The sequence below is a fragment of the Pseudomonadota bacterium genome (assembly GCA_022572885.1).
Classification (GTDB): domain Bacteria; phylum Pseudomonadota; class Gammaproteobacteria; order Steroidobacterales; family MnTg04; genus MnTg04.
Map to the genome: position 1 here is coordinate 1 of JACZVC010000023.1, position 55,274 is coordinate 55,274.

Below are 55,274 nucleotides of genomic sequence, written 5' to 3' on the forward strand. Positions count from 1 at the left end.
AACTCTCTTTTCAGTGGATTCAGGTTGATCTAATAGAAAATTCTCTAATTCATCGGCAAAACCTAATTTAGCCGCAAACAGATCCGCTTCCACCTGCGCTTCAATCACACTTATATTTTTTTTACTATGATCGTGAATAATATGACCTAATTCGTGGCTTAGTAAAGCCAGGCCATAGTTTGTGGCCAGGGATTTTAATATTTTCATCAATTCCTCTTTCCTGCGCGCAGAGACATTAACGTGCGAACCGTCAGACAAGAGCAGATATCCTCCTTTACCTCTAATGTACTTATCTGCAAACTTGATGTTAATGATTGTAGACTTATGTATTCTAAGAAAGTGCTTGCTTACAAGTATGTTCTCAAATTCTTTTAAGGGTTTTGAAACAAGAATTTTTCGACCATCGATCAGATAGAAAGTGCAGTAAGCCCGATCCGCTTCACATCTAACGATGTTCTCAAATGCCACCAGTTCCAGACCGTCCTCGCAAGGCAATGCAAGCTTGTCAAAAGCATTTACCACCGCTTTTGTTGCACCATCTTCACCCTGGTGTAATAGCTTCTCCCTCTTATCTAAACGCATCCTGATAATATCAAGCACTTCTGTGTGATTAAAAGGTTTAAGGATGTAATCATCGGCACCCAGGCTCATGCCATGACGGATGTCTTGCTTCTCTACTTTGGCAGTGAGAAAGAGGAAGGGAGGAATTACTTCATCTTTTAGTCGCTGGTTGATCGCTCCAAGTAATTCGAAGCCATCCATTTCCGGTAGCATTAGATCGAGTATTACGAGGTCGGGCGAGAATGACTTGGCCTGGGAGATGCCTTCCCTGCCAGTGTTTGCAGCGATGACTTCATAACCTTCGATCTCCAGGTTGCTGCGCAGCCCAAACGCCAGATCCTTGTTGTCTTCAATAATCAGGATACGGCTCATGGTATATCTCCCGTTACTGATTCCGCTGACGGCCTGTCCTGATCGGTCTTCCTCGCTTCTTGTCGCGTGGCTTTGGGAAACTCGACAACAAAACAAGCGCCGCCGCCAGGGCCATCCTCCACCCAGGTTTTTCCGCCATGTCGGGCGACCAGCTCACGGACAACCGCCAGCCCGATCCCGGTGCCGGCGATCGCGGATCGGCGCTCGCGCTCGAGGCGATAATAACCTCCCCATACTCGCTCACGATCAACCCCCGGGATACCCGGCCCCTGATCGATAACCCGGATTTGTGTGCAGCCTGGATGTCCGGTCACCACGACCTGCACGCACTGACCTATTGGACCGTATTTGATGGCGTTGTCCAACAGGTTCAGCAGAATCTGACGCAACGCATCGTTGTCTACCGGTGCGGCAGCGTCAGGGTCAAGCTCAGTTTGAACAGTGGCGCCGGCAGACTTCGCGAGTTGTTGAAACTCGTTGACGACGCGAACGATGAGCGGCGCCAATTTGCTGTCAACGGCGTACAGTTTGCGTTGATTGCCTTGTCGATCGGAAAACTGGAGTACGTTCTCAACCAGGTTTATTAGCCTTTGCGACTCGCGATCGATAATCTCCAGCGCGCGACGCCTGTCACCGGCTGATCTGAAGCGCTCATACAGCAGGGTTTCGGTAAACATGCGTATTTGGGTCAAGGGCGTACGCAATTCATGAGAAACCTCGGACAAAAAATCGGCCCGGAGTTTCATCAGCGCCTGTTCGCGTTGCAACTGACGTATTGCCGCAACAAGAAGTCCAACCGTCAGCAGTATCACGGCGAACAAAACCGGTAGCCGCGACCTGGGCAACCCGCCGATGACCAGCGACTCGGCAATCATCGGGTCGATAGCCGCGTTGATCGTGTACGCCTTGAAAATTCCCGCGTACTCATCCTCAATCGATTTCGAGATCAGCAAATACGGGTCGTAGTCTGGCCTGGACTCGAACATGACCTGGCCATTGTCATCGGCGAACCGGAGATAGATGAACTCGTTGGTAACCGCTCCCTCGGCAAGTGACTTCGGCAATAACATGTCCTTGTCGAATGCCCGGCGCAACCAGGTTGACAATTCGAGCCGATTGACCGCGAAACCAAAAACCCGGCTGGTCTCATCAACTTTCGAAATGATAAAGGTATGTGGTTGTCCGCCAATATTGGCGTGCTCGATAGCGAATCCCGTTTCGGGCAAAGGCTGTTGCATAAAACTGGCAGCGCGTTGCGAGAGATAGCCCTCGATGCCGGGGTCGTTAGGCGCTTCGCCTGAGGTCTGAAAATCGGCGTTCGATACATCGACAAAAAACAGATAATCGACCAATCGGCTGGCGCGTTCTTCGAGACTGCCCACCTGCGATTCGGCGATCGCAAACGGAAAGCCGGGGTCTTCGAGCGCCAGCCGGCGCAACACGTTCATATGTGTGTAATAGCCGTAATAGCCGACTTCCCCCATGGCTCTGCGCAAATATTCATCGGCGACCAGCCTCGCGTAGTCCTGAAGCACCCTGGTTGCGGTGGCGCTGTGCGTTTGCATCGTCTTGCTGGCCTGCCACGCCAGGCCCAGTACCAAAAACAGGATCAGGACCAGCAGAACCATGACCAGTCGTGAGCGGGATTCATCGGTCCCGGTGAATTTGTTGTGCAGGGAGATGCGCATATTGAAAGGATATCCCGATTCGGTGGTGTTTTGCTTGCCGCAGGTGCGCATGAGCGGTCGTTCTGACGATTCCCTGACATTTTGCTGGCAAGTCTCCGACATTTTCCTTGACGGTTCCCGACCTTTGCATGGTCGATGATCGCTACGCTCCCGTTAGCTCAAAGCCGTTGGAGGCGTTGTGATGAAGTCGATCAAACCCCTGTATCTGATAATCTTCATGCTGGTATCGCCCGTGTCTTTGGCACAGCAAGCAGGGAAGGATATCTATGCCAATCCTGAGAACCTGAAGGTGCTCCCGGAAGATATCAGTTCCCGCGATTTGGGTAACACGATGAAGGGATTTGCCATGGGCCTGGGCGCTCGCTGCGAAACCTGCCACGTGGGAGAGCCCGATACTCCCCTGGACACGTTTGACTTCGCATCTGATGAAAAGGACATGAAGCGAAAAGCCCGGGTCATGATCAAGATGGTGCGGGAAATCAATGACGTCTTCGTTCCGGGATTGAATGAAATCGAAGACTCACCGCGTGTGGAAGTCCGTTGTGTCACCTGTCATCGTGGCCTGCAACAGCCGAAACTGATACAGGACGTGCTGGACGAACAGTTGGCCGAGAACGGCCTGGAAGCGACGCTGGTCAAATATGCCAAGCTTCGTGATGATTATTTTGGTAGCCACAGCTATGACTTTAGTGAATTTACGCTACCGATGTATGTTCAGGAACTGGCCGACAAGGAGAAAATACAAGAGGCGATTGCGCTGGCCAAAGTCAATGCCGGTCACTTCCCTGATTCCTACTACACGTTCTTCGTACTCGGAGAGCTCCTCAAAATGTCTGGTCAAACCGAGCCGGCCATTGAAAGTTACAACACCGCGATAAAGATAAATCCACGAGCCAAATCTTTTCTTGAAGCCAGGATCGCCGAGCTGAAAGGTGAAGCACAATAGGATAATCCGGCTTCTTCCGACCTCTGGTGCCGGTGTCAGGTCATTAAGTTCTTGGTAATGATCCGAGCTCCAATAAAAACATAACCTAACGCCGGTACCAATGAATCGAAATAAACCCGCGGCCTATGGCCGCGGGTCCTGTTTTATCAACAGTCTGATGATTCTCAGTCTTCGCCATCACTCATTGCGCTTGTCGCTACGAAACCGGTTTGATGTACGTCCGCTTTTGGCGGGACGATTGATTTTACCAATGAGCAGGCGTTTACGGCGCTCGGCGGTCGTCAGGCACATAGACGGGGCCACCACCGGGATACTACTATCGGGCACTGTCCGGCGACCGGATAACACCAACAATAATTCTTTGACGGAACAGGAACTGCCGATGAGTCAGCAAGCACCCCCCGAACTAACTCCCCGCGCCATCGTATTGGCCATCGTGCTGGCGATGATCCTGGCTGCCGCGAATGCGTATCTCGGTTTGTTCGCGGGCATGACGATCGCCTCTGCCATTCCCGCCGCGGTGGTGTCGATGGCGGTGCTCAAGTTGCTCGGTGGCGGCCATATCCTCGAGAACAATATCGTGGCGACCGGCGCATCGGCGGGCACATCCATCGCCACCGGCGTGATTTTCACGATGCCGGCGCTGATCATCCTGGGGTACTGGGACGATTTTCGTTATTCCTGGGTGCTGGCCATCGCCGGCCTGGGTGGTTTGCTGGGCGTGGCGTTCTCGGTGCCCCTGCGGCGTTCGCTGATCATCGATCAAGGTCTGGCTTTCCCTGAGGGCAAGGCCGCGGCGGAGGTGCTACGCACCGGTGATCGGCCCGGCGAGGGCCTGAAGTTGCTGGCGGGCGCGGCTGCCATCGGCGGCCTGATGAAGCTGGCTGCCGGCAGCGGCCTGCGGCTGATCCCGGATACGGCAGCCGCCTCGGCCTGGTTCGGCAAGACCCTCGGCTACTTCGGCACCAACCTGTCGCCGGCGCTGTTCGGAGTCGGCTATATCGTGGGCCTGAACATCGGCATCGTGATGCTGGCGGGCGGGTTGATCGCGTGGAACATCGCGATCCCGATTTACAGCACTTACTTCCTGGCCGCCGACCCGGTGTTGAGCGTGGAACTGGCCGGTGCGAGCGCCGAGGATGCGGCCTATGGAATCTGGTCCAGCCAGATTCGCTATCTGGGTGTGGGTGCGATGTTGATTGGCGGCGTGTGGACCCTGGTTTCGCTGCGCCATTCCCTGGTCTCGGGCATACGCAGCGGCTTGAGCGCCGAGCGTGACAACGGCGGCGGTGCGGTGCCGGTCACCGAGCGGGACCTGCCGATGCGCTTGATCCTGATCGGCGTGGTGCTGTTCGTGCTGCCGCTGATGTTGCTTTACCAGGCCATCGTCGGCCAGTGGCTGGTGAGTATCCCGATGACGATCATCATGATCGTGACGGGTTTTTTGTTCGTCTCGGTGTCGGCCTACATGGCCGGGCTTGTGGGCTCGTCCAATAACCCGGTGTCGGGTCTGACCATCGCGACCATTTTGTTTGCCGCCCTGGTGCTCGTAGTGTTGCTGGGACGGGATTCACCCATCGGCGCGGTGGCGGCCATCATGATCGGTGCGGTGGTCTGCTGCGCCGCGACTATCGGCGGGGACAATCTGCAGGATTTGAAGTGCGGGTATCTGCTCGGCGCCACCCCGTGGAAGCAGCAGTTGATGCTGGCGGTAGGCGGTGTCTCGAGCGCCCTGATCATGGCGCCGGTGCTCAGCCTGCTGGCCCAGGCTTACGGGATCGGCGTGCCGACCGAGGCCCACCCGAACCCGTTGCTCGCACCCCAGGCCAACCTGATGGCCTCGGTGGCGAAGGGCATATTCGGCGGGGAATTGCCGTGGACCATGATCGGCATCGGTGCGGCCATCGGCGCGGCGATCATCGTCATCGACGAGATTCTGAAGAAGCGCGAGTCGAGCTTTCGTACGCCGGTGCTGGCTTGCGCGGTGGGCATCTACCTGCCGATCGAATTGAGCGTGCCGATTTTCGCCGGCGGCCTGGTCGGCCACCTGGTGGAGCGCCACTTCAAGCCCGGCGATGCCGATGGAGAGCGCGAACGTATCCACCAAAAGGGCACCTTGTTCTCGGCGGGGCTGATTACCGGCGAGGCGCTGATGGGCATCTTTATCGCCGTGCCTATAGTGGCGGTGGGTTCGGCCCATGTACTGGCCCTGCCCGAGGCATGGCATTTTGGTGGCTGGCTGGGATTGATCATGCTGGCGTCGGTGGCGGTGTTGCTCTACCGCCTGGCTGTGCGTGAGGAAACCGCGGCTTGAGTTCGATTTTTGCGCTGATCTCCGACAAGTCTCAATAGCGCCAATCGGCATGTCTTTTTCAGTTCAGGGTGTGCGCACCGTCCCGCTTGTGTCTGCGGTTGCGCTCGCGTCATACTCGGCCACACGGTACATCAACCGACAATGTCGTTGGTGCGGGCTCATGCTCCGGGGAGACAGACATGCCGGACAATCTCAGTTGGATAATGGGCGCAGCGGTCTTTCTGCTTGCCGCCGGGGCCTGGATTTTCCTCAAAAAAAAGCGTGGACCACCCATCCCTGACGCGCTTCGGCCGGGAGAGCAATTGCCGGACTTCGCTGCAACCGACGAGCAAGGCAACCCTGTCCGGTCTGCACAATTGATCGGGTCTCCGACAGTAATGCTTTTCGTTCGCGGTAACTGGTGCCCGTTTTGTACCCGGCAGGTTGAAGCGCTGACCACGCATTACAAAGAAATCGTTGATCTCGGCGCCAGACTTATATTCGTCACGCCAAAACCCCTCGAGACAACTCGCCGGGTTGCCGATTTTTTTGAAGTCGAATTCGACTTCTGGATGGACGATCAGCTCAATGCAGTAAAGCAATTGGGTCTGCTGATGCCCGCCAGCGTGCCCGGCGATCACCGCAAGGAATACGGTGCGGATACGGTCTGGCCGACGGCGCTGGTTATCGATGCGGCTGGCATCATCCGGTTTTCAAAACTTTCGCGGTTGGTCGTCGATCGGCCGAATCCAAAGGTGCTGCTGGACGAATTGAGAAAATTGCAGGGTTAAACGGGGACGTGATAGACGCATTTAGCCTGTTGTCAGTTTCCTGCCATTTCCCCCGCAATTCTTTCCACCTCAGCCATCACCCTTAGCAAATTGCCACCGAGGATTTTCCTGATGTCTTCCTCGCTATAGCCCTTGGCGACCAGCGCTTCGGTTAAGGCGGGTAATTTTCCTGCGTGTTCCATGCCGATGGGCAGACTGCTCACGCCATCAAAATCCGAGCCAAGTCCGACATGGTCGGGGCCCACCAGCTTGACGACATGATCGATATGGTCGACCAGCACGGACAGCGGCGGTTTTTCGAGCGTTTCTGCGATTTTTCGGTAAAGTTCCCACTGTGGCCCCATCAGGCCGATTTGATCATCCAGGTATTCGGTGGCGAGCGTGGCGTACTCGGGTTTAGCCGCAAACAATGCCTGGTAGGCGGCATCGTGAAACTGCTGGTCGAGAAACATCGGATAGAAGTTGATCTGGATGACGCCGCCGTTTTCCGCCAATGCGACAATCATCTCGTCGCTCATGTTGCGCTTGTGCGTGTTTAGTGCGCGTACAGACGAGTGCGATGCGATCACCGGCGCCCGGGTTGTTTTCATGACGTCCTGAAAGGTCGTGTCGGCGACATGGCTGATATCGATCATCATGCCGATGCGGTTCATTTCTTCGACGACTGATACGCCGAAGTCGGTCAGCCCGCCCCATTTCACGACGTCGCCGGAAGAATCGGCCCAGTCGGTGTTGTTCGACCAGGTCAATGTCATGTATCTCACACCGAGGCGATAAAAGTTACGCAACAGTTCCAGCCGGTTTTCGATGCTGTGGCCGCCTTCGATGCCCATCAGTGCAGCAACCTTGCCGGACTTGGCAATAGTTTTGATATCGGCAACGGTGCGCGCCATTTCGATGCGCTTCGGCGATTGACCGATCTGCCGATAAAAATCATCGATCAGTTCGAGGGTTTTTCGCGCGTAGCCGTAAGTTTCGTACTCCGGTGGGACCCAGACAGCAAAGAACTGGGCGTCTACACCGCCTTGCTCGAGCTTGCCCAGCGTGGTCTGCGCGCCCGACGGCTCGTCGGTCAACGCACTGCCATCCAGGTCGGACCGAAACAGAAAATCGGAATGGGTATCGATCACCAGCGCTTCTTCATGAATTCGTTTGGCATCGCTGTCGGCCGCGGCTGTGTTTAGAGCCAGCATCAATAGCCAGGCTAAATGAAAATTCTTGCTTGTTACAAAGTGGTTCATCAATGGTTTCCCTTCTTCGCAATGTATCGGTCGATGACATTTTCCAGCATGCTCAACGGCAGCGCGCCGTCGCCTAGCAACACGTCGTGAAATTCCCGCAAATCGAAATTATCGCCAAGCGCTTCCTCGGCGCGCTGGCGCAGCTCCCAGATCTTCAGTTCCCCGATCTTGTAGGACAAGGCCTGGCCGGGCCAGGAGATATAGCGGTCGACTTCGGACCTGACGTTGCCGCGCGACAGCGAGGTGTTGTCGGCGAGGTATTCCATCGCCTGGTCGCGGCTCCAGCCTTGTGAATGGAGGCCGGTGTCGATCACCAGCCGGCACGCGCGCCACATTTCGTAACTCAGGCGGCCAAAGTGCTCATACGGGCTGCGGTATACGCCCATCTCGACGCCGAGTTTCTCGGCATACAGGCCCCAGCCTTCGCCAAAGGCGCTGATGTACAAGTTACGGCGAAAATCGGGCATGTTTTCCAGTTCCTGCGACAGCGCTCCCTGGTGGTGGTGGCCCGGGACCGCTTCGTGCAGGGTCAGCGCGGTCAGCTCATACAACGGCCGTTGATCCAGCGCATAGGTGTTGACCCAGTAGGCGCCGCCGACGGTCCCGCCGATCGGTGGGCCGACATAGGCCGCGGTCGTGTAATTCGGCGCCACCTCGTCGGGTACTGGCACGATCCCATAAGACAGGCGCGGCAGCTTGCCGAAAAAGCCGGGCATCAGGTAATCGATGCGCTTGGCCGTATAGGCCGCTTCCTTGAGCAATTCTTCTGAGCTATTCGCATAAAACTGCGGGTCGGTGCGCAGGAATTCGGTGAACGTTGCGAAGTCGCCGTCAAATTTGAGCCCGGCAATCAGCGCATCCATTTCGGCGCGTATGCGTGCGACTTCGCCAAGGCCGATATTGTGAATCTCCGTCGAGTTTCGGTCGGTGACGGTGGCGTATGAATTGATCTGATGGGCGTAATAAGCCTTGCCATCGGGGAGTTGCTCGGCGCCCAGCGTGGTGGTTGCGGCCGCCAGGTATTCATCCTTGAAAAACGCAGCAAGCCCCGCGAAGGCCCTGAGCGCGCCCTCGCTGATTGCCTTGCGGCCAGCCAGCAGCAGGCGCGCCTGGTCGGCTTCCGGAATGCCATCGCCCATGTTGGCAAAGGGATCGTAGAAGCTGCTTGCTTCCGGGTTGTCGTAAACCTGCGCCTCGATTGTCGGCAGGATGCCGTCCATGACGATCCTCGGCAGGGTGAAGCCGGTGCGAATGCCATCGCGCATGTTGTCGATGTTTTCGGAGAAATAACGCGGGATGTCGTTCAGCCGGGCGATATAGTCTTCGTAATCGTCCACCGTTTCTGTAGCCAGACCATTGGTCATGCTCAACACGGCCATGTAAAAGCCGTAGAAGGTATTGAATGGAATGCGCGAGAGATTCAGTTCGTAGGCATGGATCGAATCCTGCAACACCCACGCCAGGAGTTCGTGGTTGATGCGCTGGTCCGCGCCGAGCGCCTCGGCGTCGATGGCCTGGAGTCTCTCGAGAAATTCCTGCTCTGCGGCCAACCGGCGTTCGCGGTCTGCCGCGGTCACCCGGGGAAGCTGGTGGTTGTAGTCGGATACCCCGGCCTGGGTCGCCATCAGCGGGTTCTCACGCAAGCTGAAGGCCCAATGTTCGTCGATGATCGTTTGCAGCCGGGATTCCGCGGTCATTGCCGGGCTCGTCTCCGGTGCTGGCGTGCAGGCGGCAAGCGCAATAATCAAGATAGCGGAGATGCCTGAAATGCGCATGGGTGGTTCCTTATATAATGAGGTGGGCGTTGTGTAATGCAGTCGTTCTGCATATCTTGTTTGCCGAAGCATCCGTAACTTAACACCGGCGCCGGGGATAGAAAATGAAAAACCGCATCAAAATAGTCGCTTTCTTGTTGTTTGCGTGGGCAGCGCCTGGGCTCGCGAGCGTCGATGAAGCCTCAGGCGGCGACGAAAACCAGGTCAAGGCCATCCTGGTGACCGGGGCAAGTACGGGGATCGGGAGGAATATCGCGGAAACGCTGGCCGCGAACGGATATTTTGTCTACGCCGGCGCGCGCAAGGAAAAAGACCTGGCCGCGCTCGATGCGATCGAGAATATCCAGTCGGTGCGGCTCGACGTTACGGTGCAGGATGAGATCGACGCGGCGGTCGAGACGGTTCGAATAGGGGGCAGGGGGCTTTATGGCTTGGTCAACAACGCCGGCGTGGCCATTTTGGCGCCGTTGATCGAAGTCGAAGAAGATGAGCTGGATTTTCAGTTTGATGTGAATGTCTATGGCCCATACCGGATCACCAGGGCCTTTGCGCCGTTGATCATGGAAGCCAAAGGCAGGATTACGACGATTGGTTCGATTTCGGGAATTTTGTCCGGCCCGTTGTTTGGTCCATACAGCATGAGCAAACACGCCATCGAGGCCTATACCGATTCCCTGGCCCGGGAAATGGCGGATTTCGATGTGAAAGTGAGTGTCATCGAGCCGGGTAATTATAAATCCGATATCTTCAAGAACCTGCGTCGGCGGATGGAGAGAAATGGGCAGAGTCTTGATGATTCCCTGTTTGCCGCGCAGATCAAAAGCATGTTGGATCGCCCGGAAGACCGTTCACAACACAAGGAACCGGACGAAGTTTCCGCTGCCGTGATGCACGCCTTGTTCGCCGATGATCCCAAGCGGCGCTACATGGTCGTGCCCAACGAGTTTGAGGCGCGGATCACGATTACCCAGGTAATGCGCGAAATGGTGCAACTCAACGAGGGGCAGCCGTACACCTATGACCGCGAGAAACTGATCGCGATCATGGATGAGGTGTTGGCTGAATTGGAGGGAAAATAAATCTGTCCCCTTTTTCCGTGGGAAGAACGGATTGACTTTTTTTTACTGTCGATTCGTCTCATTGGGCTGGCGGGAAGGCGAACGCGTGCGTAGACTTTCGAGTCCTTTCTGCAGGGGGTGTCGGGGATGAAAAAATTTTTCAAGTGGTTGAGGATATCTTTTGGCGTCATTAGTCTTGCTGGTCATCGGCTTGGTGGTCAATGTCACCTGGTTCAAACCGGTCAGCATCAATATCTTCTTCGAGACGGCGTTTCTCAAATACGCGCTGGAAAGCCCGGAAATGCTCAGCAACATGCGCCTGCTGGAGCAGATAGGCCTGAATTTTCACAACGACGATCTCGCGGACATCTCTCCCGCGCATACCGAGAAACTCAATCGATGGATGGTCGAGGACCGTGAGATGTTGCATCGCTATGATCGCAGCAAGCTCGAAGGGCAAACGGCCATATCCTATGACGTGATGGATTGGCTCATGACCAACCAGGCCGAAGGTGTCGAATTTACCTGGCATGGCTATCCCGTCAACCAGTTATTTGGCGTACAAAACCGCATGCCCAATTTCATGGCGACGATTCACCATGTGGGTAACGAACGCGATGCCAGGCATTACATTACGCGTCTGTCCAAGTTCGATACCAAGTTCGATCAGTTGCTCGAAGACCTGAATCTGCGGGAGGAGAAGGGCATCATCCCGCCGACCTTTGTCGTCGAAAAAGTGATCGTGGAGATGACTGACTTCCGTGGTACGCCCGCCAGGGAGAATATCCTTTACACATCCTTTGCAAAGAAGCTGGACAAGATCGAGGACCTCGATGAGCCGACCCGTGATGAACTGCTGGCCAGCTCGGAGGCCGAGATTGATGGCACAGTGTACCCAGCCTATGACGGCCTGATCAGTTATTTTGAAAAGCTGAGGGCGAAGGCGACCACCAATCACGGCGCCTGGAAACTGCCGAATGGCGATGCCTTTTACGATTACCAGCTACGCTCAAACACATCTTCCAATATGACCGCCGACGAAATTCATGAGCTGGGGTTGGCCGAGGTCGCACGCATCCAGAGCCAGATGGATGAAATTTTGACGGCAGAAGGATACGGCGATGGGAGCGTGGCGGAACGGATGGCGCTGCTCAACAAGGAAGAACGCTTTCTTTATCCGAATGACGATGAGGGTCGCGAGCAAATCCTCAAGGATTTCCAGGAAATTATTGACGAGATTTCGGCGAAAATGCCCGAGTATTTCGTGACGCTGCCAGAATCCAAGGTACAGGTTAGGCGGATTCCCGAGTTCAGCCAGGCCAATTCGGCCGGTGCTTACTACCAGGGGCCATCGATGGATGGATCGCGACCGGGCGTGTTTTACGCCAACCTCCGCAACCTCGAAGAACACCCTAAATATGGCATGCGCACGCTGGCCTATCACGAAGCGGTGCCGGGCCATCATTTGCAGAACGCCCTGCAGACCGAAATGACCGGTGTGCCTCAGTTCAGGAAAATGATGGGCTTTACGGCGTTTTCCGAAGGCTGGGCATTGTATTCGGAGCGCCTGGCCTGGGAAGTGGGTTTTGAAGATGATCCCTACGACAATCTCGGTCGTTTGCAGGCGGAGCTATTTCGTGCGGTGCGCCTGGTCGTCGATACCGGGATTCATCGCAAACGCTGGTCGCGCGAAAAGGCGATCGATTACATGTTTGTCAACACCGGTATGGCAAAACACCAAGTGGTTTCGGAAATCGAGCGCTATTTTGTGATTCCGGGTCAGGCGACTGCTTACAAGGTCGGTATGCTGAAAATTCTTGAGCTGCGGGAAAGGGCAAAAACCGCTCTCGGCGAGGGATTCGATATCAGGGAATTCCACGATGTCGTGTTGCGCAACGGCGATATCCCGCTGACGATCCTGGAGCAGCAGGTGGATCGGTATATTGCCGGGCATCAGGCGGGTTGAGGGTCTAGCGAGAGCCCTTGGCCGCTGTCGCGAGATAGTTACTGACTTCTTCTTCGATCCGCGCGGCTTCGTGCTCCATCGCGATCAGATGCCGGTCGCTCATCTGGCCGGCTCTGCGCAGGCTCGCGCTACCGCTGTCTTGCTCGGGATGTGCGGCTGCATGCTTTTTGAGCTCGCGCCGATTCCCGCGCAGCCGGTTTTCCAGCGTATCGAGCATCTCCTTGACGCGCTCGAAATTCCTGTCCTTCGTGGCGCGGTCGTTGGTCCGAAACCTTTGCGGTGAGCGTGTATCGGCTGCAGACTGCCTGGAGCGGATACCGGTATCAGGGAGCCTGGACTGGGTATGATCGGTGGTCCTGTTGTAGCTGCCAACCGGGTTACCAAGCAGGCGATTCGTACTGACCCCGCCGGAGAATTGCATGCCTTTGGAGCGTGCCGCTTCGGTCATTTGCTTGCGCATCCTGTCAATACGATCCTGTACCGTCGAATTGCGATGGATCAGCCGCTCGGTGAAATCCCGGTCGGCCTTTCCCCGTTCCTCGGGCGCAGCCGCCGCCGCGATGTTCGGCGATAACGACGCCAGGATCACGATCAGCAGTGAAATAATGACCCTGCGCAGGTTGAGTCTGGATGGATTCTTGATATTTCTCATCGCAACGCTCCTGGCGCACATTGTACAAGGATAGACAAGTATCCACATCCGTTGTTCAGCATGGGTACCCTTTGGCATTGCGGTCGATCGGGGCGCCGATTTGATATGCTTCTCCTATCGTTCAGCAAGATTGTCGAAAAAACCAATATGGCACTGGATAAAGACGCATTGAATTCGCTGCGCATGGACAGCAACGCACGGTCTGAGGCACCTGCCAGCGTGAGCAAGTGGATTCTGCCGGTTGTCGCGGCCGCGCTTTTTGTTATCGCGCTGGCCTGGTTTTTTGGTTCCGCTGGGTCGGGGACGGTTGTCGAGACCGTGGTTGCCCGCGCCCCGGCAACCCAGGGCAGCAATTCCCAGGGCACGATCCTGAACGCATCGGGCTATGTTGTGGCCCGCCGGCTGGCCACGGTTTCTTCCAAGGTTACTGGAAAAATCATCGCGGTCCTGGTCGAGGAAGGCATGTCGGTGACCGAAGGAGACATCCTGGCGCAGCTCGATGACAGCACTGTGCGGGCCCGGCTGGCGCTGGCCGCCGGACAGACCCATGCCGCCGTGAGCAACCTGGCGGAAACCCGGGTACGTCTGGAAGAGGCGCAGCGCAAGCTAAAGCGCAATGAATCCCTGCGTGAGCAGAAGCTGGTCAGTGCGGCGGAACTCGATGCGGCGCAATCCGAAGTCAACGCGTTTCAGGCTCGTCTGACGGCCGATCACAGCAACGTAGCGGTTGCACAGAGAAACCAGGAACTGATCGAACAGGATCTCGACGACCTGACCATACGCGCGCCTTTTTCGGGCGTCGTGGTTTCCAAGAACGCACAGCCAGGGGAGATGATCTCGCCGATCTCCGCGGGCGGCGGCTCTATCCGAACCGGAATCTGCACCATCGTCGATATGGATTCGCTGGAAATCGAGGTCGAAGTCAACGAGGCCTATATCAACCGGGTCAGCAGCGGTCAGCGTACCGAGGCGACGCTGGACGCCTACCCGGACTGGACAATATCTTCGCAGGTGATCAACATCGTGCCGACGGCCGATAGGCAAAAAGCGACGGTCAAGGTCCGTATCCGGTTTGACGAACTGGATTCGCGAGTTTTACCGGATATGGGGGTCAAGGTGCGTTTCCTGGAATCCGCGCGGGACAACCGGGCCGGCGAGCGGATGACAAATGCGGCTTTGGCGTTGGTGCCGGAAGCGGCTGTCCATCGGTCCGCCGGCGCCAATTATGTCTGGATCGTAAATGACGGCAAATTGGAACGCCGTGCGGTCAGCACCGGCGTTGCCAGAAACGGCATGATTGGGATATTGTCCGGAGTCAGGCCGGGCGAGGTTGTGGTCAGCGCCAATCCGGGAGGTCTGTCCGAAAATATGTCGGTGCGGATTCAGGAATAACAAAAAACTTTAGCCAGAGGTCGGCATGACGTTACTCGTAGATCTGAAAGATGTCAGCAAAAACTACCAGCGCGGGCCGGAGACCGTCCATGTACTGGAAAATCTCAACGCCAACGTGCCCGAAGGCGATTTTCTGGCGCTGATGGGGCCGTCGGGATCCGGCAAGACCACATTGCTCAATCTGATCGGCGGCATCGATCGCCCGACCAGTGGCAATATTTCTGTAAACGGGCAGGATCTGAACAGCCTGTCGGAGAGCGCACTCGGAAAATGGCGGGCCCGGCACGTCGGATTTATCTTCCAAGTCTATCACTTGTTGCCGGTGCTCAGTGCGGCGAGAAACGTCGAGTTGCCGCTGTTGTTGACCAACCTGGGGCGCAGCGAACGCAAACAGCGCGTAGCGGCGGCATTGTCGCTGGTCGGGCTCAGCGATCGCGCCGATCACAAGCCTGCCCAGTTGTCGGGCGGGCAGGAACAAAGGGTGGGCATTGCGCGCGCCATCATCGCGGATCCGACTTTGCTGCTTTGTGACGAGCCTACCGGCGATCTTGACCGAAAAGCCGGCGATGAAGTGCTGGACCTGCTGGAGGCGCTGAACCAGGAGCAAGGCAAGACCATCATCATGGTTACCCATGACCCGCACGCGGCACGGCGGGCGAAGCGTATTCTGTATCTCGACAAAGGGACGCTGGGTACAGAGCCGGTCGAATGAAATTCCTGCCGCTGATCTGGAGTAGCCTGGCGCGCAAAAAAGTGCGTACGGTGTTCACGCTGTTATCGGTGTTCATTGCGTTTCTTCTGTTCGGTTACCTGTCGGCTATCAAGGCGGCGTTTCAAGGCGGCGTCGAAATCGCCGGTGTGGATCGCCTGATCATGGTCCACAAGATGTCGTTGATAAATCCGCTGCCGTTTGCCTACAAGCGGCGTATCGAGACGACCGAGGGGATAAGCGCGGTTACGCAGGCTTCATGGTTTGGCGGTTATTACCAGGAACAGAGGAATTTCTTCGCGCAATTCCCGGTGGATCCACAGGGTTATCTGGATATGTATCCCGAGATATCCGTACCCGAGGAGCAAAAACAGGCCTGGTTCGCGGATCGTGGCGGTGCGTTGATCGGGAGGGGTATCGCAAATCGTTTTGGCTGGCAACCCGGCGACCGCATACCGTTGATTTCGCCGATCTGGCGGAACAAGGATGGCGGCAACACCTGGGAATTCACCATATCCGGTATTTTCGACGCCGGTGTCGAAGGGTTCGATACCAGCAACATGATTTTCCATCACGAGTATTTTGACGAGGGCAGGGCCTGGGGCGACGGGCTGGTCGGCTGGTACATCATTCGCGTGGACGATCCCGAGCGGCTCCAGGACAAGGCGAAAGAACTCGACGCGATGTTTGCCAATTCGCCGAGGGAGACCAAGACCACGTCCGAGAAAGAGTTTCTGCAGGGCTTCGTCGACCAGGTGGGCGATATCGGTGCAATCTTCACGGCGATCATCAGCGTGGTTTTGTTTACTCTGTTCCTGATTACCGGTAATACGATGGCGCAATCGGTACGCGAACGGACCGCCGAACTGGCGGTCATGAAAGTGGTCGGGTTTTCGCGGCGCAGATTACTCAGCATGGTGCTGTCGGAGTCAATGCTCGTTGCGGTGCTCGGCGGCGGCGCTGGCCTGGGGACGGCCTGGCTGATCGTGACCACCGGTGGCGATCCGACCAACGGTTTTCTGCCGGCTTTCTACATTCAGACGAAAGACCTGGTCCTGGGCGTATTGCTGGTGATTGCCGTCGGCGCGGTTTCCGGCGCCTTGCCGGCCATGCAAGCCTACCGGCTGGAAAACATTGTCGCGTTGCGCAAGGTGGCTTGATGAACAACTGGATTACACAAGTGGTCACGGTCACCGGCATGAACATCCGCAGCTTGCCGCAACGCTGGGGTTCGACAATGGTTGCGGTTGTCGGCATCGCGGGAGTGGTCATGGTCATGGTCGGTATTCTTTCGATTGCCGCGGGCCTGGTCGACGCCATGACCGACAAGGCGCCCAAAGATATCGCGATCGTGTTGCGCGCCGCCAGTACCGGCGAAATGGACAGCATCATGTCCAGGGATGACGTGACGGCAATATCGGAAGCGCCGGGTATCGCCAGGATCGATGGCAAGTTGCTGATATCGCCCGAACTATTTGTCATCGTGGATGTGCTGCGGCGTTCAACGGGCACTGCATCGAATGTTCCGATGCGTGGTGTGGATGCGAATGTGCTGGCGGTTCGTGACAATGTGCGCATCACCGAGGGCCGGATGTTCGAGGCGGGCCTGAACGAAATCATCGTCGGCAAGGGCGCGCAGGAAATTTTCGAAGGCATCGAACTGGGCGATACCCCGCGCTGGGGTAATAACACCTGGACCGTCGTGGGCGTGATGGAGGCGGACGGCGGTATGCCCGAGTCGGAGATCTGGGCCGATGTCCGCGTTTTGCAGGCCGCGCAAAACAGGGGCAGCACCATTCAGGCCGTGCGGGTCAAGCTGGAATCGCCCGGCGCGTTTGGTGGTTTCAAGGATTTTCTGACCGCTGATCCGCGGGTCAATGTCTCGGTCAAAACGGAAAGCGAGTTTTATTCCGGGCAATCGCGGTTTTTTAGCATATTTATCAACACCATCGGAATATTTGTTGGCGTGATGATGGGGTTGGGCGCGATATTCGGCGCCGTCAACACCATGTACACGGCGGTATCGGCGCGCACCGGGGAAATTGCGACGCTGAGGGCACTGGGTTTCGGCGCATCGCCTGTCGTTTTTTCGGTCCTGGTCGAGAGCCTGCTGATCGGGCTGGCGGGCGGCTTGATCGGCGCGGTGCTGGCCTACCTGATATTCAATGGCTTTAAGATATCGACCATGAATTTTCAAAGTTTCAGCCAGGTGACGTTTTCATTCGCGGTAACGCCGTCCTTGCTAAAGTCAGGCGTCATTTATGCACTGCTGATGGGGTTTCTGGGTGGATTCCTGCCCAGTATCCGGGCATCGCGGTTGTCCATTTCCACGGCCCTGCGCGAGCTATAAGCCGTAACCGAAAATTCCCTCTATTTTTTGCATCCAAAACCGATGCCGCAGGTATCTGTATGTCAGGAGCCGCTTTCCAGGCATTTTATAATTCAATACAGGAGAGAAAGTATGGGCATCGAATGGGTACCAATTGTCATGTTTATTTCGATCGCAGTTGTCGTGGGGCTGGCCATGTACTTCAGTTATCGGACCAAACACGAAATGCAGGCAACGGCGCGTGCCGCGCTGGAAAAGGGGCATGAACTATCGCCTGAGTTCATTGCGAAGCTGGGCGATGCGTTGCCATCGCCGCAGTCGGATTTGCGTCGTGGCGTCATTTTCACAGCCATCGCTATCGCTTTGTCTTTGTTCGGATGGCTGTTCCCCGAGGAAGATATACAGGGAATCATGTTGTCGGTTTCGGCTTTCCCCTTCCTGATTGGCGTTGCATACTTGGGGCTGCATAAATTCGGCAAGTAATGAGAAAGCAAGGCCATCGAAAAGATCAGCACAACCCGGGTGATGCGTGTTTCAACGTGACGAGTTACTGGTCACCCGGGTTGTTACGTTTCGCGATCAGCAAGCGTTTACCATCCTGGTCGAACGCTACCAGTCGAAGGTACGAAATTACCTGCGCCAACTGACCCGCGATCCGTCGCTGGCGGACGACCTGGCCCAGGAAACCTTTATCCGGGCCTGGGACAAGATGGACTCTATTTCGAGTGGCGGCCGATTCGCTGCCTGGTTGATGAAGATTGCACACAACATGTTCTTGCAGTCTTACCGGAAAGCGAAGCGCTATGGCCGCCTGATGGAAAACCTGGAGCAGGAAACGACTGTGACGACGCCCATCGAAAACGATCCAATATCAGGAGAGGGTTCTCTGGATATGCCAAAATATCTTTCCATACTCAACGAGGAAGAGCGTTCCGTGATGTTATTGTATTTTGTCAACGACCTGACCCACAGCGAGATTTCCGAAGTCAGCGGATTGCCGCTGGGTACGGTCAAATCGCATATACACCGGGGCAAGTTCAAGATCAGGGAGCACTTCGAGTTAAAAGACGCGGATATGGTTTGACGGTTGTGATGGATCATTCGAAAACAAATTCTTCAAATGAACTGAGCGATGCGCGGGTCGGTGTGATGTTCAAAAACGATTTCGCGATGATCGCTGACGATGGCTTTGTCAACGCTGTTTCGCAGCGCATTCATCGTCGGGTCCGCACCCGGAAAATCGTGCTTGGCTTGTCTGCGTTCGCGGGTGGCTTGATCGGTTTTGTGCCATTGAAGCAACTTGGCACGGAGATCGCGAAAGGCATCGAGACCTTTGCCGTCGATTGGCAAAGCGTGGCGACCTTGTCGTTCGACTGGTCGAGTCTGCATTCACTCAGCTTTGACTGGCAAAGCGTGGCCGGCTGGCCGGTTCAGATTCAGTGGCTGATAGCCGGTATTGCTGTTGCCGTGTTGCTGCCGTTGATGGCCAGGCTGCTGGACATTTGATCGAAAGCTCAGTTTTCCAGTGCCGCTTTGACCGCCGCGACCGCGCGGTCGATGTCATCCACGGTCGTGCGGAAGTTGCTCAATGAAATCCTCATCACGCGCATGTCGTTCCACATCGTCGGGCCAAACCAGGCCTCGCCGCTTGCGTTGACGCGCTTGATCACTTCGTCGGTGCGCGCATCGTGGTCGCCGTCGGGGTCGAGAAAACGCACCAGGCCTTGGTTGATGACCGGTGTGGTCAGTACCTCGACATCGGGTAACTCACCGAGTTTTTTGACCATGTCCGCGGTCAGATCGCAACTGCTTTCGATAATCCTGGCGACGCCGTTGCGTCCCAGGGTTCGCAGCACGGCGTACAGCGGTATGCCACGGGCACGTCTCGACCACTCCGGCCCCCATTCGAACTGGTCGCGCACGTTTTCGACTTCGACCTTGTACGCCGCCGGGATGGTCATCGCGGTTTTGTGCGCTTCGGGGTCGGCGACGAAGGCTATGCCGCTGTCGTAGGGGACATTCAGCCATTTGTGGGCATCGGTTGCCCAGGAGTCGGCTTTTTCGATGCCCTTGACCAGGTGACGGAAGCGTTCGCTGGCGGCCACCCACAAACCGAAGGCGCCATCGACGTGCACCCAGGCGTTGTGTTCATGGGCCAGGTCGCATACTTCGTCGAACGGGTCGAAGGCGCCGCGATTCAGATCGCCGGCGGCCAGCGAAACAATGGTCGGTGCGCCGGCGTTCTTTTCAAGCTCGGTTCTTAACGCGGCGACATCGATCGTGCCGTTGCCTGTCAGCGCAACCGGGACCACGGCGTCGGTACCGATACCGAGATGACGCACGGCGCGCAACAAGGTCTCATGGTGTTCCCCGACCAGCACGCGTATCGGCGGGCTGCCGGCCAGGCCTTGCTCTTCGACCGACCAGCCCTTATCGGCCAGTATCTTGTGGCGGGCCGCGGCCAACGCCGTGACATGGGCCATCTGGCAACCGGTGACGAACGCGTATGACGCGTGTTGGGGCAGACCGAGAATATCCTTCAGCCAGTCGGCGACCACCTCTTCGATGATCGCGGCTGCTGGCGAACACGCGTAGGCAGCGGCGTTCTGGTCCCAGGCCGAGGTCAGCCAGTCCGCGGCGATCGAGACCGGGATGCCACCGCCGATCACCCAGCCGAAGAAACGTCCGCCGGCGCTGTTCAACAAGCCTGCCTTGGCGTCTTCGGCCAGCTCGTCGATTACCTGTAATGGCGGCAGGCCGTCAGCCGTCAATTCCTTGCATAGCCTGGCCCTGAGCGCGTCCGGATCCGTTTCCTCGCTGACTTTTTCGGTGTCAAAAGACTCGATATATGCGCCGGCGAGTTCCGCCGCGCGTTTGAGTTCGGGGTTCATTCGGGAGCCTCCCAAAATAGCGGCGCCAATGATTGCCTAAACGCCTGCCGATAGCCACCCGGATATTGCTGCCTCGCCTGGGATTTGCGTCTGGTGCGAGACGGTGACATCCGCCCGGTTTGTCGCGTTTTTTGTTAAGGTCTGTGATGGGCAGGGTGTCAAGGTTGGTCATGAGTGGTTTCTTCAACGAACTGAAACGGCGCAATGTCGTCCGGGTGGCGGTGATGTACCTGGTGTTCAGCTGGGTGCTGATCCAGTTGACCGACATTCTGTTCCCGATGTTCGACATCCCGGAATGGGGAGGCCGGCTGGCCGTGATTCTGCTCGGCATGGGATTCCCGCTGGCGCTGATTTTCGCCTGGGTGTTCGAACTCACAGCCGATGGCGTCAAGCTGGAAAAACATGTCGATCGAAGCCAGTCGGTTACTCATACGACGGCACGCAAGCTGGACCTGATTACCATTATCTTGCTGGTTTTTGCGTTGATCGTGCTCGGTGCGAGCAACTTTGCAAGTCGTAACGGCTCGTCCGGTGGCCAAGCCGGCACAGCAGTGGAGCAGGAGGCCAGCGCGGATCCATCGCCCGAGTCGATCGCTGTGTTGCCGTTCGTCAACATGAGCGATGACCCGGCCAACGAATACTTTTCCGATGGGCTGGCCGAGGAACTGCTCAACGATCTTGCGCGTATCGATGCACTGCGCGTTGCGGGCCGCACCTCGTCGTTTGCTTTCAAAGGCAAGGACACGGACCTGCGGGAAATCGGCGAACGATTGAATGTAAAAAACATCCTCGAAGGCAGTGTGCGCAAGGCGGGCAACCGGGTGCGGATTACCGCGCAGTTGATCAATGCCAGCGATGGTTACCACCTGTGGTCAGGTACCTACGAGCGCGAGCTGGACGATATTTTCGCGATACAACGGGAAATTTCATCGGCGATCGTCAAGGCGTTGAAAGTGACTCTGTCGGTCGAGGAGCAGGCCGATGCCGGTGATAGAGGAACGACAAACGCGGAGGCCTACTCAAATTACCTGCGGGGATTGTTTTTCTGGAATCGCCGGACCGTTCCTGACTTCATGAAGGCGGAGGAGTATTTCAACGAGGCGATCGTGTTCGATCCCGACTATGGCCAGGCGTATGCGATGCTGGCCATGACCTATGTGCTGATGCCGGGTTACGATGGCGGCAGCAAAGCCGACTGGTTTCCAAGAGTGCAACAAGCGGTCGATAACGCGCTGCGCATCGATCCTGATCTGGCCGAGGCCAATGTCGCCAGGGCGTATTTGCGCAGCGAATGGCACCACGACTGGCAAGGATCCGAGCGGGATTATCGGCGAGCGATCGAGTTGAATCCGCGTTACCCGACCGCGCGGCAGTGGTATGGCGGCCTGTTGACGACTGTCGGCCGCATCGATGAAGCCCTCGAGCAATTCCGGCTTGCGATGGAGCTGGATTCGCTGTCGGTGATCATACTGAACAATTACGCCTACACATTGCATCTGGCCGGCCAGTTTGAAAAAGCCCTGCCGATTCTGCGCCAGGCGGTCGAGTTGATGCCTGACTGGGCGATCAATTACTACAGTTTGGCCCAGGGCCTGATCGATCTCGAACAGTGGGGCGAGGCCGAACAGGCCCTGCGGCGGGCGGATGATCTCGAGGGTGTCGATCCCGGGCTTAATGTCGCTTATGTTGCCGCACTGCGCGACCCGGCGCTGGCGCCATCGGCCGTGGAAGCGCTGCTGGCGGATGTCGAGATGCCGCATTTCCTTTACAACAAGCCGTTTAGCCTGGTACAGCTGGGCGCGCATGAGCAAGCGATATCGTTGATCGAGCAATATGTCGATGAAGACGTTCCTGAATTGGGATATCTCAATTCAGCGGACTTTGCCGCCGTGCGCGACGACCCGCGAATCCAGGCGATACTCAAACGCCTGAACCTGGCGGATTAGTCCTCGCCGTTTCCTTTCTTGAATTTGCGTTTGGACAGGGCGTTTTCGAAGGCCCTGACGAATTCATTGGAAAAGCCTTCGGGCATCCGGCCTTCTGCGTGCTGGACAAGGGTTGCATAACGGTCGGCGTATAAATCCCAGTAACGCTTTTTGTTGCCGCCGAGGAATTTGTTCTTGCCCATGACATGCTCGAACTGTTCCTGCAGGTTGACCGGGTCGAACATCTTCAGATACTCGGACAGGGCCCTGCGCATGGCTTCATTCATGGCTTCCATGTCGGCGTTTACGTCGAAAAAACATTCACGGATCGCCTCTTCCGAGGCCTTGTAGGCGCCGCGTTTGGCCGATAGCAGCCTGGGCAGGACGTCATCCATGCCTGCCGAGAATTTAATTGGGTTATTGGAGTTGGGTTTCATCATGGTCTGGTTCAGATTGAACCTGTCCTTGAGCAAGGAGCGGTTCTGCATCAAGGTTTGCAGGCCACTGAGTAATTCACCGAACACCCGGCCGATATCTTCAATCAGGTCCTCCGGTGGGCGGTTTGGCAACGCATCCTCTTCAACTCCGAGTCCCTTGATAAAAGCATCGAGCATCTGGTTCTTGTTCACCATCGGCGGGAGCAGTTGTGGCGCTTGATTAGTGCTGGTGACTGAGCCCAATGTTTGCTCGCTATCTTGTGCCGGCGCGGCGAGTGCGCCAACGAGCTCCGCTCTCTTTACCTTTGAGGTATCGAGTTGGGCTTCTTTTTTCTTGGCCTTTTTCTTTTTCGCCTTTGGCGGTTCGGGTGGTTCTTCCACGCTCATACTCTTCATGTCCGTTTCGGACGCGGCGGTCATTCCAGCAGGCCCGCTATTTTTCTTTGCCGCGGATTTTTTCGTTTTGGATTTTGCTTTGGATGCTTTTTGCTTGCCGGCCGGTTCTGCTTCGTCAATATCCAGCATTGCCCACGAACCGGTGTTTTCATCGTTATCGTCTGGGAGCGGTGCTTTCAGTGGATTAACTTTCTTTGGCGCCGGCGGCGCCGTCTTCCTTTTTGGCAGTTGCTGTTTTTTGAATGCTTTGTCTTCGACCAGGATTGTCGAGATATCGAAAGAGCAGTCCTTGGCCCTTTCCGCGTCTTTCGGATCCAGGCTGACTTCTATCTTGTAATTGCCGATCCCGAACTGGTCTTCATGGGTCAATAACAGCGGTTTTCCGGATGGAATAGGATCCGGCATGTTGTTGACATAGGTACCGTTGGAGCTGGTGTCGATCAGGTAGAACTCGCCATCCTGCCAGATCACGCTGGCATGATTGCCGGACACAAAATTCTCCGGATCCGGAAGATTCCAGTCACAACTTGGCGCACGGCCGATCGTGCCGCCTTCTTCGTCAAAGACTTTTGTCGTCTCCGTTTCCAGAAGATTGCCGGGGCCGGACAAAATGCGCAAAGTCATTGGCATAGCGGGTCCACAAGATTCCTGATTTAACAAAATATCCTGTTTGCCAATTTAGTGTATCGCGGCTCGTTGCTCAACAGTTTGCAACAATCGCTTGTCGATTCTGTGAACCAGTCCATGTGTTATCCTGTAAAACCCCGGAAAAGGGCGATTTTTGATGCCATCCAAGCATATCTACAAGATTCAGTTCATGAACCAGGGCAAGGTCTACGAGATTTTTGCCCGTAGCGTTCGCCAGGGTGACTTGTTCGGTTTTCTGGAAGTCGAGAAGCTGGTTTTTGGCGAGCGGACCACGGTCGTGGTGGATCCATCCGAGGAGCGCATAAAGACCGAGTTTGCGGGGGTCAGGCGGACTTTTATTCCGCTGCATGCGGTCATCCGGATCGATGAAGTGGAAAAACAAGGCGTCAGCAAGATCAGCAAGCTCGAGGGAAATATTGCCCAGTTCCCGGTACCGGTCTATGCACCGAGCGGCGACAAAGGGAAACAAGGCTGAAGTGGGCGACCTCCGGATCGCCTATCTCGGTAGCGGCAGCAAAGGCAATTCAGCTCTGATCGAAGCAGGCCGGACCAGCGTGATGCTGGATTGCGGGTTCAGCACCAGGGAAACCTTGCGCCGCCTGGAAAGACTGGGCCGATCACCCGAAACCATCACCGCTATCCTGGTGACCCATGAGCACAGCGACCATGTCTCCGGTGTCGCTCGCCTGGCGCGGCGCTTCAATATCCCGGTCTGGCTGACGGCCGGCACCTTGCAAGGCTGCCCGGCGCTCGACGATGTGGAAACGGGAATTATCAATCCGCACCAGCCACTGGTACTGGGCGATCTCGAGATTACGCCGATGCCGGTTCCGCACGATGCGCGCGAGCCCTGCCAGTTTGTATTTGACGATGGTTCGGACCGGCTCGGTGTGATGACCGATATCGGCCATGTAACAACGCACGTGATTGAGACCCTGGCTGCTTGCAGTGCACTGGTAATCGAAGCCAATCACGATTTGGAGATGCTCAGCAGCGGACCCTACCCGTACCGGTTGAAGCAACGAGTGGGTGGCCGCCTGGGGCACCTGAACAATCAGCAGACCGGGGACTTGTTGAAAGAGGTGGATTGTTCCCGCCTGCGCTGGGTGGCGGGCGTGCATTTGAGCGACACCAACAATACGCCGGAGCTGGCGAGCATGGCGATGGCGAGCGCATTGGAGTGCGAGACCGAAGAAATCCTGATCGCCGGCCAGGAAAGCGGGCTGGACTGGCGGTCGGTAGCCTGAGACTACCTCAAGAGGGCGAGGCTTCTGTAGAATCGCAGCCTCCTGTATCATTCGCCCCTCACTCTGACCGCCAGGTCACCAGGGATCCGCGACGAGTCTATGGCCATCATCCAGTTGCCCGGCGCCACGGCGCTGTCCCGATTCCGGCTTCAAAGACTGCTTGCCCAGCTTAAGGAACAGGTACCCGGCGTGCGGGGCGTCGCCACGCGGTATTTGCACTTTGCCGAAACCAGCAAGCCGCTGAACCCGGCGCAGCAAGAGGTCCTGGAGAAAATCCTCAGCTATGGGCCCGCGCGCGAGCCGGTCACCGAAACCGGGGTGCACATCCTGGTGCTGCCGCGCACCGGCACGATCTCGCCATGGTGCAGCAAGGCCAGCGATATCGCCCACATCTGCGGCCTGGAAAATGTGTTGCGCATCGAAAGAGGCGTCGCCTATTACATCCAGTCCAGGGAGCCGTTGCCGGCGAAGCAGGTCGATGCGCTGTTGCCGTTTCTCCACGACCGCATGACCGAAAGTATTTTTCGTGATGGCGCCGATGCAACAACCTTGTTTGCTCACCATCGGCCCGCACCGGTCCGCTCGGTCGACTTGCTGGCAGGCGGCAAGAAAGCCCTGCAACAGGCGGATTCGGATCTCGGCCTGGCGTTGTCCGGCGAGGAAATGGATTATCTGCTCGCGAGTTTTTTGCAAATTGGGCGCAACCCGACCGATGTCGAACTGATGATGTTCGCACAGGCGAACTCCGAGCACTGCCGGCACAAGATTTTTAACGCCGATTGGGTCATCGATGGAGAAGCGCAGGAAAAAACGCTGTTCGCGATGATCCGCAATACCCACGCCTGCGCACCCGCCGGCGTGTTGTCCGCCTATCGTGACAATGCCGCGGTGATCGAAGGCAGCGACGGCACCCGCTGGTACCCGGACCCGCAAAGCCGCATTTATGGCGCCGCCGAGGAAGCGGTCGATATCCTGATGAAGGTTGAGACCCACAACCACCCGACGGCGATTTCGCCGTTCCCGGGCGCCGCGACCGGTTCCGGCGGGGAAATTCGCGATGAAGGGGCGACCGGGCGCGGTGGCAAACCGAAGGCCGGGCTGACCGGTTTTTCGGTCTCGCACCTGCGCATCCCGGATATGCCGCAACCCTGGGAAGCCGGTGGCATCGGTAAGCCGGACCGGATTGCCTCGGCCCTGGACATCATGCTCGATGGTCCGGTCGGCGGCGCGTCGTTCAACAATGAATTTGGCCGGCCCAATTTGCTGGGTTATTTCCGCACCTTCGAAATCGCCGAAAGCGATCGGTGCAGCCGCGGTTATCACAAGCCGATCATGGTGGCTGGCGGCATGGGGAATATCCGCCGCGATCACGTGGAAAAATGCGAGATCATGCCGGGAGCGCAGATTGTGCTGCTTGGCGGACCGGCGATGCTGATCGGCCTGGGCGGGGGCGCGGCATCATCGGTGTCGGCCGGGGAGAGCGACTCGGAGCTGGATTTTGCCTCGGTACAACGCGGCAACCCCGAGATGCAGCGCCGCGCCCAGGAGGTGATTGACGCCTGCTGGCAACTGGGCGACGACAATCCGATCCTGCTGATCCATGACGTCGGCGCGGGCGGTCTGTCCAATGCCATTCCGGAAGCCATCGATCACAGCGCGCGGGGCGGGCGCGTGCGCCTGCGCGACATCCCCAATGACGAGCAGGGCATGTCGCCGATGGAAATCTGGTGCAACGAAGCGCAGGAGCGTTACGTGCTGCTGATCGCCGCGGACGATTTGCAGCGGGTCGAGGAAATTTGCCGGCGCGAGCGTTGCCCGTATGCGGTGGTCGGCGAAATCACCGAACAACGCCAGCTCATCGTCGAAGACAGCGAATTCGGCAACCTGCCGGTCGCCATGCCGATGGAGGTGCTGTTTGGAAAAACGCCGAAAATGACCCGCGATGTCAGGCGGCTGCCGGTCAGCGCAACAGATTTCGCTATCGATAAACTGGATGTCGGCGAGGCGGCGTTCAGGGTCTTGCAGTTTCCGGCCGTCGCGGACAAGACTTTTCTGATCACCATCGGCGATCGTACGGTCGGCGGGTTGTGCAGCCGGGACCAGATGGTTGGTCCCTGGCAGGTGCCGGTCAGCGATGTCGCGGTGACTTGCACCGATTATTTCGCTTACCGCGGCGAGGCGATGTCCATGGGCGAACGTACGCCACTGGCCTTGCTCGATGGTCCGGCGTCGGGACGCATGGCCGTCGGCGAAGCGCTGACCAACCTGATGCTGGCGGATGTGGAGGCGATCGCCGATGTGCGCTTGTCGGCGAACTGGATGGTGGCTTCCGGCCAGCCCGGCGAGGACGCAAGGCTCTATGACACGGTGCGTGCGCTGGGAGAAGAGCTTTGCCCGGCGCTCGGGATCTCGATCCCGGTCGGCAAGGATTCGATGTCGATGAAAACCACGTGGACAGACGCCGATGGCGACAAGGCGGTGGTTGCGCCGCTGTCGTTGATCGTGTCCGCTTTTGCGCCGGTACGCGATGTACGTTGCACGCTAACGCCGCAGATCAGGACCGCTGCGGGCGATAGCCGTCTGCTGTTGATCGACCTGGGGGCAGGGAGCAACCGGCTGGGGGGGTCGGTGCTGGCGCAGGTCTACGGTGAGCTCGGTGCGCAGCCTCCCGACCTCGACGATCCGGCGGCGCTGGCCGGATTGTTTTCGGCGATGAGCGAGCTAAGAGCGCAGGGCCTGCTGCTGGCCGCCCACGACCGTTCCGATGGCGGGCTGCTGGCGACGGTTTGCGAAATGGCCTTTGCCGGGCGCAGCGGCATGCGCATCGCGCTTGACGATCTGGATGCCGACCCGGCGGCGGCGTTGTTTAGCGAAGAGCTTGGCATGTTGTTGCAGGTGACGGCTGGCAATCTTTCTGCGGTAAGCGCGGTCCTGAAAAAACATGGGCTGAAAAAACTTGTGCACGACATTGGCCAGCCGACGGACGATGGCCGCATCGTGTTCGAATACGCCGGCGTCGAGTACCTGGCCGACGACCGGGTCAACCTGCACCGCGCCTGGTCCGAGACCACCTTTCGCATGCAAAGCCTCAGGGACAATCCTGAATGCGCGCTCGAAGAATACGACCGCCTGCTCGATACAGCGGACCCGGGTCTGAAAGTCGTTACGACTTTCGATATCGAGGAAGACATCGCGGCGCCGTATCTGAATCTTTCCGCCAAACCGAAAGTCGCGATCCTCAGGGAGCAGGGTGTCAATTCCCATGTCGAGATGGCCGTTTTTTTTGCCCGCGCCGGCTTCGACGCGATCGATGTGCACATGTCGGAAGTACTCGCCGGTGCGGTCGAGCTAAGCGATTTTCGCGGCCTGGTGGCGTGCGGCGGATTCTCTTATGGCGATGTGCTTGGCGCCGGCGAGGGTTGGGCGAAATCGATCCTGTTCAATTCCCGGGCGCGCGATCAGTTCGCGGCGTTTTTTCACGATCCCGACAGTTTTTCGCTGGGCGTTTGCAATGGTTGCCAGATGATGGCGAATCTGAAACCGTTGATCCCGGGTGCGGAACACTGGCCGCACTTCGTACGCAATCGTTCGGAGCAGTTTGAAGCGCGCCTGTGCAGCGTCGAAGTGATGGCAACGCCATCGCTGTTTTTTGCCGGCATGCAAGGATCGATGTTGCCGGTCGCGAGTTCGCACGGCGAGGGCCTGGCCGAGTTTGCCTCGACCGAAGACCTGGCCGCCTGTGCGCCGCAGACGGCGCTGCGCTTTGTCGATTCCTATGGCGAGCCAAGCGAAATATACCCGCACAACCCGAATGGTTCGCCGCACGGCATCGCCGGGCTGTGCAACAGCGATGGCCGCATCACCATTAGCATGCCGCACCCCGAGCGGGTCAGCCGCACGGTCCAGCATTCCTGGGCGCCGGAGTACTGGGGCGAGGACGGGCCCTGGATGCGCATGTATCGCAACGCCAGAAAATGGGTAGACTGAAGCTGGCAAATTCTCGCATAACAAGATCTGATTATCGGCAGGTGTCCCATGGGTGAGACAAAATCATTTACGCGTTTTCGCGATGTCGAGTTGCACGCGCCGACCGGGCCGGAGAAAAGTTGCAAGGGGTGGGTGCAGGAAGCGGCGTTGCGCATGCTGTACAACAACCTCGATCCGGCGGTCGCCGAAAATCCGCACGAGCTGGTCGTCTATGGCGGTATCGGGCGTGCCGCGAGGAACTGGGAATGCTTCGATGCGATCGTCGAAACCCTGCGGCGACTCGAAAACGACGAGACGCTGCTGATCCAGTCGGGCAAGCCAGTCGGTGTATTCAAGACCAGCGAAAGCGCGCCCCGGGTCCTGATCGCCAATGCCAACCTGGTGGGCGAGTGGGCCAACTGGGACCATTTTTTCGAGCTCGACAAGAAAGGCCTGATGATGTTCGGCCAGATGACCGCCGGCTCATGGATATACATCGGCTCCCAAGGCATCGTGCAAGGCACTTACGCGACCTTCGTCGAAGCGGTGCGCCAGCATTATGGCGGTAACGCCAAGGGGCGCTGGTTGTTGACCGGCGGCCTGGGTGGGATGGGCGGCGCGCAGCCGCTGGCCGCGGTTTTCGCCGGGGTTTGTTGCCTCGCCGTCGAAGTGGACGCCGAGCGCATCCGGAAACGTCTGGATAGCGGTTATCTCGATCACCGGGCCGACACGCTGGAACAAGCAATCGGCATGATCAAACAGGCGGTTGCCGACGATGAAGTGATCTCGGTCGGGCTGCTGGGCAACGCCGCGGATGTTTTTCCGCAGATCCTCGCCGGCGAGGATCTGCCCGACCTGGTTACCGACCAGACCTCGGCCCACGACCCGCTCAATGGCTACATCCCGCAGGGATATGATCTCGAAGCAGCGGCACAGTTACGCACCGGCGATCCGCAGGAATATGTTCGCCTGGCCAAGGATTCGATGGCGGTGCAAGTGCGCGCGATGCTCGGTTTCCATGAAAAGGGCATCCCGACCTTCGATTACGGCAACAATATTCGCGCGATGGCGCGCGATGCCGGGGTCGAAAACGCCTTCGATTTCAAAGGCTTCGTCCCGTTGTATGTACGGCCGTTGTTCTGCGAGGGCATGGGCCCGTTCCGCTGGGCGGCGCTGTCCGGCGACCCGGAGGACATCTACAAGACCGATGCAAAAGCCAGGGAGTTGTTCCCCGACAAGAAAGAGTTGCACCAGTGGCTCGATCACGCGCGCGCACGTATCCAGTTCCAGGGTTTGCCGTCCCGGATTTGCTGGCTGGGTTACCGGGAACGGCACAAACTCGGGCTGGCGATCAACGCAATGGTGCGCAACGGTGAGTTGCAGGCGCCGATCGTCATCGGCCGCGATCATCTCGATGCCGGGTCGGTCGCCTCGCCAAACCGCGAGACCGAGGGCATGCTGGATGGCTCCGACGCGGTCGCCGACTGGCCCGTGCTAAACGCCTTGCTGAACACCGCGAGCGGCGCTTCATGGGTCAGTTTCCATCACGGCGGTGGTGTGGGCATGGGCTACGCGTTGCATGCGGGTGTCGTAATCGTCGCCGATGGCAGCGAAAGGGCCGAAAAAGCGTTGGCGCGAGTGCTGGTCAATGACCCGGGGACCGGTGTCATGCGCCACGCCGACGCCGGTTATGAAAAAGCGATCGAAGTCGCCAGACAGCGAGGTCTCGATATGCCGATGATCGATAGCTGATTGGTTTAGGAGCAGAGGATGGACCAGCAACAAATTTTTGAACCGGTGGTGGCGTTGGTTTTTCTGACCCTGCTGGTCTGGGCATTCATGTATTACAAGCGCCTGGGGTTCATACGAAAACAGAAACTCGATCCGGAAGCACTGAAAAGCAAGGCTGAAGGCGAGAAAGTTCTGGCGCCGGTGGCCGGCCCATCCGACAATCTGAAAAATTTGTTTGAGATGCCGGTGCTTTTTTACCTGCTCTGCGTTGTGCTTTTTTTACTGGGCAGGGTTGATGGGATGTTTTTGACACTCGCCTGGACCTATGTCGGGCTACGAACGATGCACAGCCTGATCCAATCGACCTATAACCGGATTGTTCACCGTTTCAGTGTATACACGGTGAGTATGTTCGTGTTGATCTGGATGTGGCTGAGGTTTGTGGTCACAGGCTAACTTCGCGCTCAGGTTTCTTGTTGCGGCAGGACAACCGTGTCTGTTTCCTTGTCATCGTCCGTATCGCTTTCTTCATCGCCGGCAATAAAAAACTGACGCATCATGACCGCCTGTTGCAGTTTTCCCTTGCGCACATAGGCCTGGTAAAGCAGGTCTTTCATCAGTTCCATCAGCACCGCCGCCTCGGTCGCCCGAATCAGGCGAATTTTCGTATCGGTATCGAAAACGATATTCTTTGACAACACGAAAGTGCTTTCGTCTATATCCGCCATGTCGCGGGCCTCGGTAAACTGGTCGAACAGGTGCAGGCGCGCCATGCTGCCCAGGTCGGCAAAAACAGCCTGTGCCGTTTTCTGACACATGACCGCGAACGCAGTAAAACAATTGCTCGAATAACAGGTCAGCGCTTCGCGGAACAGTTCCTCGATTTCTTCGGGCAGGTAGTTGTAACTGAATTTTTCCCGCGGCCGCTCGATCTCGATGTAGTGAGACGACAGGCTGACATAATCGGCGTGATAACTCTTGACCGCGTGTTTGAGAAACACCGGTGAGTTGCAGGAATCGCAACGATAGACCAGGCCGACCTGGCTGGGTTTGAAGCGCAGCAGTTTTTTGAAATCCGGCGTCGAAATCGGCGTGATATGGGAGAGGACGTCGCAATGCGGGCATTTCACCGCGAGGTGTTGCTCACGGCTGTTATGCAGCGATCCATCCTGGTTGATTTCAATGCTCACATCTTTGTCCCGAGGCTCTTGGTATCTGTTGCTCACGGCCTTTGAGGGTGCGCTTTCGCGTTTCTCGTTTTGCGGGCAGTCTATCCCATCAAGGCCGGCGGGGCATCTTTCCAGATTAAGTTAAATGGTTTCCAATCATTGGCTTACGTCGGATATCGCAGTGGGGCCCTCAAAAACCAAAGCCATCGTGCCCGGGCAGTAAGGCGGCGATCTGTCCATCCTGGATGGCCTGCGATACGGCGGCAATGTCCCGGTCGAGCCGGCGGTCCGCCGATAAGGCGGGGACCAGGCCGCGGATGAGCGCGTGGACTTTTTCCAGCGCCGCGGTCGTTTTCAGCGGTCGCAACTGATCGAGCGCTGCCGCCGCGACCAGTAACTCGATGGCCAGGATTCCGGCAAGGTTTTCGGTGATGCCAAGCAGCTTGCGTCCGGCCCAGGTCGCCATGCTGACATGATCTTCCTGACCCGCGGAGGTGGGGATGCTGTCGACGCTCGCCGGGTGGGCCAGCGTCTTGTTTTCCGATGCCAGGGCGGCGGCCGTCACATGAGCGATCATGAAACCGGATTCCAGCCCGGGCTCGCTGGTCAGGAACATGCTCAGATCCGGGTTGACGTTGCGTAACAGCAGGTCGATGCGGCGTTCACTGATGGTGCCGGCCTCGGTCAGCGCGATCGCCATGAAATCGCTGACCATGCCGATCGGCTCGGCGTGGAAATTTCCGCCGGAGATGACCTCGTCGTCACAAATCAATGGATTGTCGGAAACGCTGTTGCATTCGGCCGCCAGGGTTTGCGTCGCATGCTTTAGCGTATCGGCCACGGCGCCCATGACTTGCGGCATGCAGCGAATCGAGTAGGGATCTTGTACGCGATCGCAATCGGCGTGGCTGGCGTTGATTTCACTGTCGCCGAGCAGGCTGCGAATGGCGCTCGCGACGCGTTGCTGGCCGTCCAGGTTTCGCGCCGCATGGATGCGTTCATCGAACGGGCAATGACTCCCCGCCAGCGCCTCGACGGCGAGCGCGCCACCGACTATCGATGTTTTTAGCAGCCGGTCGGCGCGGAACAGACCTTCCATCGCCAGTGCCGCGCTGACCTGTGTGCCGTTGAGCAAGGCCAGACCTTCCTTGGCCTGTAGCGTTACCGGTTGACACCCGGCTGCCGCCAGCACGGCCGGGCCTTCGAGCAGGCGGCCGTCTTGGCTGGCTTCGCCCTCGCCGATCAGTGCCAGCGCCAGGTGCGCCAGCGGCGCGAGGTCGCCGGATGCGCCGACCGAACCTTGCGCCGGTATCAGCGGCAGGATGTCGGCGTTGAGCAGCGCGAGCAGGGTATCGACGACTTGGTCGCGGATACCCGAAAAGCCGATCGCGAGACTATTGGCCTTCAACAACATGATGCGGCGGACGATGTTGTCCGGCAGCGGCTCGCCGGTGCCCGCGCAATGACTGCGCACCAGGTTGTATTGCAATGCCGTGGTTTGCTCGGCGGAGATTTGCTTGTTCGCAAATGCGCCAAAGCCAGTGTTGATCCCATAACAGACTTTGCCGCTGGCGAGGACTTCATTGACCGTGGCGACGCTCTTGGCCATCCGTTCACGCGCCGCATCGGCGAGCTTGCATTCGGTTTTCCGCGACCGGAAATCGGCAAGCTGCTGCAGCGTCAGCGACCGACCATCGAGAATGAGTTGCCCCTTAGCCATGTACCTATCCCTTTGCCATTTGTAGCTGATTCACCCGTTGACCATCCTTATACACCGCCAGCGGGCGCAATCCGCCGAGCTGGTAGCACAATATTTCGGGTGCGGCGATCTCCCACAGGCAAAAATCCGCGCGCATGCCGACTTCCAGGCTGCCGATTTCTTTATCGAGTCCCAGCGCCTGCGCGGCGTAGCGGGTAACCCCGAGCAAGACCTCTTCCGGGGTCAGGCCAAACAAGGTCGCGGCCATGTGCATACAGGCGAGCAGGCTGTTGATCGGTGACGACCCCGGGTTCAGATCGCTGGCCACGGCGATCGGTACCCGGTGTTTTCTCAAGTGCCCGACCGGCGGCAACCGGGTTTCACCGAGGAAATAAAACGCCCCGGGCAACAAGACCGCGACACTCCCGGCGCTCGCCATCGCCCGCACCCCGTCTTCATCGAGGTGCTCGAGATGATCGCAGGACAACGCACCCAGCTTTGCCGCCCGCCCGCTGGCGCCCATGTCCGACAACTGTTCGGTGTGCGCGCGCAGCTTCAACCCGTGAGCGCTGGCGGCGGCAAAAAGCCGCTCCATATCGGCGACCGTAAAAGCGATATTTTCGACAAATATGTCCACCGCATCGGCCAGCTTTTCCGCCACGGCCGCGGGCAGCATTTCATCGACGACCAGGTCCATATACGATTCATGGCTGTGGTTGCCGGGTATCGTGTGCGCACCGAGAAAGGTGGAGACGACATCCATCGGCAGCTCCTTGCCGAGCTGGCGGATCACCCGCAGCATTTTTAATTCGTTCGCCGTATCCAGGCCGTAACCGCTTTTTATCTCGATCGTGGTCACGCCTTCGGCCAGCAATGTGGCAAGACGCGGCCGGGCAACGTCGGCCAATTCTTGTTCGCTGGCCACCGTCACCGCCCGCACGGTGGTCAGGATGCCGCCACCGCCGCGGGCGATTTCCTGGTAACTGGCGCCGGCGATGCGTGCGGCGTGCTCGTCCGCACGGTCGCCGGCGTAAACCGCATGGGTATGACAATCGATGAAGCCGGGCAACAGGCAGGCGTGTTTGGCATCGATGGTCGTGTGTGCCTCAGCCGTTTCGCCAATGGCCGCGATCCGGCCATCGCTAACCGCCAGGCACGTTTGTGGCGCCGGGCCGGCGTGGCCGCTCATGGGGTACAATCGCGCGTTGTTGATTATCAGGTCGTACACGAATCTCGGGCAGGCTGAAAGTGGAAAGAAAGCGGCTGACATTTGACCATATCCTGACCCCGGCCGGAACACTTTCGCGGCAGAGCCTGTCGATCGGCGAGGATGGCCGAATCAGCGCGATCGAAGATGCCGGCGATCGGCCCAGCGACGGGTTTTTTGCGCTGCCGGGGATGCCAAACGCACACAGCCACAGTTTTCAGCGGGCGTTGTGCGGTTATGGCGAAGCGGCGCAGGCTGAAGACGCCGGCAAGGATTCGTTCTGGAGCTGGCGTGAGCACATGTACCGGCTGGCCGGGAAAATTACCGAGCAGGATCTTTATGTTATCGCCACGCAGGCGTTCGCCGAAATGCTGGCTGCCGGTTTTACATCGGTAGCCGAGTTTCATTACCTGCACCACCTGGTTGACGGCGCCAGGTCGCCGGCCATGGGTCAGGCGGTCATCGCCGCGGCACAAGACACCGGGATTCGCCTGTTGCTGTTGCCGGTCCTGTATCGGCATGGCGGTTTTACTGAGCCGCCCGCGGCAGCGCAAAGCCGTTTCGTACACGATGAGATCGACGATTTTTGTCGTCTGCTCGAACAGCTGTCCGCCGCGCGGCTGGGTTTTGCACCGCATTCGCTGCGCGCCGTGGCGGTCGAGGACCTGGGCGCAATCCTCGATGCGGTGGATTCGGTGCTGGGCGCGGATTACCCGGTTCACATCCATATTGCGGAACAAAAGCGCGAAGTGGAAGCGTGCATCGCTCACCACGGCGCGCGACCGCTCGAGGTACTGGCCAGACACGCGGAGCTGGGGCCGCGCTGGAATCTCGTCCATGGCACGCATTTTTCGCCCGCCGAGCTGGTTCTTGCCAGCGACAGTCGTTGCCAGGTCGTGCTTTGTCCGCTGACCGAGGCCAGCCTCGCCGATGGCGTTTTTCCGGCCACCGATTACCAGCGCCTGGGCGGCCGCTGGGCGATCGGTTCGGATAGCAATGCGCGCATCGATCCGATCGAGGAATTGCGTTTGCTCGAGTACGGGCAACGGCTCAGGGACGGGTTGCGCGCGCGGCTCGCCGACGAACGATCGCTCGGCGCGACGATGTGGCAGCAAGCCTGCGACGGTGGCGCCGCGGCGCTGGCCATGCCGGTCGGCCGTCTCGAGGCAGGGTTTTTCGCCGACCTTACGGTGCTGGGCAAAACCGGCGTGCTCAATGGCCCGGCGCCCGAACGGCTGGCAGACGCACTGATCGTCGGCGGCAGCCGCCAGGACGTGGCGGCGGTTTACGTGGGCGGCGAATTGCGCGCGCGCGATGGCGCAGCGCTTGGCGGTGGCGCAGATCAGAGCCAACAGTACGCGGCAACCGTCGCCCGGCTGCTGTGAAGGACCAGACCCTGGACCCACCGGTTTTTGAATGCCGCGAAGCCACGGCGCAGGAGCTGCCGGTCGTGGTCAGCATGCCGCACACCGGTGTCGAAGTGCCGCGCGCAATCGCCGGCGAGTTTGCCAGCGATGAGATCACCGTGTTGCCGATGACCGACTGGCATTTGCATCGCTTGTACGATTTCCTGCCGGCGCTGGGTATCGCGACCATCCATGCCAAATACTCCCGCTTCGTCGTCGACCTGAATCGCCCGCCGACACCGCAGAGCCTGTACCCGGGGCGATTTGAAACCGGGCTGGTGGCCATTGAAACCTTCCACGGTGAGCCGATCTGGAAAGCGAATCCGGCAGCCGAAATCATCGAGCAACGCCGGCTCGAATTTCACCAGCCCTATCATGAAAAACTCGAAGCCATGCTCGCCGAAAAAGTCAGCCGCTTCGGACGGGCATTCCTGATCGATGCACACAGTGTTGCGTCGATGGCCAACAAACTGCATGGTGAACTCGTGCACGAAATTTATCTCGGTGACCGTGACGGTCAAAGTTGCCGGCCGGCGATGATGAGGTTTTTTGCCGACGAGTTCAGCCAGGCGGGTCTGGCGGTTTGCCGAAATGAACCGTACAAAGGCGGTTACATCACCGATCATTATGGCCAGATGCCAGCGGTGCAGGCGCTGCAGATCGAGATGTGCCAGCGGGTCTACATGGACGAGACAGACCCGGTAGACGGCCCGAATCATCCGAAATTTAATGCTATGAAACAGCAACTTAGAGAGATTTTCTCGAAATTTTCTGAATTTGTCGACGATTGCACCCACGAACAGTGAAGCAGCGCGTGAATCTCGCCTGCAAATTTCCCGGGGGCGGTGCTATGATGCGCCGCCTTTGAGCATACAGGTCCCCGGCTAGATGGCTTTCAAGATTTTTCCATTGCGGCTTTTAGAAACCCGCCACGTTACCCCGAGCATCCTGCACCTGGTGTTTAGCCGCGATGACGGGGAGGAATTAACCTACCAGGCCGGTCAGTTCATCAACATTCATTTCGAAAACGACGGCAAAAAAATCCATCGCAGTTACAGCATCGCCAACAAACCCGGTGACGACTACGTGGAAATCGCCATGTCGCCGGTCGAAGGAGGCCGCGCGACCCGGCTTTTGTCCGCTTTGTCTGCCGGCGATGTGATCGAGGGCAGTGGGCCGTATGGCCGCTTCGTTTTGAAAGACGAGGAGCCGACCCGCTATGTGCTGGTGGCGACCGGCACCGGCGTTACCCCGTACCGTTCGATGTTGCCGCTGCTCGAAGAACGCATCGGGCGGGGATTTTCCGCCGATGTGCTGCTGGGTACCTGGCGTCGTGAAGAAGCGCTCTACGCCGAGGATTTCCTCGCGCTGGCGAAGAAGCTGCCGGGCTTTACTTTCCATGCCTGTTACAGCCGCGAGATGCCGGATGAGTTAGCCGACCATGAGTGCCAGGGCTATGTTCAGGCTCGCATGCAGCAACTGGAGCTGGATCCTGCGCGCGACATTGTTTATTTGTGCGGCAATCCCGACATGGTCGATCAGGCCCTGGCCTGGCTGAAAGAGCTGGGCTTCCCGATCGCGCGCGTGCGCCGTGAAAAATACCTGTTCGCGCGTTAGGAGCCTGTCAGTTTTTTATACTTGATGCGATGCGGTTGGGCGGCTTCTTCGCCCTTGCGCCGTTTCAGGTCCAGTTCGTAATCGGCATAGTTGCCTGTGAACCAGACCACCTCGCTGTTGCCCTCAAAGGCGAGGATGTGGGTCGCTATGCGATCGAGAAACCAGCGGTCATGCGATATCACCACCACGCAACCGGGGAAGGCGAGCAACGCTTCTTCCAGTGCACGCAGCGTCTCCACATCGAGGTCGTTGGTCGGTTCATCGAGCAGCAAAACGTTGCCGCCGGATCGCAACAGCTTGGCCAGGTGGACACGGTTGCGTTCGCCGCCTGACAGGTCGCCGATATGTTGTTGCTGGCCGGTCCCTTTAAAATTGAAGTGGCCGACATAGGCTCTCGAGGGCGTCTCGTAATTGCCGACCTTGATTATGTCCTGGCCGTCGGAAATTTCCTGCCAGACGGTCTTTTTGTCGTCGAGGAGCTGGCGCGACTGGTCCACGTAGGCGAGTTCCACCGTTTCGCCCAGACGGATCGTGCCGGAGTCCGGTTTTTCCTGGCCGATCAACATCCGGAACAAGGTGGTCTTGCCCGCGCCGTTTGGCCCGATCACGCCGACGATGCCGCCGGGCGGCAGGTTGAAGTCCAGGCCGTCGATCAGCAGCTTGTCGCCAAAGGCCTTGCGCAGATCTTTGACCTCGATCACCAGGTCGCCCAGCCGCGGTCCGGGCGGGATATAGATCTGGTTGGTTTCGTTACGCTTTTGGGTTTCTTGCGACGATAGTTCCTCGAAGCGTTGCAGACGTGCTTTCGCTTTGGCCTGCCGGCCCTTGGGGTTGGTGCGTACCCATTCCAGTTCCAGTTTAATGGTCTTGATGCGCGCCGACTCGGTTTTCTCTTCTATTGCCAGGCGTTTTTCTTTCTGTTCCAGCCAGGATGAGTAATTGCCTTGCCAGGGAATGCCGTAGCCGCGATCGAGTTCGAGTATCCAGCCGGCGACATTGTCGAGAAAATACCGGTCATGGGTAACGGCGATGACGGTGCCGGGATACTCCTCGAGAAATCGTTCCAGCCAGCCCACCGATTCCGCATCGAGGTGATTGGTCGGTTCATCGAGCAGCAGCATGTCGGGCTTGGCGAGCAGCAGGCGGCACAGGGCGACGCGGCGTATTTCGCCACCGGACAACTTGCTGATATCGGCATCCCACGGCGGTAACCTCAGGGCATCGGCCGCGATTTCCAGGGTGCGCTCGAGGTGGTGTCCGTCATCGGCGTGCAAAACGTTTTCCAGCTGCGCCTGTTCTTCGGCCAGTTTGTCAAAATCTGCATCGGGTTCGGCGTAGGCGGCATAGATTTCGTCGAGACGCGCCTGGGCATCGGTAATCTCGCTGAGGCCTTCTTCGACATTTCCCCTGACATCCTTGGCGGGATCGAGTTGGGGTTCCTGTGGCAGGAAACCGATCTTGATGCCGGGTTGCGGTCGCGCCTCGCCTTCGAACTCCGTATCGAGTCCGGCCATGATTCGCAGCAGCGTGGATTTTCCGGCGCCGTTCAGACCGAGAACGCCGATCTTGGCGCCGGGGAAAAAGCTCAGGGAAATATCACGCAGGATGAAGCGCTTGGGTGGCACGATCTTGGCCACCTTGTTCATGGTGTAAATAAACTGTGCCATTACATCTTTTATGGGTTTGGCCGGACGGCCGCGGATTATCCGTTGATTGTCCGGATAAGCCAAGCAGAATCAGTTAATGAGTCGTGGCAATGATGATGTTTCGATGGGCGATGGTCGTATAGGGGGCTGCGGTCGGCATGAGATTGTAGTTTCGCGGGCCGCTGTATTACCCACTGCTAGATGAACTTCGTTCCGAATCGAGCTGTGGGTAATACAGCGGCCCACAAAACAATACTGGTAGACGGCAGCCCCGGTCAGCCCTGACGCTGCGATGGACAATCGGGCGCGTTGTTGCCAGTGTCTGTGGGATGTGCGGGAGTGAGCGATGGATAAGCGGGTAGGCTTGGCGGTCGGCGAGCAAATCGCCGCTTATGGTTTTGGCGATGACCATCCGTTTGGCTACGATCGCCACGATGTGTTCGTGGATGCGCTGGAGCGGCAGGGTTTGCTGGATGGTCTGCGGCGAACGCCCATTCGCCAGGCCAGCGACGATGAGCTGGGGAGTTTTCACAGCGCTGGTTACCTGGCGAAGGTTCGTGAGCTGTCAAAAACCGGTGCCGGTTATCTGGACCTGGGCGATACGCCGTCATTTGTGGGCATGTACGAGATTACCGCCTGTGTGGTGGGTGCGGTTCTCGAAGCGGCGCGCGCGATCATCGAGGGCGAAGTGGACCGGGGTTTCGTGCCCATCGCCGGCTTGCATCACGCTTCGAGAACATCGGCCGCCGGTTTTTGCGTGTTTAACGATTGTGGGGTGTTGATCGAGCAACTGCATAGTCGCTGGGGTTTCGAGCGCATCGCCTATGTCGATATCGACGCGCATCACGGTGACGGTGTGTATTACGGATTTGCCGACCAGCCTTGGCTCATTTTTGCCGATCTCCACGAGGACGGCCGCTATCTTTATCCGGGGACCGGTGCGGCCGCGGAAACCGGCACCGGCGCGGGCGAGGGGTTCAAGCTCAATATCCCGATGGCGCCCGGCGCGGGGGACCGGGAGTTCATGGCTGCCTGGCCGCGGGTTGAGGAGTTCCTCGAACGGCACGACCCGCAATTTGTCATTTTGCAATGCGGTGCGGACAGCCTGGCCGGCGACCCGATCACCAATCTTCGCTATACGCCGGCAGCGCACGGTCATGCCGCTACCCGGCTTTGCCGGTTCGCCGGCGGCAAGGTGCTGGCCCTGGGAGGAGGTGGCTACAACCGGGCAAACCTGGCCGCTGGCTGGAGCCGCGTCGTCAAAGAGTTTATGGCGGTAGCTTAAGCCGCGACGGTACAATAAGCGTTTTGCGCGGACCCCCGCGGCAAAATGACAAAAGGAATGCGATGTTCAGCAAGGAAATGACGATCGCGGGTTTTGATGACGAGCTGTATCAGTCCATCGAGGCTGAGCGTCGCCGCCAGGAAGAGCATATCGAGTTGATCGCCTCGGAAAATTACGCCAGTCCGCGGGTGCTGGCGGCGCAGGGCAGCGTGTTGACCAACAAGTACGCCGAGGGCTATCCCAAGAAACGGTATTACGGCGGCTGCGAGAATGTCGATGTCGCCGAGGCGCTGGCGATAGACCGGGCCAAAGAGCTGTTTGCAGCCAGCTATGCCAATGTGCAGCCGCATTCCGGGTCCAGCGCCAACATCGCGGCTTACCTGGCGATGATGGACCCCGGCGAGACGCTGCTCGGCATGAGCCTGGCCCACGGTGGCCATCTGACGCACGGCTCGAAGGTAAATTTTTCCGGCAAGGTGTTCAATGCCGTCCAATACGGCCTGGACGTGGCGACCGGCGAGATCGATTACCGGCAGGTCGAGGACCTGGCCAAAGAGCACCGGCCCAAGGTCGTGGTCGCCGGATTTTCCGCCTATTCGCGGATCGTGGATTGGGAGCGTTTCCGGGCCATTGCCGATGAGGTCGGCGCCTATCTTTTTGTCGACATGGCGCATGTCGCCGGCCTGGTCGCCGCGGGTCTTTACCCGAACCCGGTGCCGATCGCCGATATCACGACGACGACGACGCACAAGACCTTGCGCGGTCCGCGCGGTGGCCTGATCATGGCCCGCGAGAATGCGGAGCTGACCAAAAAAATCAACTCGCTGGTTTTTCCAGGAACTCAGGGCGGCCCGTTGATGCACGTGATCGCGGCCAAGGCGGTCGCGTTGAAGGAAGCCATGCAGCCTGATTTCAGGGTTTACCAGGAGCAGGTCGTGGAAAACGCCAGGCTGATGGCCCGGATCTTGATGGATCGTGGCTACAAGGTCGTTTCGGGCGGCACCGACAATCATTTGTTCCTGGTTGACCTGATCGACAAGGACATTACCGGCAAGGATGCGGACGCCGCGTTGGGGCGGGCCAATATTACGGTCAACAAGAACGCCGTGCCGAACGATCCGCGTTCGCCGTTCGTCACCAGCGGCTTGCGCCTGGGAACGCCGGCGGTAACGACCCGTGGTTTTGGCCAGCCGGAAATCGAAAAGCTGAGCAACTGGATTGCCGATGTGCTCGACGATCTGGACAATAACGGCACGATAGAAAGGGTGCGGAACGAGGTGCTGGCGCTGTGTACCCGGTTCCCGGTCTATCGCGCCGCAGAGTCGGCTTAACGGCAGGGTCGCCTGACGGTTTCCGCTATGCATTGTCCCTTTTGTGCCCACGAAGAGACCAAGGTCATCGATTCCCGGCTGGCCGGCGATGGCCGTCAGATCAGGCGCAGACGCGAATGCCTGGGTTGTGCCGAGCGTTTTACGACTTTCGAATCGGCCGAACTGGTGATGCCGAGGATCGTCAAGCGGGATCAAAGCCGCCAGCCTTTCGACGAAGCGAAGCTGCGCCAGGGCATGCTCAAGGCGCTGGAGAAGAGGCCGGTCAGCAGCGAAGACATCGAGGCCGCGGTGCAGCGTATCGTGCATGCCCTGGCAACCCAGGGCGAGCGGGAAATTCCGGCGGGGCAGCTTGGCGAGGCGGTCATGCGCGAATTGCATCAGCTAGACCAGGTGGCCTATGTGCGCTTCGCCTCGGTGTACCGCAGTTTCCAGGACGTCGACGCTTTTCGCGAGGAGATCGAGCGTCTGCAACTGATGCCGTCAGCCGAATTCGAACGCGAGCAGATGTCGCTGCTGCCGAACGACAAGAAAAAGAAATGAGCAAAGCCATCGACAACCGCTACATGGCCCTCGCCGTTCGGCTTGCCCGCCGCGGACTGTATTCGACGCCGCCCAACCCGCGGGTCGGTTGCGTGCTGGTTCGCGACGGGCAGATTGTTGGCAGGGGCTGGCATAAGAAAACCGGCGGGCCGCATGCCGAGCTGACGGCGCTCGCGAAGGCCGGCGAGCAGGCTCGCGGCGCGGAGGTTTACCTGACGCTGGAACCGTGCAGCCATCACGGCCGGACCCCGCCGTGCAGCCAGGCGCTGGTCGAAGCCGGCGTGGCCAGGGTGGTCGTGGCGCAGCGCGACCCCAACCCGCAGGTCGATGGTCGCGGTATAGCCGATCTTGAAAAAGCCGGCATCGTCGTCGAGACCGGTTTGATGGCGGCGGTGGCCGAAGCGATCAATCCGGGGTTCAACAAACGGATGCGCAGCGGCCTGCCGTTTGTCCGCTCCAAGCTGGCGACCAGTCTCGATGGGCGCACGGCGATGGCCAGCGGGGAGAGCCAGTGGATAACCGGGGAGGCGGCGCGCCAGGATGTACAGCACTGGCGGGCACAAAGTTGTGCAGTCCTCAGCGGCAGCGGCACGGTAATCGCCGATAACCCGTCGTTGAATCAACGGCTGGCAGGCGAGGAACGCCAGCCTCTTCGGGTCATCGTGGACAGCGGGCTGCGGGTACCGGTCGATGCGAAATGCCTGAACCTGGATGGACCGCGATTGCTGGTGACAACCGCTGACAAGATACCGCTGGCGGGCGCCTACCAGGATCGCGGGATCGAGGTGCTGGGTTTGGCGCCCAGACCCGATGGCAAGGTAGACCTGCGCCAGTTGATGCTCGAACTCGGGAAACGGCAAATCAACGAAGTCATGGTCGAGGCGGGGCCGCTGCTCAACGGCGCGTTGCTGGCCGCAAAGCTGCTCGATGAATTGCTGGTTTACCAAGCGAGCCACGTCATGGGCGACGAGGGCCGCGGGATGTTTGCGATTCCCGGCTTAGTCAAAATGAATCAGCGCATCCAGTTCGAGCGCAAGGACCTGCGCATGATGGGCGCCGATCTGCGACTGCTTTTCACGGTCAAACACCGGGACGATAGCGGGTAGTTCATGTTCAGTGGAGTCATCCAGGCCATCGGGTCCATCAAGTCGCGCCAGCCCAAAGGCGGCGACCTGATGCTCGAGATAAACGCCCCCGGGCTGGGGCTGGACCAGGTTGCGATCGGCGACAGCATTGCCGTCGATGGCGTATGCCTGACCGCAACCACGGTGAACGAGCACAGTTTTGTCGCCGATCTGTCCACGGAAACCCTGGCCTGCAGCGCCTTGGGCCGGAAACGGGCCGGCGATCCGGTCAACCTGGAAAAAGCGCTTTGCCTCGGCGATGCGCTGGGGGGTCACCTGGTCAGCGGGCATGTCGATGCGGTCGGCAAATTGCTCGGCCGGCGCGACGATGCGCGCTCGGTGGTGATGACTTTTTCCCTGCCGGAGAGCGTTGCGCGTTTCGTCGCGGCGAAAGGGTCGATTTGTATAGACGGGGTCAGCCTCACCGTCAACCGGGTTAGCGACAGCGGTTTTACAATCAATGTTGTCCCGCATACGCTGGAGGCGACTACAATGGGGCGGTATCGTGGCGGTACCGAGGTCAACCTGGAAGTGGATTTGGTGGCAAGATATATCGATCGCCTGATGGGCGGGGACCGGGGCATATGAACAGTATTGAAGAAATTCTCGAGGATCTGCAAGCAGGCCGGATGGTCGTTATCGTCGACGATGAGGATCGCGAAAACGAGGGCGATTTGTTGATGGCTGCGAGCCTGGTGCGTCCGGAGGACATCAATTTCATGGCCAGGTACGGCCGCGGCCTGATCTGCCTGACGTTGAACCGGCAACGCTGCCAGCAATTGCGCCTGCCGCTGATGGTCAGCGAAACCGATGGCAGGCACGGCACCAATTTCACCTTGTCGATCGAAGCGGCCGAAGGTGTGACCACGGGTATTTCGGCGCATGACCGCGCGCAGACGATCAAGGCCGCGGTCAGCCCGGACGCCAAGCCGGACGACCTGCGGCAGCCCGGCCATATTTTCCCGATCATGGCGCAACCTGGCGGAGTCCTTAACCGCGCGGGGCATACCGAAGCCGGTTGTGACCTTGCCCGTCTTGCCGGTCTCGATCCCAGCGCCGTCATCGTCGAGATACTGAACGACGACGGCAGCATGGCGCGGCGGCCGGATCTGGAAAAATTCGCCGGCGAGCATCAACTCAAGATGGGAACCATCGCCGACCTGATCAGCTATCGGTTGCGCACCGAACATTCGATCGAGCGCATCCTGGAGCGCCAGGTACAAACCAGTCACGGCGATTTCCTGATGGTCTGCTACGAAGACCACGTGAACCGCAATGTGCATTTCGCGCTGATCAAGGGAGAGATCGGCGGCGACCAGCCTACCTTGGTCCGGGTGCATTTGCAGGACAGCCTTGGCGATGTGGTGGGTCTCACCGGTCGCGAATTCGGCTGGCCGTTGCCATCGGCGATGGAAAGGATCGCCCGCGAAGGCAGCGGCGTGCTGGTGATACTGCGTCATGGCGAGGATCCCGGCGCGATCATCGAGACTTTACGCAATATCGGTAAACCCGAGCCGGACAAACCGGCGGGCAGCAGCCGGGTCCTGCGTACCTATGGCACCGGCGCCCAGATTCTGCGGGATCTCGGGGTGAGCAAGATGCGGGTGATGAGTGCACCGCGTCAGTTGCATGGCTTGTCCGGTTTTGGCCTGGAAATAGTCGGCTATGTCGATGACGAGCAGGCTCCCGGGCAAGGATTAAACTATGGCAACACGACGCGGGACCAGACATGCAAAACATAAAAACAATTCGAGGCGATCTGAACGCGAGCGACTTGCGGGTTGCGATCGTCGCCGCGCGATTTAACGAGCTGGTGGTCGAGAGCCTGATTAAAGGGGCGCTGGATAGTTTAATTAGCCACGGCGCCAGCGACCGGAATATCACCCTGGTGCGGGTCCCCGGCGCAGTCGAGATGGGGCTGGCGCTCGAAAAAATAGCCGCCAGCCAGCAACACGACGCCATCGTGGCATTGGCCGCGGTGATCCGTGGAGCGACGCCGCATTTCGATTATGTCGCCGGCGAATGCGCGCAAGCGGTCAGCCGGGTCAGTACCCGCCATGGCGTGCCGATCGGTTTTGGTATCCTGACCGTCGATACGATTGAACAGGCGCTCGAGAGAGCCGGAACCAAGGCCGGCAATAAAGGTTCCGATGCCGCGTTGGCTGCAATCGAGATGGCCAGTCTTTTGCGCAAGCTGGAAGCCTGAGAAATGTCCAGCCACACCGAGGTGCGCGCGAGGCACCGGCGCAGTCGCGCCCGGCGGCTTGCATTGCAGGCTCTTTATTCCTGGCAGCTTGCCGGCGAGCCTGTGGAAGATATCTATAAGTATTACAGCGAGGATCGGGATTTCGAACGCACCGATGCCGCCTATTTCAAGGAACTGCTGCTGGAAATAACCAGCGACAGCGAGTCGTTGAACATTCTCCTGGCGAAGTACGCGGACCGGGATCTCGATCAGCTGACCCCGGTTGAACACGCGATACTCTGGGTGGGCCTGTTCGAGCTTCGCGACCACCTCGAAGTGCCTCACGCCGTGGTGATCAACGAGGCTGTGGAGTTGAGCAAGAAATTTGGCGCGGAAAACGGTCACCGTTACGTCAATGCGGTACTCGACAAGGCGGCCAAGGATCTCAGGACCGCTGTTACCGGTGAGTGGAAAACCATGAGAGCGCATGCCCCGGACAAGAAAAAGGACTGAGCGGGGCAAGCTGTGACCGGCGAATCCGAGATCATCGAACGGTATTTCCGCCAGGGCTTTGCGGATGGCCGGGGTGTTAGGACTGGCATCGGCGATGACGGTGCGGTGCTGCGCGCGCCAGACCACGCCGATGAAATCGTGGTCAGTTGCGACACGCTTATCGACGGCGTGCATTTCCCGAAACAACATGGCAGCCGCCACGCGGCCGATCTGGGTTATCGGTGCCTGGCGGTCAACCTCAGTGACCTGGCTGCAATGGGCGCCGACCCGCTGTGGTTTACGCTGGCGCTGACCATGCCGAGCGTGGACGAGGACTGGCTGCAGGCTTTTAGCAGCGGGCTGCGCGAATGTGCCGCGGAGGCGAATATCGCCCTGGTCGGCGGCGACACCTGCTGCGGCCCGCTCGCTTGCACCATCCAGGTCATCGGTTCCGTGCCGCAAGGACAGGCGCTGTTGCGCAGCGGCGCGGCTGCGGGCGATGCCATTTATGTCAGCGGAGACCTGGGTGCGGCGGCGGCCTGGATACGAGGCCTGGAGCATGCGGAACCCGCTGTCGATCTCGCGGGTCTAGCAGCCAGATTCTGGCGGCCCGCGGCGCAGCTTGCACTCGGCAAGGCATTACGTAAGTTGGCAAGCGCCGCCATCGATATATCGGACGGGCTGGTCCGCGACCTGGCTCACGTTTTGCGAGCCAGTCGCCTGGGGGCAAAATTGCAGCTCGAAGATCTGCCGCTATGTGAAACCCTGCGCAAGTTTGCCGACCATGAGCAAACCGTAAAAATGGCGGCCGGCGCGGGCGATGATTATCAACTTTGTTTCACGATAGCCGACCACAAGCAGCAAAAACTGGAGCGCCTGGCAAGCGAGCTGGATATCCGGCTCACCCGGATCGGCCAGACCACGGAGGGTGAGCACATCGAAATTTTCTATAACGATCAACCGGTCTCACTGGACCACACGGGCTTTGGTCATTTCGCGGGGTAAGCAATGAACCAGACACGGCCAGGCCCGGGCGTCCTGAAAGATCCGGTGCATTTCGTCGCCATGGGCTTTGGCGCCGGCCTGCTTCCGTATGCCCCGGGCACGGCGGGAACCTTGCTTGCCGTGTTGCTGGAGCTTGGCGCCAGGCAATTGCTGCCCGGGGTCTTGCAGCGGTCGATCCTGGTGGTCGCGATGATCGGTCTGGGTATCTGGGTCTGCCATGCCAGCGCCCGCAAACTGGGCCAGCACGACCATCAGGCCATCGTCTGGGATGAGATCTGCGGCTACTTCCTGACCATGCTGGCGGCGCCGCCGGGATGGATCTGGATCGTCGCCGGGTTTTTGCTGTTCAGGGTATTGGATATTGTAAAACCGTGGCCGATCCGAGAGGTGGATCACAGAATTGGCGGGGGTTTCGGCATTATGCTCGACGACATTGTAGCGGGCTTTTTTAGCGCAGCGGCCATTTTGGCGGCGCGGGGTCTGCTGACATGACGGATTTTGCCAATAATGTCGAACAAAACCGTAAAAATGAAAACCATAAGCAAGTTTCCAACGCCGGCGAACCTACCTGAAAAGATTGGCAAATACGCGATCATCAATGAAGTCGGCAAGGGAAGTACCGGCACCGTATATCTTTCGCATGACCCTTATTACGGGCGAGATGTCGCGATCAAGGTTTACAACAGCGCAGCCGGGGGTGACGATACCGATGCCGACATGGCTCGCAAAATGTTTCTCAGCGAAGCCCACATGGTGGGTATGCTGCAACACCCGAATATCCTCCCTATTTACGACGCCGGCGAAGAAAACGGCCGCTACTACGTCGTTACCGAACACATCCATGGCGGGCGTACCTTGTCCGCCTACTGCAAACCCGACAACCTGCTGCGCATCGACGACGTCGTCGAGATAATTTACAAGTGCGCCAAAGCGCTGCATTACGCGCATACCCGTGGCGTTATTCATCGCGACATCAAACCCAGCAACATCATGCTGAATACGGAAAGCGATGTCCGGATCATCGACTTCGGCATCGCGCTGGTCGCCGATTCCGAGGTATCGCGGATCGAGGGCATCGCCGGATCGCCGAGTTACATGTCGCCCGAGCAGGTCCAGGGCGAGGAAATCACTTCCGTTTCGGATGTGTATTCGCTGGGCGCCATGATGTACGAAATGTTGACCGGGTTCAGGCCGTATCGCGCGAGCAGCCTGGCAAAGCTGTTGCACCAGATTGTTTATGCGACGCCGGAGCCGATCCACAAATTGCGTCCGGATATCCCGGAAGACCTCGAGCGGATCTGTACGAAGGCCATGCACAAAGATCCCGGAAAACGCTATGCCAACGGCACCAGTTTTGCCGCTGACCTGACTCGGGTATTCCAGAAACTGAGGAGCCAGCAGGCTGCCATCGATCAGCGGGAGCGTTTCGATATCTTGCGCCGGTTGCGATTTTTCCATGAATTTTCGCATTCGGAAATATGGGAAGTCCTGCGCGCCAGCGACTGGCGGGAATGGCCTGCTGACGAGGAGATTGTCCGCGAGGGCGAGGCCGACGATCGTTTCTATATCATCGTGGCCGGCAATGTGCATGTCGTGCACAATGGTGAGAAAGTCGGCATGCTCGGTGCCGGCGAGTGTTTTGGCGAGACCAGCTATGTGCAGAACGCGAAACGCACGGCGACCATCAGGTCGGATGGCGAAGTCATTGTCCTTCGGGTCAGCTCGACGCTGCTCGAGCAGGTTTCGTCTTCTACCCAGTTACGTTTCGTCAGGGTGTTCTTGCAGAATATGATCGAGCGCCTGCAGCGCTCCGGCACCGCCCAGACCTGATCCCCTGCTCATCGAACTCAATTCAGCGCTGGAATCAGCTTCCCGCGATAGTTGGCGTTGATGCTTTGATGGGTGATGGTGGTATTGGGAATGGGGTCCGTCTGTAGATCGGGGGGTTGCGGGCCGCTGGTTTACCCACTGCTAGATGAACTGCGTTCCGAATCGAGCTGTGGGTAAACCAGCGTCCCACAACGGTCGGCGTTGATGCTTGGATTGGCGATGGTGACATGCAGGCTACAGATAAACTTCGTTCCGAATCGAGCTGTGGGTAAATCAGAGTCCCACAAAAAGGTGCTGGGAGATTGCGGCCCCCGTCAACTGTTAGCTTTGATGCTTCGATGGTGGTGCTGGGGACAGGCTGCTAGTCCTTGTCGTACTCGATCAGTGCGTAAGCCGAGTGGTTGTGGATTGACTCGAAGTTTTCAGATTCGATGACGTAGGCGCGTACGCGATCATCGGCATTCAGCCGGGCGGCGATATCGCGGACCATGTCTTCGACGAACTTGGGGTTGTCGTAGGCTTTCTCGGTAACGTATTTTTCGTCGGGGCGCTTCAGGATTCCGTAAAGTTGGCAGGATGCCTCGCTTTCGGCGAGGTCGATCAGCTCTTCGAGCCACATGAATCCTTCGATGCGCGCGTTGATGGTTACGTGTGAGCGCTGGTTGTGAGCGCCGCGATCTGAAATGCTTTTCGAGCATGGGCACAAAGAGGTAACCGGGACCACCACCTTGATCCAGATGCTGTTTTTTCCGTCGCGGCGTTCCCCGGCAAAGGTTACTTGATAATCGAGCAGGCTTTGTACACCGGATACGGGCGCAGTCTTGTTGACGAAATAGGGGAAACTCATTTCTATGTGACCGGCATCGGCGTCCAGCCTGTCGGTCAGTTCGCTGAGCATCTCCTTGAATGACTTGACCGTAATTTCACGTTCGTGCAGGTTCAGGATCTCTACGAATCGCGACATGTGCGTGCCCTTGAAATTGTGCGGCAGGTTCACGTACATATTGAAATTGGCAATCGTGTGTTGTTCGCGGCCGGAGCGATCGCCGACGATGACCGGGTGGTAAATATCCTTGATGCCGACCTTGTTGATCGGGATTTGTCGCAGATCCGCGCTGCCTTGCACGTCCTCGATCGCACCGGTTTCGTGCTTCTGTTCTTCTCTGGCCATGCTTGTTTCTGCTTTGTTCATTTCTTCGGGCTGGTCCGCATTTGGGTTAAGCAGGTCAGTATAGTCCTTGTCAGGAGGGATTTCCCGGTATCCTGGCGACGGCGGGCTACAGGCTCTGCGCCTTTGTTTCGGTGGGCCACCAGCGCCGGATCCCGCGCAGCACGCTTTCTCTGTCCAGACCGGCGTCGCGGCGGCAGCTCTCCTGCGAGCCGTGCTCGATGAAAGCATCGGGTATCCCCAGGTGCAGCAGGGGAATCTGCACTGCATGCGTGGCCAGCAGTTCGGCCACCGCGCTGCCCGCACCGCCGGCAATCACGTTTTCTTCCAGGGTGATGATGCCGCCATGGGTCTTCGCCATTGTCAGGATCAGTTCTTCGTCCAGTGGTTTGACGAAGCGCATGTTGACGACCGTGGCATTGAGTTCCGCGCCGGCAAACATCGCTGTTTCCAGCATGGCGCCGAAGGACATGATGACCAGGTTTTTGCCCTCGCGCCTGATCTGCGCCTTGCCGATCGGCAGCGCCCGCATTTCTTGCTCGACGTCGACCCCGGGACCGTTGCCTCGCGGGTATCTGACGGCTGCCGGCTGGTCGAGGGTGATGCCGGTATAGAGCATCTGGCGGCATTCGTTCTCATCGGCCGGCGCCATCAGTACCAGGTTGGGAATGGCGCGCATATAGCTGAAATCAAAACTGCCCTGGTGGGTCGCGCCATCGCTGCCGACCAGGCCGGCGCGGTCGATCGCGAACAGCACCGGCAGCTTTTGCAACGCGACGTCGTGAATTAGCTGGTCATAGCCGCGTTGCAGAAATGTGGAATAGATCGCGACGACGGGCTTTAGTCCTTCGCAGGCCATGCCGGCCGCGAGCGTGATGGCGTGTTGCTCGGCAATCGCCACATCGAAATAACGGTCGGGGAAGCGTCTTTCGAATTCGACCATGCCCGATCCTTCGCGCATCGCCGGCGTGATGCCGATTACCCGCTCGTCCTGTTCCGCCATATCGCACAACCAGTCGCCAAAAATTTTCGAATAGGTCGCTCCCGGCGCCGGCTTTTTGTGGAACACGCCGGTCGCGGCATCGAACGGCCCGGGTCCGTGCCAGGTGATCGGGTCTGCCTCGGCCGGTTCATAGCCTTTGCCCTTGCGGGTGACGATGTGCAGAAACTGCGGGCCTTTGAGATCGCGAATGTTTCTTAGCGTGGAAATCAGGGTCGGCAGATCGTGGCCATCGATCGGCCCGATAAAATTCAGTCCCATTTCCTCGAACAGCGTGCCTGGCAACACCATGCCCTTGAAATGTTCTTCGGACCGCCTGGCCAGTTCCCAGACCGTCGGCATTCGTTCCAGCACTTTTTTGCTGCCCTCGCGCAGGTGTGAATAAATTCGGCCCGACAATATTCGCGCCAGGTAGTTGGACATCGCGCCGACGTTCTCGGATATGGACATGTCGTTGTCATTGAGGATGACCAGCAGATCGATGTCCAGCGACCCGGCGTGGTTCATCGCTTCGAAGGCCATGCCGCCGCTGAGTGCGCCATCGCCGATCACGGCGACCACCCGGCGATCCCCTTTTTGGTGCGCATTCGCGATCGCCATCCCCAGGGCAGCGCTGATCGAGGTGCTGGCATGACCGCCCCCGAAAGTGTCGTACTCGCTCTCTTCGCGTTTCGGGAACGGCGCCAGGCCGCCTTCTGTTTTTATCGTATGCAGCAGATCGCGCCGGCCGGTCAGCACTTTGTGCGGGTAGGCCTGATGACCGACATCCCAGACCAGCCGGTCGTGCGGCGTGTTGAAAACGTGGTGCAGGGCGACCGTCAACTCGACCGTGCCGAGGCCGGCTGCAAAATGCCCGCCCATGGTGCTGACGGTGTCGATCAGATAGGCGCGCAGCTCGTCGGTCAGCGTCTGTAATTCATCGGCGGACAGGCCGCGCAACACGGACGGATCGTCTATCCGCGACAACAACGGTTGTTGGTCTGCAGCGCTCATGGGTTAATCGTTTCCGTCGCCGGTTCTGTGGGGGCCTTTCGGCCGGGCTGGGCCGATTATCCGGCAGTTGTCCCGTGGTATACAAACACTATCTCGACACAGCAGTCGCTTAGCGTTGCCGGCTGACGATGTACTCGGCCAGTTCCTTGAGCCTGTCGGCCTTGCTGCCCATGGGTTCGAGTGCGGCACAGGCGCTGCTGGCGAGGTCGGCCGCCTTGCTTTCCGCAGCTTCCAGGCCAACCAGAGCCGGATAAGTCGCCTTTTCCAACGCCTGGTCCGCCCCGGCCGTTTTTCCCAGGGTCCGGCTGTCGCCGACCACATCGAGAATATCGTCCTTGATCTGGAACGCCAGCCCGATATCGCGGCCATACTGCGCCAGTCCCTGTGCCACCTCGGCGGGTAGTCCGGGACAGCAAAGCGCGGCCATTTTGACGCAGGCCTGGATCAGGCGACCGGTTTTCAGCAAATGCATTTGCTCCAGTTCTCCTAGACTGAGCACTTTCCCGGTCGCCTCGATATCGACGATCTGGCCACCGGCCATGCCCGAAGTACCCGCGGCCTCGGCGAGGCACCGGATGATCGCCAGCTTGCTCCGGGTGTCGCTCGGGCCCGGGCCGGGGCGGGAAAGTACGCTGAACGCGAGAACCTGCAAGGCGTCGCCGGCGAGGATCGCGGTCGCTTCATCGTAAGCGCGATGCAAGGTGGGTTTGCCGCGGCGGAAATCGTCATCGTCCATCGCTGGCAGGTCATCGTGGATCAGCGAATAAGCGTGGATCATTTCCACGGCGCAGGCCGGCCCGTCGAGTACCGACAGTTCGATCCCCAGCGATTCGCCGGTCAGGTATACCTGTAGCGGCCTGATGCGCTTACCGCCGCCAAGCACCGCGTAACGCATTGCCGCGTGCAACCGCTCCGGCGGTTCGCTCACCGGCGGCAGGTATTGCTCCAGCGCGTTTTCGACGCGCAGGCGATAGCCCTCGATGAGGCTGGTCAGGGGCGGTTCGTTCATTGGGGTCCGTTATTCGCCAGCTTCGTCGTAGGGCTCGGTGGTTTCCGTCTCGCTGCCCGCCAGCAGAATTTCCACCCGCTGCTCCGCCGCTTGCAATGCTTTCTGGCAGTTACGCGTCAGTTCGATACCGCGCTCGAATTGCTTGAGCGTCTCTTCCAGGGGCAGTTCGCCTCGTTCAAGGTTTTCGACCAGTGACTCTAGTTCCGCGAGGGCTTTTTCGAAGTCCGGTTGGCTGGTTTTCTTTGACAATGCTTGTCTCCTCAAACGGCCGAGCTTACCCTACACAGGCCCCGACTGGCGGTCAATGCAGGTGTTTGACAGCGGCCCGGCCAGCGGTTATATTTTCATTCTAGAATGATTCTAAATTGATGTTTACTCATCGAACTGCTCAGTTCAGGAGACCATTGTGGAACTCAAAGACAGTAGCTGAACAACCTCGCAGCTTGAGATCGGGCGGCCCCAAGTCCTGGGATGAGGAAGCCCTCAAAAAAGGAAACCACCCAGGTCTTCGAGATCTTCCATGGCTGCCGGATATGTTTGAAAAAGAAATGCAGAACACGATTGGAGAGATTATGACGAGCGAACAAAGCAAGTGCCCGGTGATGGGCACCACTCACCAGGCCGTTGGCGGCACAGCGAACCAACACTGGTGGCCGAACCAATTGAACCTGCGGATCCTCGGCCAGAACCACCCCCGGGCAGATCCCAACGGCGAGGAGTTCGACTACGCCGAGGAGTTCAAGAGCCTCGACTTCGAAGCCCTGGCGAAGGACGTCGATGCGCTGATGACCCAGTCGCAGGACTGGTGGCCGGCCGACTACGGCCACTACGGACCGCTCTTCATCCGGATGACGTGGCACGCCGCAGGTACGTACCGCATCGCCGACGGCCGTGGCGGCGGCGGCAGCGGTAACCAGCGCTTCGCCCCCCTCAACAGCTGGCCCGACAACGTGAACCTCGACAAGGCGCGCCAGCTGCTCTGGCCGATCAAGCAGAAGTACGGCCGGAAGATCTCGTGGGCCGACCTTCTGATCTTCACCGGAAACCGCGCCCTGGAGACGATGGGCTTCAAGACCTTCGGCTTCGGCGGCGGCCGCGAGGACATCTGGGCGCCCGAGGAGGACGTCTACTGGGGCCCGGAGCGGGAGTGGCTCGGCGACGAGCGCTACAGCGGCGACCGGGAGCTGGCGAATCCCCTCGGCGCCGTTCAGATGGGCCTGATCTACGTCAATCCGGAGGGGCCGAACGGTAACCCAGATCCGCTCGCTGCAGCAAAGGACATTCGAGAAACGTTCCGCCGCATGGCGATGAACGACGAGGAAACGGTTGCGCTCATTGCCGGCGGACACACGTTCGGCAAAACCCATGGTGCTGCCGCGGACCAGTACAAAGGTCCCGAACCCGAGGGTGCCAGCATCGAGGAGCAAGGCCTTGGCTGGAAGAGCAGCTATGGCAGCGGCAAAGCCGGCGATACGATCAGCAGCGGGCTCGAGGGCGCCTGGACCAACGATCCGATCACGTGGGACCACGGCTACTTCGAGAACCTGTTCAAGT

Annotated in this window: 48 protein-coding genes; 33 read left to right on the plus strand and 15 right to left on the minus strand. The window is 58.6% G+C overall.

Features of this window, described 5'->3' with window-relative positions; all coding sequences use genetic code 11:
- Together IIA05_09385 and IIA05_09390 are read right to left on the minus strand one after the other, a co-directional pair.
- A partial coding sequence (locus IIA05_09385; protein ID MCH9027313.1) for a response regulator occupies positions 1–933 on the minus strand: 933 nt, incomplete at its 3' end.
- Positions 930–2,723 carry a HAMP domain-containing histidine kinase gene (locus IIA05_09390; protein ID MCH9027314.1) on the minus strand — a complete coding sequence of 598 codons (1,794 nt, stop codon included), beginning with the start codon at positions 2,721–2,723 and terminating at the stop codon, positions 930–932. The genes IIA05_09385 and IIA05_09390, both read right to left, overlap by 4 nt.
- Positions 2,724–2,802: 79 nt before the next feature.
- Here IIA05_09390 and IIA05_09395 point away from each other — a divergent pair, with 79 nt between their 5' ends.
- The 3 genes from IIA05_09395 to IIA05_09405 all read left to right on the plus strand — a co-directional run bounded on the left by IIA05_09395 (position 2,803) and on the right by IIA05_09405 (position 6,651).
- Positions 2,803–3,567 carry a c-type cytochrome gene (locus IIA05_09395; protein ID MCH9027315.1) on the plus strand — a complete coding sequence of 255 codons (765 nt, stop codon included), beginning with the start codon at positions 2,803–2,805 and terminating at the stop codon, positions 3,565–3,567.
- Between the two features lie 382 nt (positions 3,568–3,949).
- Entirely contained in the window at positions 3,950–5,881 is a 1,932-nt protein-coding gene (locus IIA05_09400) for an oligopeptide transporter, OPT family (protein ID MCH9027316.1), read from the plus strand.
- 179 nt (positions 5,882–6,060) lie between these two features.
- Positions 6,061–6,651, plus strand: a complete 591-nt coding sequence (locus IIA05_09405) for a redoxin domain-containing protein (GenBank protein ID MCH9027317.1) — start codon at positions 6,061–6,063, stop codon at positions 6,649–6,651.
- 32 nt (positions 6,652–6,683) lie between these two features.
- On the opposite strand, the gene IIA05_09410 is transcribed toward IIA05_09405, so the two are convergent.
- Positions 6,684–7,892 (minus strand): dipeptidase, encoded by a 1,209-nt coding sequence (locus IIA05_09410; protein ID MCH9027318.1) that lies wholly within the window; start codon positions 7,890–7,892, stop codon positions 6,684–6,686.
- Entirely contained in the window at positions 7,892–9,667 is a 1,776-nt protein-coding gene (locus tag IIA05_09415; protein MCH9027319.1) for a DUF885 domain-containing protein, read from the minus strand. Before IIA05_09415 ends, IIA05_09410 begins: the two co-directional genes overlap by 1 nt.
- A 104-nt stretch (positions 9,668–9,771) precedes the next feature.
- Between IIA05_09415 and IIA05_09420 the strand changes: the two genes are divergently transcribed.
- Together IIA05_09420 and IIA05_09425 are read left to right on the plus strand one after the other, a co-directional pair.
- Entirely contained in the window at positions 9,772–10,746 is a 975-nt protein-coding gene (locus IIA05_09420) for an SDR family oxidoreductase (protein MCH9027320.1), read from the plus strand.
- A gap of 160 nt (positions 10,747–10,906) precedes the next feature.
- A complete protein-coding gene (locus IIA05_09425; protein ID MCH9027321.1) occupies positions 10,907–12,691 on the plus strand; it encodes a DUF885 domain-containing protein in 1,785 nt (594 codons plus the stop codon).
- Between the two features lie 4 nt (positions 12,692–12,695).
- Here the strand turns inward: IIA05_09425 and IIA05_09430 are convergent, their stop codons facing one another.
- Positions 12,696–13,343, minus strand: coding sequence for a hypothetical protein (locus IIA05_09430; GenBank protein MCH9027322.1), 648 nt, complete (start codon positions 13,341–13,343; stop codon positions 12,696–12,698).
- 105 nt (positions 13,344–13,448) lie between these two features.
- Here IIA05_09430 and IIA05_09435 point away from each other — a divergent pair, with 105 nt between their 5' ends.
- The 7 genes from IIA05_09435 (at position 13,449) to IIA05_09465 (ending at position 19,279) form a co-directional block, all read left to right on the plus strand.
- Positions 13,449–14,735, plus strand: coding sequence for an efflux RND transporter periplasmic adaptor subunit (locus IIA05_09435; protein MCH9027323.1), 1,287 nt, complete (start codon positions 13,449–13,451; stop codon positions 14,733–14,735).
- A gap of 25 nt (positions 14,736–14,760) precedes the next feature.
- Complete coding sequence (locus tag IIA05_09440) at positions 14,761–15,447, plus strand: ABC transporter ATP-binding protein (GenBank protein ID MCH9027324.1); 687 nt, start codon at positions 14,761–14,763, stop codon at positions 15,445–15,447.
- On the plus strand, positions 15,444–16,604 hold the full coding sequence (locus tag IIA05_09445) for an ABC transporter permease (protein ID MCH9027325.1): 1,161 nt from the start codon (positions 15,444–15,446) through the stop codon (positions 16,602–16,604). Before IIA05_09440 ends, IIA05_09445 begins: the two co-directional genes overlap by 4 nt.
- On the plus strand, positions 16,604–17,794 hold the full coding sequence (locus IIA05_09450) for an ABC transporter permease (GenBank protein ID MCH9027326.1): 1,191 nt from the start codon (positions 16,604–16,606) through the stop codon (positions 17,792–17,794). The genes IIA05_09445 and IIA05_09450 overlap by 1 nt, the downstream gene beginning before the upstream one ends.
- A 111-nt stretch (positions 17,795–17,905) precedes the next feature.
- Positions 17,906–18,256 carry a hypothetical protein gene (locus IIA05_09455; protein MCH9027327.1) on the plus strand — a complete coding sequence of 117 codons (351 nt, stop codon included), beginning with the start codon at positions 17,906–17,908 and terminating at the stop codon, positions 18,254–18,256.
- Between the two features lie 46 nt (positions 18,257–18,302).
- On the plus strand, positions 18,303–18,857 hold the full coding sequence (locus IIA05_09460; GenBank protein MCH9027328.1) for an RNA polymerase sigma factor: 555 nt from the start codon (positions 18,303–18,305) through the stop codon (positions 18,855–18,857).
- A gap of 8 nt (positions 18,858–18,865) precedes the next feature.
- Positions 18,866–19,279: a hypothetical protein gene (locus IIA05_09465; GenBank protein MCH9027329.1), complete on the plus strand. Its 414-nt coding sequence runs from the start codon at positions 18,866–18,868 to the stop codon at positions 19,277–19,279.
- Between the two features lie 8 nt (positions 19,280–19,287).
- Here IIA05_09465 and IIA05_09470 read toward each other — a convergent pair whose 3' ends face one another.
- Positions 19,288–20,664 (minus strand): aspartate aminotransferase family protein, encoded by a 1,377-nt coding sequence (locus IIA05_09470; protein ID MCH9027330.1) that lies wholly within the window; start codon positions 20,662–20,664, stop codon positions 19,288–19,290.
- Between the two features lie 170 nt (positions 20,665–20,834).
- On the opposite strand from IIA05_09470, the gene IIA05_09475 reads away from it, so the two are divergent.
- Positions 20,835–22,610: a hypothetical protein gene (locus tag IIA05_09475; protein ID MCH9027331.1), complete on the plus strand. Its 1,776-nt coding sequence runs from the start codon at positions 20,835–20,837 to the stop codon at positions 22,608–22,610.
- On the opposite strand, the gene tagH is transcribed toward IIA05_09475, so the two are convergent.
- A complete protein-coding gene (tagH, locus tag IIA05_09480) occupies positions 22,607–24,046 on the minus strand; it encodes a type VI secretion system-associated FHA domain protein TagH (GenBank protein MCH9027332.1) in 1,440 nt (479 codons plus the stop codon). The two genes, IIA05_09475 and tagH, sit on opposite strands and share 4 nt — an antisense overlap.
- Positions 24,047–24,203: 157 nt before the next feature.
- Between tagH and IIA05_09485 the strand changes: the two genes are divergently transcribed.
- The 5 genes from IIA05_09485 (at position 24,204) to IIA05_09505 (ending at position 31,470) form a co-directional block, all read left to right on the plus strand.
- Positions 24,204–24,545 (plus strand): DUF1820 family protein, encoded by a 342-nt coding sequence (locus IIA05_09485; protein MCH9027333.1) that lies wholly within the window; start codon positions 24,204–24,206, stop codon positions 24,543–24,545.
- Entirely contained in the window at positions 24,511–25,317 is an 807-nt protein-coding gene (locus IIA05_09490) for an MBL fold metallo-hydrolase (GenBank protein ID MCH9027334.1), read from the plus strand. The genes IIA05_09485 and IIA05_09490 overlap by 35 nt, the downstream gene beginning before the upstream one ends.
- Positions 25,318–25,422: 105 nt before the next feature.
- Complete coding sequence (gene purL, locus IIA05_09495) at positions 25,423–29,304, plus strand: phosphoribosylformylglycinamidine synthase (GenBank protein ID MCH9027335.1); 3,882 nt, start codon at positions 25,423–25,425, stop codon at positions 29,302–29,304.
- Between the two features lie 48 nt (positions 29,305–29,352).
- Complete coding sequence (gene hutU, locus IIA05_09500; GenBank protein ID MCH9027336.1) at positions 29,353–31,035, plus strand: urocanate hydratase; 1,683 nt, start codon at positions 29,353–29,355, stop codon at positions 31,033–31,035.
- An 18-nt stretch (positions 31,036–31,053) separates the two neighbouring features.
- A complete protein-coding gene (locus IIA05_09505) occupies positions 31,054–31,470 on the plus strand; it encodes an MAPEG family protein (GenBank protein ID MCH9027337.1) in 417 nt (138 codons plus the stop codon).
- A gap of 8 nt (positions 31,471–31,478) precedes the next feature.
- On the opposite strand, the gene IIA05_09510 is transcribed toward IIA05_09505, so the two are convergent.
- The 3 genes from IIA05_09510 to hutI form a co-directional block, all read right to left on the minus strand.
- Positions 31,479–32,204 carry a hypothetical protein gene (locus IIA05_09510; protein MCH9027338.1) on the minus strand — a complete coding sequence of 242 codons (726 nt, stop codon included), beginning with the start codon at positions 32,202–32,204 and terminating at the stop codon, positions 31,479–31,481.
- A 169-nt stretch (positions 32,205–32,373) separates the two neighbouring features.
- Positions 32,374–33,903: a histidine ammonia-lyase gene (gene hutH / locus IIA05_09515; GenBank protein ID MCH9027339.1), complete on the minus strand. Its 1,530-nt coding sequence runs from the start codon at positions 33,901–33,903 to the stop codon at positions 32,374–32,376.
- Between the two features lie 4 nt (positions 33,904–33,907).
- Complete coding sequence (gene hutI, locus IIA05_09520) at positions 33,908–35,152, minus strand: imidazolonepropionase (protein ID MCH9027340.1); 1,245 nt, start codon at positions 35,150–35,152, stop codon at positions 33,908–33,910.
- Here hutI and hutF point away from each other — a divergent pair.
- The 3 genes from hutF to IIA05_09535 all read left to right on the plus strand — a co-directional run bounded on the left by hutF (position 35,131) and on the right by IIA05_09535 (position 38,112).
- Positions 35,131–36,474, plus strand: a complete 1,344-nt coding sequence (gene hutF, locus IIA05_09525; GenBank protein ID MCH9027341.1) for a formimidoylglutamate deiminase — start codon at positions 35,131–35,133, stop codon at positions 36,472–36,474. The genes hutI and hutF overlap by 22 nt on opposite strands.
- Entirely contained in the window at positions 36,471–37,301 is an 831-nt protein-coding gene (locus tag IIA05_09530) for an N-formylglutamate amidohydrolase (GenBank protein ID MCH9027342.1), read from the plus strand. The genes hutF and IIA05_09530 overlap by 4 nt, the downstream gene beginning before the upstream one ends.
- 82 nt (positions 37,302–37,383) lie before the next feature.
- Positions 37,384–38,112 carry a ferredoxin--NADP reductase gene (locus IIA05_09535; GenBank protein MCH9027343.1) on the plus strand — a complete coding sequence of 243 codons (729 nt, stop codon included), beginning with the start codon at positions 37,384–37,386 and terminating at the stop codon, positions 38,110–38,112.
- Here the strand turns inward: IIA05_09535 and ettA are convergent.
- Positions 38,109–39,779, minus strand: a complete 1,671-nt coding sequence (ettA, locus tag IIA05_09540; protein ID MCH9027344.1) for an energy-dependent translational throttle protein EttA — start codon at positions 39,777–39,779, stop codon at positions 38,109–38,111. The genes IIA05_09535 and ettA overlap by 4 nt on opposite strands.
- Positions 39,780–40,104: 325 nt before the next feature.
- On the opposite strand from ettA, the gene IIA05_09545 reads away from it, so the two are divergent.
- From IIA05_09545 to IIA05_09595, 11 genes are all read left to right on the plus strand, one after another.
- Positions 40,105–41,043: an acetoin utilization protein AcuC gene (locus IIA05_09545; GenBank protein ID MCH9027345.1), complete on the plus strand. Its 939-nt coding sequence runs from the start codon at positions 40,105–40,107 to the stop codon at positions 41,041–41,043.
- 62 nt (positions 41,044–41,105) lie between these two features.
- A complete protein-coding gene (locus tag IIA05_09550) occupies positions 41,106–42,374 on the plus strand; it encodes a serine hydroxymethyltransferase (GenBank protein MCH9027346.1) in 1,269 nt (422 codons plus the stop codon).
- 27 nt (positions 42,375–42,401) lie between these two features.
- On the plus strand, positions 42,402–42,914 hold the full coding sequence (nrdR, locus tag IIA05_09555; protein MCH9027347.1) for a transcriptional regulator NrdR: 513 nt from the start codon (positions 42,402–42,404) through the stop codon (positions 42,912–42,914).
- Positions 42,915–42,937: 23 nt separating this feature from the next.
- Positions 42,938–44,020, plus strand: a complete 1,083-nt coding sequence (gene ribD / locus IIA05_09560; GenBank protein ID MCH9027348.1) for a bifunctional diaminohydroxyphosphoribosylaminopyrimidine deaminase/5-amino-6-(5-phosphoribosylamino)uracil reductase RibD — start codon at positions 42,938–42,940, stop codon at positions 44,018–44,020.
- A 3-nt stretch (positions 44,021–44,023) separates the two neighbouring features.
- Positions 44,024–44,626, plus strand: coding sequence for a riboflavin synthase (locus IIA05_09565; GenBank protein MCH9027349.1), 603 nt, complete (start codon positions 44,024–44,026; stop codon positions 44,624–44,626).
- Positions 44,623–45,780 (plus strand): 3,4-dihydroxy-2-butanone-4-phosphate synthase, encoded by a 1,158-nt coding sequence (gene ribB / locus IIA05_09570; protein MCH9027350.1) that lies wholly within the window; start codon positions 44,623–44,625, stop codon positions 45,778–45,780. The genes IIA05_09565 and ribB overlap by 4 nt, the downstream gene beginning before the upstream one ends.
- Positions 45,768–46,244, plus strand: a complete 477-nt coding sequence (gene ribE, locus IIA05_09575) for a 6,7-dimethyl-8-ribityllumazine synthase (GenBank protein ID MCH9027351.1) — start codon at positions 45,768–45,770, stop codon at positions 46,242–46,244. The genes ribB and ribE overlap by 13 nt, the downstream gene beginning before the upstream one ends.
- A 3-nt stretch (positions 46,245–46,247) precedes the next feature.
- A complete protein-coding gene (nusB, locus tag IIA05_09580) occupies positions 46,248–46,736 on the plus strand; it encodes a transcription antitermination factor NusB (GenBank protein MCH9027352.1) in 489 nt (162 codons plus the stop codon).
- A 12-nt stretch (positions 46,737–46,748) separates the two neighbouring features.
- Entirely contained in the window at positions 46,749–47,720 is a 972-nt protein-coding gene (thiL, locus tag IIA05_09585; GenBank protein MCH9027353.1) for a thiamine-phosphate kinase, read from the plus strand.
- A gap of 3 nt (positions 47,721–47,723) precedes the next feature.
- Positions 47,724–48,212 (plus strand): phosphatidylglycerophosphatase A, encoded by a 489-nt coding sequence (locus IIA05_09590; GenBank protein ID MCH9027354.1) that lies wholly within the window; start codon positions 47,724–47,726, stop codon positions 48,210–48,212.
- Positions 48,213–48,248: 36 nt separating this feature from the next.
- The gene (locus tag IIA05_09595) at positions 48,249–49,550 is read left to right on the plus strand and encodes a protein kinase (GenBank protein ID MCH9027355.1); all 1,302 of its coding nucleotides are present in this window, start codon (positions 48,249–48,251) and stop codon (positions 49,548–49,550) included.
- Positions 49,551–49,911: 361 nt separating this feature from the next.
- Here IIA05_09595 and IIA05_09600 read toward each other — a convergent pair whose 3' ends face one another.
- From IIA05_09600 to xseB, 4 genes are all read right to left on the minus strand, one after another.
- Positions 49,912–50,721 carry a GTP cyclohydrolase I FolE2 gene (locus tag IIA05_09600; protein ID MCH9027356.1) on the minus strand — a complete coding sequence of 270 codons (810 nt, stop codon included), beginning with the start codon at positions 50,719–50,721 and terminating at the stop codon, positions 49,912–49,914.
- Positions 50,722–50,827: 106 nt separating this feature from the next.
- Complete coding sequence (gene dxs, locus IIA05_09605) at positions 50,828–52,711, minus strand: 1-deoxy-D-xylulose-5-phosphate synthase (protein MCH9027357.1); 1,884 nt, start codon at positions 52,709–52,711, stop codon at positions 50,828–50,830.
- 109 nt (positions 52,712–52,820) lie between these two features.
- Positions 52,821–53,720, minus strand: coding sequence for a polyprenyl synthetase family protein (locus tag IIA05_09610; GenBank protein ID MCH9027358.1), 900 nt, complete (start codon positions 53,718–53,720; stop codon positions 52,821–52,823).
- Between the two features lie 9 nt (positions 53,721–53,729).
- Positions 53,730–53,969, minus strand: coding sequence for an exodeoxyribonuclease VII small subunit (xseB, locus tag IIA05_09615; protein MCH9027359.1), 240 nt, complete (start codon positions 53,967–53,969; stop codon positions 53,730–53,732).
- 323 nt (positions 53,970–54,292) lie between these two features.
- Here xseB and IIA05_09620 point away from each other — a divergent pair.
- The coding region (locus IIA05_09620) for a catalase-peroxidase (GenBank protein ID MCH9027360.1) at positions 54,293–55,274 on the plus strand (982 nt) is incomplete at its 3' end.

Excerpts from the sequence above, each read along its gene's own strand:
- IIA05_09390 (MCH9027314.1), bottom strand. The coding sequence starts at position 2,723 with ATGTCGGAGACTTGCCAGCAAAATGTCAGGGAATCGTCAGAACGACCG.
- IIA05_09395 (MCH9027315.1), top strand. The coding sequence starts at position 2,803 with ATGAAGTCGATCAAACCCCTGTATCTGATAATCTTCATGCTGGTATCG.
- IIA05_09400 (MCH9027316.1), top strand. The coding sequence starts at position 3,950 with ATGAGTCAGCAAGCACCCCCCGAACTAACTCCCCGCGCCATCGTATTG.
- IIA05_09405 (MCH9027317.1), top strand. The coding sequence starts at position 6,061 with ATGCCGGACAATCTCAGTTGGATAATGGGCGCAGCGGTCTTTCTGCTT.
- IIA05_09410 (MCH9027318.1), bottom strand. The coding sequence starts at position 7,892 with ATGAACCACTTTGTAACAAGCAAGAATTTTCATTTAGCCTGGCTATTG.
- IIA05_09415 (MCH9027319.1), bottom strand. The coding sequence starts at position 9,667 with ATGCGCATTTCAGGCATCTCCGCTATCTTGATTATTGCGCTTGCCGCC.
- IIA05_09420 (MCH9027320.1), top strand. The coding sequence starts at position 9,772 with ATGAAAAACCGCATCAAAATAGTCGCTTTCTTGTTGTTTGCGTGGGCA.
- IIA05_09430 (MCH9027322.1), bottom strand. The coding sequence starts at position 13,343 with ATGAGAAATATCAAGAATCCATCCAGACTCAACCTGCGCAGGGTCATT.
- IIA05_09435 (MCH9027323.1), top strand. The coding sequence starts at position 13,449 with ATGCTTCTCCTATCGTTCAGCAAGATTGTCGAAAAAACCAATATGGCA.
- IIA05_09440 (MCH9027324.1), top strand. The coding sequence starts at position 14,761 with ATGACGTTACTCGTAGATCTGAAAGATGTCAGCAAAAACTACCAGCGC.
- IIA05_09445 (MCH9027325.1), top strand. The coding sequence starts at position 15,444 with ATGAAATTCCTGCCGCTGATCTGGAGTAGCCTGGCGCGCAAAAAAGTG.
- IIA05_09450 (MCH9027326.1), top strand. The coding sequence starts at position 16,604 with ATGAACAACTGGATTACACAAGTGGTCACGGTCACCGGCATGAACATC.
- IIA05_09455 (MCH9027327.1), top strand. The coding sequence starts at position 17,906 with ATGGGCATCGAATGGGTACCAATTGTCATGTTTATTTCGATCGCAGTT.
- IIA05_09465 (MCH9027329.1), top strand. The coding sequence starts at position 18,866 with ATGGATCATTCGAAAACAAATTCTTCAAATGAACTGAGCGATGCGCGG.
- IIA05_09470 (MCH9027330.1), bottom strand. The coding sequence starts at position 20,664 with ATGAACCCCGAACTCAAACGCGCGGCGGAACTCGCCGGCGCATATATC.
- IIA05_09475 (MCH9027331.1), top strand. The coding sequence starts at position 20,835 with ATGAGTGGTTTCTTCAACGAACTGAAACGGCGCAATGTCGTCCGGGTG.
- tagH (MCH9027332.1), bottom strand. The coding sequence starts at position 24,046 with ATGACTTTGCGCATTTTGTCCGGCCCCGGCAATCTTCTGGAAACGGAG.
- IIA05_09490 (MCH9027334.1), top strand. The coding sequence starts at position 24,511 with ATGCACCGAGCGGCGACAAAGGGAAACAAGGCTGAAGTGGGCGACCTC.
- hutU (MCH9027336.1), top strand. The coding sequence starts at position 29,353 with ATGGGTGAGACAAAATCATTTACGCGTTTTCGCGATGTCGAGTTGCAC.
- IIA05_09505 (MCH9027337.1), top strand. The coding sequence starts at position 31,054 with ATGGACCAGCAACAAATTTTTGAACCGGTGGTGGCGTTGGTTTTTCTG.
- hutH (MCH9027339.1), bottom strand. The coding sequence starts at position 33,903 with ATGGCTAAGGGGCAACTCATTCTCGATGGTCGGTCGCTGACGCTGCAG.
- hutI (MCH9027340.1), bottom strand. The coding sequence starts at position 35,152 with ATGTCAGCCGCTTTCTTTCCACTTTCAGCCTGCCCGAGATTCGTGTAC.
- IIA05_09535 (MCH9027343.1), top strand. The coding sequence starts at position 37,384 with ATGGCTTTCAAGATTTTTCCATTGCGGCTTTTAGAAACCCGCCACGTT.
- ettA (MCH9027344.1), bottom strand. The coding sequence starts at position 39,779 with ATGGCACAGTTTATTTACACCATGAACAAGGTGGCCAAGATCGTGCCA.
- IIA05_09545 (MCH9027345.1), top strand. The coding sequence starts at position 40,105 with ATGGATAAGCGGGTAGGCTTGGCGGTCGGCGAGCAAATCGCCGCTTAT.
- IIA05_09550 (MCH9027346.1), top strand. The coding sequence starts at position 41,106 with ATGTTCAGCAAGGAAATGACGATCGCGGGTTTTGATGACGAGCTGTAT.
- nrdR (MCH9027347.1), top strand. The coding sequence starts at position 42,402 with ATGCATTGTCCCTTTTGTGCCCACGAAGAGACCAAGGTCATCGATTCC.
- ribD (MCH9027348.1), top strand. The coding sequence starts at position 42,938 with ATGGCCCTCGCCGTTCGGCTTGCCCGCCGCGGACTGTATTCGACGCCG.
- IIA05_09565 (MCH9027349.1), top strand. The coding sequence starts at position 44,024 with ATGTTCAGTGGAGTCATCCAGGCCATCGGGTCCATCAAGTCGCGCCAG.
- ribB (MCH9027350.1), top strand. The coding sequence starts at position 44,623 with ATGAACAGTATTGAAGAAATTCTCGAGGATCTGCAAGCAGGCCGGATG.
- ribE (MCH9027351.1), top strand. The coding sequence starts at position 45,768 with ATGCAAAACATAAAAACAATTCGAGGCGATCTGAACGCGAGCGACTTG.
- nusB (MCH9027352.1), top strand. The coding sequence starts at position 46,248 with ATGTCCAGCCACACCGAGGTGCGCGCGAGGCACCGGCGCAGTCGCGCC.
- IIA05_09590 (MCH9027354.1), top strand. The coding sequence starts at position 47,724 with ATGAACCAGACACGGCCAGGCCCGGGCGTCCTGAAAGATCCGGTGCAT.
- IIA05_09595 (MCH9027355.1), top strand. The coding sequence starts at position 48,249 with ATGAAAACCATAAGCAAGTTTCCAACGCCGGCGAACCTACCTGAAAAG.
- IIA05_09600 (MCH9027356.1), bottom strand. The coding sequence starts at position 50,721 with ATGGCCAGAGAAGAACAGAAGCACGAAACCGGTGCGATCGAGGACGTG.
- dxs (MCH9027357.1), bottom strand. The coding sequence starts at position 52,711 with ATGAGCGCTGCAGACCAACAACCGTTGTTGTCGCGGATAGACGATCCG.
- IIA05_09610 (MCH9027358.1), bottom strand. The coding sequence starts at position 53,720 with ATGAACGAACCGCCCCTGACCAGCCTCATCGAGGGCTATCGCCTGCGC.